A 55,687-nucleotide genomic window follows, 5' to 3' on the forward strand; every position below is an offset into this window, starting at 1 on the left:
GTGACGCCGTAATGGGCCTGGGCGCCACCGAGGGCCACGCGGAAACCGGTCATCACTTCGTCGAAAATCAACACCACGCCATGCTGGTCGCACAGGCTGCGCAGGCCTTCGAGGAAACCCGGTGCCGGCGGCACGCAGTTCATGTTGCCGGCCACCGGCTCGACGATGATGCACGCCACTTCCTGGCCGACTTCGCCGAGCATCTTCTCGACGGCTTCGAGGTTGTTGAACGGCAGGGTCAGGGTGTGTTTGGCGAACGCTGCCGGTACGCCGGCCGAGCTCGGCACGCCCTGGGTCAGTGCGCCGGAGCCGGCCTTGACCAGCAGGCTGTCGGAGTGGCCGTGGTAGCAGCCCTCGAACTTGATGATGCTGTCGCGACCGGTGAAACCCCGCGCCAAGCGGATCGCGCTCATGGTCGCTTCGGTGCCGGAGCTGACCATGCGCACCATTTCCATCGACGGCACGATCGAGCAGACCAGGTCGGCCATCTCGGTTTCCATCGCGGTCGGGGCGCCGTAGGAGAGGCCGTGTACCAGTTGCTTGCGCACCGCATCCAGCACGTCCGGATGGCTGTGGCCGAGGATCATCGGGCCCCAGGAACCGACGTAATCCACATAGCGTTTGTCGTCTTCGTCGGTGACGTACGCGCCTTCGGCGTGCTTGAAGAACAGCGGGGTGCCGCCGACGCTCTTGAACGCACGAACAGGCGAGTTCACGCCGCCGGGGATGTGTTTCTGGGCATTGGCAAACAGGGTTTCGGAACGGGACATGGTTGGGCTCTCGAAAACGGAAAATGGACTATTTGATCTGCAGCAGCTCGTTGAAGGCGCGGGCACGGCGCGTCACTTCAGTGGTGCTGTCGGCACCGAACAGACCGTGGACCACCGCCAGCAGGTTGACCCCATGGGCCACCAGCGGAGCGGCGTTGTCCAGGGTGATGCCGCCAATGGCGCACACCGGAATATGCAGTTTGATGTGCGCCTGTTCGAGCAGTTCAAGGTTTGCGCTGGGGGCGCCGGGCTTGGTGTTGGAATTGAAGAAACGCCCGAACGCGACATAACTGGCGCCTTCGCTGGCGGCTTGTTCGGCCAGTGCCAGGCTGGCGTGGCAGGTGGCGCCGACGATTGCCTTGTGCCCGAGCAATGCCCGCACGGGTGCCAACGGGCCATCAGTTTGTCCCAGGTGCACACCGACGCCCAGGCGTGCGGCCAGTTCGGCGTCATCGTTGATGATCAACTGAGTCTTGTAGCGCTCGCACAGGTTGCGCAGTGCTTCGGCTTCCCGCAGGCGGCGAGCCTCGTCGCTGGTTTTGTCGCGGTATTGCAGCAGGGTGACGCCACCTTCCAGCGCCGCTTCCACATAAGCGAGGAATTTGCCGGCCAGCAATTGGCTATCGGTGATGGCGTAAAGGCCACGTAATTTCATTTCACAGGCCTCCGGTACTACGAGCAGAAATCCAGCGGTAGGCGACGCGGGACGAACTGGCCTTTGCCCAGTTGTTCGGCATCGCGCAAGGTGCGCCAGGTGTAATCCAGTGCTGTCTTGACAGCGCTGGCGAGCTGTTCGCCCTGGGCCAGCCGACCGGCGAGGGCGCTGGCCAGGGTGCAGCCGGAGCCGTGGTAGCTGCCGGGCAAGCGCTGGCAGGTAAAGGTTTCGCGCGCGCCGTCGCGGCTGTACAGGCGATTATGGACTTCATGTTCGTCGCCGTGACCACCGGTGATCAACAGGTGTTTGACGAAGGGCAGCAGTTTGTCCGCGCACTCGTCGGCGCTGCCTTCGGGCAGTTCGGCGAGGATGCGTGCTTCAGGCAGGTTGGGGGTGGCGATGATTGCCAGGGGCAGCAGGCGTTCGCGCATGGCGTAGCCGACCTCATCCTTGCCCAGGCGCCCGCCACCGCCGGCGCGCAGCACCGGGTCGCAGACCATGGGCAGGTGCGGATGCGCCTGGAGCAGTTCGACCACCGTGTCGACCATTTCAAGTGAGCCAAGCATCCCCAGCTTGACCGCCGCCACCTGGGCATCGTTGAGCACGGCATTGGCTTGTGCCAGCACCCACTCTCGGTCGAGCACCCGGAAATCGCTGACGTTGACGGTGTCTTGCACGGTCAGTGCGGTAACGGCGGGGGCGGCATGACAACCCTGGGCAAGCAGGGCTTCGATATCTGCCTGCAAACCGGCGCCACCACTGGGGTCGTGGCCGGAGAGACAGAGGACAACGGGGCGTGAGCTGTAGATATTCATGGTGCGCGAGCTTACCACCAAACCTGTTTTATCGGTGGTCGGACGCTGAGGGTTTTGTAGTGAGTGGCTGGCCACATTGGCCCGCCAGTTGCCAACCTGACCAAGGCAACAGCTCTATCTCAAGGCTTTTCTCTGAGACGCCCGTCCTAGAGCCTTTGGTAGGAAAAATTTCAATGGTGCAAATTGGCCATCAGCGGCTATGCTAAAGGTGGATCCAACTCATAACAGGTCATGCCGGTTTTACGTCTACTCAGGGAATGGGGGGCTTCCTGACTCAACCGGACAGGCCGCGCTGGGGCTTAAATGCGCTATTTGCTGATGTTGTTGCTGTGCTTGTCCCCTCTGGCAAGTGCTCTCGAATTCGATGAATTCACCCACAACCTGCCCTTGGGCCATGCCCTGCAGGTGTTCGAAGATGCAGGCGGCACGGCCACCATCGATGAGGTCCAGGCCCAGGCTGGCGCCGGTGCTTTCAAACCCCACGATCAAACCACCCTGAACGCCGGTTACTCGCGATCAGCTTTCTGGTTGAAAATCGACCTGCAGTACCGCCCCGAAAATCCGGACGCCCAGCGTACCTGGTTGCTGGAGCTGGCGTACCCGCCGCTGGACCACCTCGACTTGTACCTGCCCGATGCGGCGGGGGCCTATCGCCTGGTTCGCCAGACCGGTGATGCGTTGCCGTTCAGCAGCCGCGAGATCCGCCAGAACAACTACCTGTTCAGCCTGGCTTTCAAACCCGAACAACAGCAGACCCTCTACCTGCGCCTGCAAAGCCAGGGTTCGATCCAGGCGCCGCTGACGCTGTGGTCGAGCACCGCTTATCTCGAACAACAGCCAGAGCGTTTGTATGTACTGGGGATCATCTATGGCGTGCTGCTGGGGATGCTGGTCTACAACCTGTTCATCTACCTGAGCGTGCGTGATACCAGCTACCTCTATTACATCTTCTATATTGCCGCGTTCGGCCTGTACCAGTTGTCGGTCAACGGTGCCGCCGTGGAGTACTTCTGGCCGGATAACCCCTGGTGGGCCAACGCCGCGACGCCGTTCTTCATCGGCTGCGCGGGCCTGTTTGGCAGCCAGTTCGCCCGCAGTTTCCTGCAAACCGCCCAGCATAGTCGTTGGCTGGACCGCCTGCTGCTGGCGCTGATCGCCTACAGCGCGATGGTGGTCGGCCTGTCGCTGATGACCAGTTATGCCCTGGCGCTGCGCCTGGCGACGGTGTTGGCACTGCTGTTCACGGTGGCGATCTTTGCCGCCGGGTTGTTTGCCTGGTGGCGTGGCCTGCGAGTGGCGCGTTACTTCATCATTGCCTGGTCGGCGTTCCTGCTGGGGGGCATCGTCAATACGTTGATGGTGCTCGGCTACCTGCCGAACGTCTTCCTGACCATGTACGCCAGCCAGATCGGCTCGGCCATCGAAGTGGCGCTGCTGTCCCTGGCCTTGGCCGACCGCATCAATGCCATGCGCGAACAGCAGGCCCAGACCCTGTTGGATGCTGGGCAGAAACTCGAAGTGCTCAACCAGCAACTGGCCCACGGCAACAAGCTCAAGGATGAATTCCTCGCCACCCTGACGCATGAACTGCGCACGCCGATGAATGGTGTGATCGGTTCCCTTGAGCTGATGGAAACCGTCGAGATGGACGAGGAACTGACCCAGTATCAACAGACCGCCGCCGGTTCGGCGCGGGACATGATGCGCATGGTCAACGGCATCCTCACCCTGACGGAGTTGCAGGCCGGCAAACTCAAGGTCTATCCGGCACCGTTCAGCCTGCGTGGGATGGTCGATGCGCTGCAGGTGCAGTTCGGCGCCAATGCGGCGGCCAAGGGCCTGGACTTCAAGGTCGACGTGTCCCCAGGCCTGGCGGACCGGTTGCACGGCGACAGCGGCAAACTGGCCCAGAGCCTGGAGTGCCTGCTGGACAACGCCATCAAGTTCACCCGGGTTGGCGGTCTGGCCCTGCGAGTCAGCGGCAGGCCGACGGCGCTTGATCGACTGGTGCTGTCCTTTGCTGTCATCGACACCGGAATCGGTTTTACCGATCTGGGGGAAGCGACCTTGTACCAGCGCTTCTTCCAACTCGACGGTTCGATGACCCGCGAATACGGCGGCCTTGGCGTGGGTCTGGCCATTTGTCGGCAACTGGTGGAGCTGCTGGGCGGACGCCTGATCCACACCTCCGAGCCCGGTCGTGGCAGCCGTTTTCAGTTGGACGTGGCGTTTGACGTGGCGTTGCCAGCGGCCGTCCCGACGCCGTTTTCCTTCGGTAGCCGCCAAGGCTCGCGCCTGCCGCAGGAATGCACGGTGCTACTGGCCGATGACAACAGCATCGATCAGTTGGTCATGCGCGGCATGTTGCTCAAGCTTGGTTATCGGGTACGCACGGCCGACAGTGGTGCCGCTGCGCTGGATCTGCTGCACGGCGAGCGCTTTGATGCGGTGCTGCTTGATTGCCAGTTGCCGCCGCTGGACGGTGTGTCGCTCTGCTGCCAGATCCACACCTTGTCAGGCTGCGAGGAACTGCCGGTGCTGGTGGTCAGCCCGAACGTGGGGCGCGAGTGCTGTCCCTCGGGCGCGCCGATCGATTACTTGAGCAAACCGGTGAAATTCGAGGCGCTGCAGGCGATGCTCCAGCGTCGCGTGCTTTGCCCGAGGCAGGGTGAAAGTGCCGACATTTAGGCGTATATGACACTTTGTTCGGCCTGGAGGCGGTGCTTAACTGAATCCCTGGCCGATCGAGGAGCCCTGTCATGAACCTGCACCAGTTCGCTGAAACCCACGACGTCACCAATCAGCCACCGTCCCTGGATGGCGCCAACCTGTACCGCATCGACTTACCGCTACAGCAGTGGTCGCAGCGCTTTGGGGCGGGCTGGGCACAGGCGCGGATCGATGCGTATGGGGCGCTGGCCGGCGGGCCGTTGATGGAGGCGGGCTTCCTGGCCAACCAGAACAAACCGGTGTTCTCCAGCCATGACCGTTACGGCCATCGCATCGACCTGGTGGAATTCCATCCCGCTTATCACCAGTTGATGCGCACCGCCGTCGAGCACGGCCTGCCCAGTTTGCCTTGGACGCATCCGCAGCCTGGCGCGCATGTCGCCCGTGCCTCGATGACCTATCTGCACAGCCAGGCCGAAGCCGGCACCGGCTGCCCCCTGACCATGACCTTCGCCAGCGTGCCGGCGCTGCGCTTGCAGCCGGACCTGGCCGAGCGCTGGGTGCCAAAGGTGCTGGCCACCGAGTACGACCCGCGTAACGTCGGCATGGCCCACAAGGCCGGGGTGACCCTGGGCATGGCGATGACCGAAAAACAGGGCGGCACCGATGTGCGGGCCAACACCACCAAGGCCTATCCAGTGGGCACCAGCGGCCCCGGCCAGGCCTATGAACTGGTCGGGCACAAATGGTTCTGTTCGGCGCCGATGTGCGATGCCTTCCTCACTTTGGCCCAGACCGACAAAGGCCTGACCTGTTTCCTGTTGCCGCGCCATCGCCCCGACGACACCCGCAATCAGTTCTACATCCAACGGCTGAAGAACAAACTGGGCAACTGTTCCAACGCGTCCAGCGAAGTCGAGTTCCGTGGCGCGCTGGCCTGGATGGTGGGTGAGGAGGGCCGAGGTGTGCCGACGATCATCGAGATGGTCGCCATGACCCGTTTCGATTGCATGGTCGGCTCCAGCGCCCTGATGCGCCAGGCGCTGACCCAGGCCAGCCATCACTGCGCGCGCCGCAAGGTCGGTGGCAAGTTGTTGAGTGAACAGCCGCTGATGCAAAACGTCCTGGCTGACCTGGCGCTGGAAAGCGAGTCCGCGCTGGCCTTGAGCCTGCGCATGGGCCAGGCACTGGATCACTTGAATGACGAACATGAGGCCAAGTTCGCCCGGCTGGTGACGGCGGTGGGCAAGTACTGGATCTGCAAGCGCGCCCCCGCGATGATCAACGAAGCCGCCGAATGCATGGGCGGTGCCGGCTACGTCGAAGACAGCATCCTGCCGCGCCTGTACCGCGAAGCGCCGGTCAACTCGACGTGGGAGGGCTCCGGCAACGTGCAATGCCTCGATGTGCTGCGCGCCTTGTCCAAGGAGCCGGGTGTGCTGGAGGTATTGTTCAGCGAGTTGGGCGACGGCCACGGCGACAAGCGCCTGGCTGCCCACATCCATCAACTGCACGCTGCGTTCAAGGACACCGGCGACATCCAGTACCGCGCCCGGCAATTGACCGAAGACATCGCCGTTGGCTTGCAAGCCAAGCTGTTGCTCGAGGCGGGGAACAGCGATATCAGCGATGCCTTCATCGCCAGTCGCCTGGGTTCGGTCGGCCGGGTGTACGGAGCCTTGCCTCGAGGCTTGAATGTCGAGACGATCGTGACGCGCTCCACTGCGCACGGCTTCTAAGAAGCCCGGGGTCGACACATGACCCTGTGGGAGCAGCCTGCTCGCGAAGGGATCGGCACATTCAATAGTGTGCTGACTGATACACCGCTTTCGCGAGCAGGCTCGCTCCCACAGGGGATGTGCGTTGAATGAAGATTCTGCGACCCGCGGCGATCAGGGTGGGAGCGGTGATGGCAGTTTAGGGGCTGCTGAGATCAAGGGCGCAAGCGAGTCCACTACGCCACTGTTCCCGTCGGGCGGCGATGCAGGCAAGATGAAGGCCTGCAAGTCAGAACACAGGAAGCTGATCGTGACCGAAGCGTTTATTGTCGTTCAAACCGCCGAGCAAGCCGTGGATCGTCTGGCGGCCCTGCACGCGCGTGCGACCACCGCGTTGAACCAGGCGCTGATGCGTTATCTCAAGGACCGCGTCGAGCCGGATGCCGAGCAGCGTGCGTTGTTTCGCTATCCCGCCTTGCGCCTGACCTATCACTGCCACGGCGAAGTCCCGCAAACCACGCGTGCCTATGCCAAGGTTCAATTGCCCGGCACCTACAGCGTCACCGTCACCCATCCCACGGCCTTCCGTAAATACCTGTTGGAACAGTTGGTCCCGCTGATGCACGACTTTACCGTCACCGTGGAAGTGGGCGTCAGCGAGCAGAACATTCCGTACCCGTACGTGGTGGAGCAGGGCGACGAACTGGCCGGCTCCGGCGTGACCGCCGCCGTGCTGGCGCGGGTATTCCCCAGCACTGATCTGTCGGCCGCCACCGATGGCATTGCCGACGGCCTCTATGACTGGGAAAACACCGACCCGTTGCCCCTGGCGCTGTTCGACGCCGCGCGGGTGGACTTTTCCCTGCGCCGGCTGGTGCATTACACCGGCAGCGACTGGCGCCATGTGCAGCCGTGGATCCTGCTGACCAACTACCACCGCTATGTCGACCAGTTCATCGTCCATGGCCTGGAGCAACTGCGCAGCGACCCGCGCTTTGTGCGCATGGTCCTGCCGGGCAACGTGATCATCGACAAGAACATGGAGCACGGCGAAGCGTCGGCCATCGCCGCCGGTGTGGTCTGGCACCGCTACCAGATGCCGGCCTATCACCTGCAGACCAATGATGGTCATGGCGTGACCCTGGTGAACATCGGTGTCGGTCCTTCCAACGCCAAGAACATCACCGACCACCTGGCCGTGTTGCGCCCACATTGCTGGCTGATGATCGGCCACTGCGGCGGGCTGCGGCAGTCCCAGACGATCGGTGACTACGTGCTGGCCCACGCCTACATGCGCCGCGATGGCATTCTTGACCGGGTGGTGCCGCCGAACATTCCGATTCCGGCCCTGGCCGAAGTGCAGATGGCGCTTCAACAGGCCGCGGCGAACATCACCGGCGAAAAGGGCGACGAGCTGAAAAAACGCCTGCGCACCGGCACCGTGCTCACCTACGACGACCGCAACTGGGAGCTGCGCTGGGCCCAGGAGCGTCCGCTGATCAACCTGTCCCGCGCGGTAGCGGTGGACATGGAAAGCGGCACCATCGCCGCCCAGGGCTATCGCCTGCGGGTGCCTTACGGCACCTTGCTTTGCGTTTCAGACAAACCGCTGCACAGCGAAATCAAGCTGCCGGGCTCGGCCAACGCGTTCTATGAACGAGCGGTCAACCAGCACCTGAAGATCGGCATCGAGGCGTTGGACCTGTTGCGTACCGAACTCAACTCGTTGCATTCGCGCAAGCTGCGCAGCTTCGACGAGCCGCCGTTCCGCTGATGCCCCGTTGAAGGGGATGGTGGATATTTAACGGTCGGGCCACTAGCATGGTCGGCCCAGACCGTTAGATGTTGTATTCGCCATGCCCCGTCCTCCACGCCCTGCTTCCCGTCGTCCTGGCGCGAAGCTTCCAGCCTCCACCCCGCGCCGTGTGGCCAAGGCCCCGCCGGCCGAGCCGAAGCTGATCCTGTTCAACAAACCCTTCGATGTACTGACGCAATTCAGTGACGGCGAAGGGCGGGCGACGCTCAAGGATTTTATCGACGTACCGGGCATCTACCCGGCCGGACGGCTGGATCGCGACAGCGAAGGCTTGCTGTTGCTGACCAACGATGGGCAGTTGCAGGCGCGCATCGCCGACCCCAAGCACAAGCTGGCCAAGACCTATTGGGTGCAGGTGGAGGGCGAGCCGAGTGCCGAACAGTTGCAGCGATTGCGCGATGGCGTGGAGTTGAACGATGGCATGACCCTGCCGGCCGAGGCTCGCTCATTGGATGAACCGCAACTGTGGCCGCGCAACCCGCCGGTACGTTTTCGTAAAAGCGTGCCCACGAGCTGGCTGGAGCTGGTGATACGCGAAGGGCGCAACCGTCAGGTACGACGCATGACCGCCGCGGTAGGCTTGCCGACGCTACGCCTGGTGCGGGTCAGGATCGGTGACTGGACGATCGAAGGGCTCGACCAGGGGCAGTGGAAGGCGGTGCCGGCGCGCTTATAACGTCCCGGATTCGATCAGGCCGATCACCACGCTCTTGATGACGAATGCCGCCACGCCGAGTCCCAGCACGAAAAACAGAATGAACGAGCCGAAACGCCCGGCCTTGGACTTCTTCGCCAGGTCCCAGACGATGAAACCCATGAAAATGATCAGGATGCTGACCAGACCGGTCATCATCCACTCTTCGAAAACAGCAGGATCCATCAGGACACTCCGGCGTGGACGGCATTGAAAAGGCGCGGCGAGTATAAGGCATGGGGCACGGGCGCGGGATCGGCCTGCGGCGGTGTGTCGCAGCCCGACCGTCGTGATATAGAGATTTTATGGCCAGGGACTTTCCTCCCGCTCGACGCTGGAGCGTAGGAGCTGTCGAGTGCAACGAGGCTGCGATCTTTCCCCAGGCACTTGAGTCTCAAGCGAAAGATCAAAAGATCAAAAGATCGCAGCCTTCGGCAGCTCCTACACGCAACCCAGCGGGAGTAAGCGCCCTCGCCACAAAAACGGTCAGTTGCGCAGGTGAGTCAACGGCATTTCGGTGCTGTTGAGTACCTGGTTCAGCACAAAGCTCGAACGCACGCTGGTGACGCCATCGATCCGGGTCAGGTGCCCCAACAGCAGTTTCTGGTAATGGTCCATGTCGGGCACCACGACCTTGAGCTGGTAGTCCGCGTCCATGCCGGTGACCAGGCTGCACTCCAGCACTTGTGGCAGGTTACGGACGGCGGCTTCGAAGTTCTCGAAACGCTCGGGGGTGTGGCGGTCCATGCCGATCAGCACATAAGCCGTCAGGCTCAGGCCCAGCAGCTTGCGGTCGAGCAGGGCGACCTGGCGGGTGATGTAGCCGTCATCCTCCAACTGCTTGACCCGTCGCGAGCAGGGGGAGGGCGACAGGCCGATGCGTTCGGCCAGTTCCTGGTTGGAGATGCGCGCATCGCGTTGCAATTCCGCCAGAATACTCAGGTCGTAACGGTCGAGTTTGCTCATCGGTCTGGCCTTTATCTTGATAATTGCGGCAGATTATCTATCTAGGGTTAAAAATTGCGCAAGTGATGTTTATTTCCGCAATATCCGCAATCATCTGTCGGCGCCCCAGGCTTATGCTTACCACCAAGATCACTGCTCGGACAAACAGTCCAGTGCAGCCCGCCTAATCAGGCCGGCTGCGGTCGCAGTACCCACCGGTACTGGCAGACCCCCGAGCTGCACACTGTCCAGAAGACGGCGTGAGGTGAGCCGACGTCATAAGCGTCGAGCACGGACGAAATTCTCAAGGGGAGGCCGACGGGTCTCCCTTTTTTAATGCCTGCGAAATAAACCCGGCGACTGATAACCTGTTGCAGAACCGGCCTGGGCTTTTCCAGTCTTACCATCAGGCCTTGAACCGTTGTGAGGAATTTCATGAAGTCGCGCATCTGGCGTTTGGCAGGTGTTGGTCTGTTGTGGGCAAGTGTCAGCGCGCAGGGAATGGCCGATGATCAGCAAAACCGAGGCGGCCCGGACGACGGTCGCGGACAGGACGGGCGCGGCGGCAACGGCCAGGGTTATTCGGGCCAGCCGCGGCCGCAGAGCAACGAAATCATTCGCGGCGACAACAGCCGTCAGTTCGAGGTCAAGCCGCAGAACCCAGGCGGACAACACTACGATCGTCCACCGCAGGACCCTAACGCCCACGGTCGCCCGCCGCAGCCGCAACCCGGCAACAACCTGCCCATCCAGGGCCGGCCCGACAGCGTGACCCAGACCCGCGAACCGCAACCGGGTTACTACCGCGACATTCCTCGTCGCAGCGATGGTTATCCGAGCGGCGGGCCACGCCCAAGTCATGACAACCGTCCCGAACAGCATTGGCCCGGTCGGCCGGCCGGCCATGGCAACGGCTGGGGCCCGGGGCCGCAATACCGCCCGGGTTATGTGATCGACCGTTTCCCGGATCGCAATGACCGCGTGCCCTATCGCGGCCAGGATTATTTCTATTCAGGTGGCTACTGGTATCGCCCCCAGGGGCCGCGCTACGTGGTGGTGCAGCCACCGCGGGGCATCCGCACCCGTTACTTGCCCGATTACGCTCGGGAAGTGTGGATCGGCAGTTCGTTGTTCTTTCTCGCCGCTGGCGCCTATTACATCTACGAAGCCAATACTCAGGATTACGTCGTGGTCGAGCCGCCCGTGGCCAACCCGCAGCCTCAACCGCAAGGCAACAGCTTCGACGTGGTGGCCTATCCGGCCAACGGTCAGTCGCCCGAGCAGGTCAATCAGGATGGCTACGACTGCTATCGCTGGGCGGTGCAGCAGAGCGGTTTCGATCCGCGTAACTACAGCTACCCACCGGCACCGGAAGTGGTGCAGACCTATCGTCAGGCCCAAGGCAGTTGCTTGAGCAGTCGTGGGTATCAGGTGACGTACTGAGGCTGGTAGCACACTGCTCTTGTGGCGAGGGGATTTATCCCCGTAAGTCTCTGTAGCTGGCGAAGCCTGCGATCTTTTGATCTTGATCTTTCGCTCTTGACTCAATGAGCAATGAGAAAATCGCAGCCTCGTTGCACTCGACAGCTCCTACAACGTCCAGCGGGGCGGTGCGACGTTTCGCTAAATCCCCTCGCCACAGGTTATGCGCTGACGCCTTTGACCACTTCCGACGGATCGGCATGCACCAGCACTTCGGCCTTCGGATAAGCATGATGGATCGCATCGGCGGCCTGGTCGCTGATGCCATGGGCCACTGACAGGGTCAATTCTCCCGGCAACTCCAGGTGCAGTTGCACGAACCAATGGTTACCGGAGACCCGCGTCCGCAGGTCGTGGGCGCCGAGCACGCCGGGCACGGCGCAGGCCAGTTCCAGCATGCGCTGGCTGACGTCGGGCGGCAGTTCCTGATCCATCAACACCGCGAAGCTTTCCCGGGCGATCTGGACGGCGCTCCACAGAATGTAAATGGCGATGCCCAGGCCGAACCAGGCGTCGAGCTGATACCAGCCAAACCCGGCCAATACCAGCGCCACCAGGATGCTGCCGTTGAGCAGCAGGTCGGAGCGATAGTGCAGCGAGTCGGCACGCACGGCGTTGGAGCCGGTGGCGCGGATAACCCGATACTGCAATGCCAACAAGGCCAGGGTCAGTGCGAGGGAAAACACGATCACGCCGACGCTCAGCCAGGGGGCATCCACCGGCACCGGGTTTTTCAGGCGCTCGAAAGCCTGCAAGGCGATCAATACTGCACTGCCGCCGATAAACAGCGCCTGGGCCATGCCGGCCAAGGATTCGGCCTTGCCATGACCGTAGCGATGATCATCGTCGGCGGGGCGCAGCGCGTAATGCACCGCCAGCAGATTGAGCAGCGAGGTGACGCCGTCCAGTGCCGAGTCGGTCAGGCCGGCAAGCATGCTCACCGAGCCGCTCAGCCACCAGGCCAGGGCCTTGGCGACGACCAGGATCAGCGCCACGGCCACCGACGCTCGGGTGGCCAGACGCAGCAGACGGGCGTGTTCGGTGCTAGTGGTCATGGCGCGGTCGTTCCTTCTGTAGCGCTTGTCATGCGGCGGGTTTGAGACCCAGGGCAGCCAGTTGTTGCGCGCTGCCCTTGTGCTGGATCAGCCGAGGATCGTCCAGCGGGACGCTGCGGCCCAGTTCGCGTTCCAGGATCGCCTGCAGCTTTTGGTTATTGACCGTGCCGTCGGGGTTGATGGCCGGCTTGAGTTTCTCTGGCTCGATCTGGACGCTTCGGCCCGGTTCGAAATAGATGGCGCCGGTGGCAAAGTCCACGGCGAACGCGATCAGGCCGGGGATGATGTAGAACAACAGGCCGACGGCATCGAGCGCGGCAATTGCCGGGTCGATCTTGCCATCGATCTGGCCGCGACGGTCGGGGTAGAAGATCGAGCCGCAGGCGCTGATTTGAGTCAGCAGGGCGGCGACCAGGACGCCACCGATCACGCGAAAGGGAATACGCATAGCAATCTCCTGAACAGGTAAAGGCGTTGCTGGTTGGAGTCCAGACCACGCTAAACAGTTCGCCGTTATACTCGGCCCTCTGTTTTGGAGCCAGCATGATTTCTTTGCCGATTGATGAAGTTTTACCCGCCCTGCGTCAAGCCTTGGCGTCGCGCCACGAAGCCGTGCTCGAAGCGCCGCCCGGTGCCGGTAAAACCACCCGTGTGCCCCTGGCCTTGCTGAACGAGCCCTGGCTGGCCGGGCAGACCATCCTGATGCTCGAACCCCGGCGCCTGGCGGCACGGGCGGCGGCCGAGCGGCTGGCCAGCGAGCTGGGGGAAAAGGTCGGTGAAACCGTCGGCTACCGGATTCGCCTCGACAGCAAGGTCGGGCCCAAGACCCGTATTGAAGTGGTCACCGAAGGCATCCTCACGCGCCGCTTGCAGGACGATCCGGCGCTGGAAGGCGTGGGGCTGCTGATTTTCGATGAATTCCATGAACGCAGTCTCGACGCCGACCTGGCCTTGGCCTTGAGCCTCAACGGTCGGGAGCTGTTTCGCGACGACCTGCCGCTGAAGATCCTGCTGATGTCCGCCACCCTGGAAGGTGAGCGCCTGGCCGGGTTGTTGGACAACGCGCCGATCCTGCGCAGCGAAGGCCGGATGTTCCCGGTGACGGTGCGCTGGGGCCGGCCGTTCCAGCCCGGCGAGTTCGTCGAGCCGCGGCTGGTGCAGACCGTGCTGGAAGCTCTGGACGATGAAACCGGCAGCGTGCTGGTGTTCTTGCCCGGACAGGCCGAGATCCGCCGGGTTCATCAGCAACTCGCCGAGGCGTTGGGCGAGGGCGGCAATGTGTTGCTCTGTCCGCTGCACGGAGAACTGGACCTCGCCGCCCAGCGCGCCGCCATCGATCCCGCGCCGCCCGGCCAGCGCAAAGTGGTGCTGGCCACCAACATCGCCGAAACCAGCCTGACCATCAATGGCGTGCGGGTGGTGATCGACGCCGGACTGGCGCGGGTGCCGCGTTTTGACCCGGGCAGCGGCATGACCCGTCTCGACACCCAGCGCATTTCCCGAGCCAGCGCCACCCAACGGGCCGGTCGGGCCGGGCGTCTGGAGCCTGGTGTCTGCTATCGGTTGTGGTCCGAAGACCAGCATGAGCAATTGGCCGCCTACGGCAGCGCGGAGATTCTGTCGGCGGACCTGGCCGGGTTGGCCCTGCAATTGGGGCGCTGGGGCGTGACGCCGTCGCAACTGGTCTGGCTCGATGTTCCGCCCTCCGCTGCGTATGCCCAGGCCCAGGACCTGCTGCAACGCCTGGGCGCGCTGGAGGGCGAGCAACTGACCCGTCACGGCCAGGCCATGGCCGAGCTGCCGGCCCACCCGCGTATCGCTCATCTGCTGCTGCGCGGTCAGGCGCTGGGGCTGGCGGACATGGCGTGCAACGTCGCCGCACTGTTGGGCGAGCGCGACATTCTCCGTGGTGCCGGCGCGGATCTGCACAGTCGCCTGGCCTTGCTGTCCGGTGAACAACGCGCCGCGCGCGGCGCCCAGGGTGGGGTGCAGCGGGCGCGGCAACTGGCCCGGCAATATCGCGGCTACCTGCGGGGCAAGGCCGAAGAAGCCGTGGCCGACCCCGATCATCCGCGCTGGCTCGGCGCCTTGCTGGCCTTGGCTTACCCGGACCGCGTCGCCCAACAGCGCCGGCCCGGCGGCGCGGAATATCGTTTGGCCAACGGCCGTGCGGCGCTGTTTGCCGAGGCTGACAGCCTGATGAAACAAGTGTGGCTGGTGATCGCCGACCTGGGCAGCCGCCAGGGCCAGCGCGAAGAACGGATCTACCTGGCGACGGATTTCGACCCGACGTTGTTCGAGTCGGTGCTGGCCGAGCAAGTGCGCACCGTGGATCAACTGGATTGGGACGAGCGCGAAGGTGTGCTGCGGGCCGAGCGTCAGCGCAAGGTCGGCGAACTGGTGCTCAGCCGCGAACCCCTGACCGGCCTGGATGAATCGGCCCGTAGCCAGGCTCTGGTGAACCTGGTGCGGCGCAAGGGCTTGGAATTATTGCCCTGGACCCCGGAACTGCGGCAATGGCAGGCGCGGGTGGCGCTGCTGCGGCGCCTGGACCTGGACGCCAAGGGCGAGAGCGAATGGCCGGACGTCAGCGATGGCGCCTTGCTGGACAGTCTCGAGCATTGGTTGATGCCGTATCTGGGCCGCGTCTCACGCCTCAGCCATTTCACCAACCTGGACGTGTCGAGCATCGTTCACAACCTGTTGCCCTGGCCCCTGCCGCAACGCTTGGATGAGCTGGCACCGCACCATTTGAGCGTGCCGTCGGGGTCGTCGATCCGCCTGGACTACAGCGAGCATCCGCCGATCCTGGCGGTGCGCTTGCAGGAACTCTTCGGCCTGGCCGACACCCCGCGCATTGCCGGTGGGCGGCAGGTCGTCAAGTTGCACCTGCTGTCCCCGGCGCGGCGGCCGGTGCAGGTCACCCAGGACCTGGCGAACTTCTGGCGCAGCACCTATGCCGAGGTGAAGAAGGACCTCAAGGGGCGTTATCCCAAGCATTACTGGCCGGATGACCCGCTGGTGGCGGAGGCGACGGCGCGGGTCAAGCCGCGTAAATGAGCCAGCCCCAAATCCAACACAGCGCCACTGTGGGAGCTTGCTTCGGGCGGCGATCCGACGATAGCGGTGTGCCAGCCAACACTTCCCCGGGAAGCGTTCATCTACACACCGTCTCCCTCAAGAAACTTGCTGTAGCTTAAAAACATCTCGTCGCGTACCCAACCAGCAGATTCATAGAGTGCCTGGGCGGATTGATTGGTCTTGGCAGTGCGCAAATCCATACGGACGGCGCCCTGCTGCCTGGCGTATTCTTCAGCGGCCATAAGCAGCTTTTTGCCTATGCCTTGTTGGCGCAGGTTTGAGTCAACGAAAAGATCATACAAAGTGAAGATGCGTGCAGTGAACACCGAGCAAAAGGTTGGGTAGAGCTGGCAGAACCCGACAATCGCCTGGGTGGCGTTCTCTGCAACGAACACCAGGGACTCACTTTTTTCAATCCGTGCCCCGATATAGTCGGTCGCCCGCTGTAGGTCGGCATCCATCCTGTAGAACTGCCGATACGCATCAAACAGTACACCCACCGCTTCAACATCGTTCTGTTCAGCCAGGCGAATCTGGATGTCGCTCATGGATCACTCCTTGAAATGGGTGTTCAGTCTGAGGGGGCCTCAGAGCAATACCACCAAGACAGTCAGAGCGTACTTATCCTATTGACCGGGCGTTATCCCAAACCGGCACGTTCTAGATTGCGACACAGTTGTTCGGCGATGGGGCTCAAATCACGGTATTGCCGGCAACAGGAACCGCGCAATCACCGGCAAATGGTCCGAGATACGCAAGGTGTCGTCCTGCCGTACCTGGGCTTCGACCCGTTTGATCCGCGGGCTGTAGAACAGGTAGTCGACGGTGCGGTCGGGGCCGTTGAGGCCGGGGTCGTTCGGGTAGTGGGTCAGCCAGTGTGCGCGATCGATGCCGCTGGCCTCGTTGTTGGTGGGGATCATCGGGTATTTGTCCCACAACAGGTGCAAGGGGCTGTCGGCGGAGTAGGGCGTGCGTTGCTCGCCCGGCAGGCGCCGGTACTGGCCCAGGGGTAGCAGGTTGAAGTCGCCGCCGATCAGCCAGGGCTTGCCCGCGGATTCGAATTTATCCAAGGCCTTGGTCACGGCGGTGATTTGTTTGGGCAGGGCTTTGTTCGGCTCGGTGGCCCGTTCCAGGTGCGTGTTGAGCACCGCCAACTGGCTGCCGTCGCTCAGCGGCAGATAGCTCACCAACAAGGCATTTTTCGGCTGGAACTGACGGCTGATGACGTTGGCGTCGGCCACCGGCAGTTGCACCCGTTCGGCATGGTCGATGCGGTAGCGACTCAGGGTCGCCAGTTGCCGGCCGACGCTGCCGAAGATGTGTGGGTCGGGGATGAAGTCGGCCTTCCAGTCGAAGGCGCTGGTGCCGCACGGATAGAGGTCGGCCAGCCTTTCCTGCAACAGCTTGAACTGGTCCTGGTAATCGCTGGCCTTGGCGCCCTTGTCCAGTTCCTGGAGCAGCACGACGTCCGGTTGCTCGTCGCGGATGACCCGTGCCACTTCATCGAGGCTGAAGGCCATGTCTTCCAGGGTCGGGTTTTCATCGTTGCCCTGGGCCAGGTCGTTCCAGAACACGTAGCGTTTGCCCGCAAGGAACTGGACGTTCCAGGTCATCACCTTCAAGGCCTGGCCGGGCACCAGCGGTGCTGCGTTGGCGGTGCAACTGACCGGCAAGGTTTCCCGGGGCTGTGGCCGCCAGGTCAGGCCGTAGATCGACAGGACGGCCAGGCTGAGGAACAACAGCAGGCCCAGCAAGGTGTAGCGCAGTAGACGGGTCATGGCTCGGCTTATGGGTGAAACGCGAAAGTGACCCCGAGCATACCCGAGAGCGGTTCTCAAGCCCAAGCCCTGGGCCCTCGCAGTGAGCGATCAGCGGTCGTCAGGTTTTGCTTCGATCAACATGAACATGCGGAACAGCACCACGCTGGTGAACAGTTGCAGGAAACTGTGGATGCTGTCGATCAGCAGGCTGAGCGCAGGGTTCTGAGGCGACGGATACACCGAGACGCTGACGCCTCTGAGCAGCCACAACGGGCCCATCACACAGAGAATACACAGCAGGATCCGCCAGAAGTTGCCGCGGGACATGTTCAGGCTTTCCTTCATCGCCGCCAGGGGTGTCAGGCCCCTGAGGACCAACAGGTATTCTCCAAAGGCCAGGGTCACCATCAGCCACAGGCCCGGCAGGAAGTACAACGACAGCCCCACCAGGATCAACAGTGTGTTGAGGGCCGTCAGCAAGGCAAAGCGTGGCCACAGGGTGAGGGCCGTTGCGAGCAGGTCACGGGTGCGTGGTGCTTCACCGCGACTGCGAGCGTCGAGAAACAGGATCAACGCGGCGGTGTACAAGGGGTACACCAACAACCCGACGATCACGCTGTAGCCGGGGAAACCCTCGGGGCCGACAGCGTTGCCCACGCCTTGCTGCAGCAAAGCCTCGAGTATGACCAAAGGCAGGCACAGCTGGGCGATCTGGCCCAGATGGCGCTTGAAGAAATACAAAGAGTCGCGCAGCACGTCAAACGGATTCATGGGTCGGTATCGCAGTTCAAAAAAGCGGTCCGACACTTTAACCGATCAGGCGCCCGCACAAGCAAACGTAAACATCAGGTAAAGACCATTGAAATCTATGCGGCGAGTCCTATTACTGGTGGGCACCGGTCTTCAGGATCGGAATGGTTTCTGCCCGGCAATCTAATGAGGTCGCCATGAACAGCGAAGAACAAACCCTGATCGATGGACTGTTTTCACGGCTGCAACAGGCCGAAAAGGATTCAGCCCCGCGCGATGCCCAGGCCGAGGCGCGGATCAAGGAACACCTGGCCAGCCAGCCAGCGGCGGGCTATTTCATGGCCCAGGCGGTTCTGGTGCAGGAGGCCGCGATCAAGCGCCTCGATGAACAGAACAAGCAACTCACCCAGCAAATCGAGCAATTGCAGGCCGAGCTGCAACGGACCCGTACCCAGCCATCGGTACCCAGTGGTGGCGCAGGCTTTCTGTCGAGCATTTTTGGTGGCAGCGCCCGGGATTCACGCCCGGCAAGCGTGCCGGCTTCCAGCGACGGAGGCAGGCGCGAACCGGCACAGCCGTCCTTCAATGCCCAGCCCCAACAGGGCTTGGGCGCGCCGCTCGGCAATTATGGCGCACCGCAGCAGCAGGCCCCGGCGGCGGGAAGCTTCCTGGGCGGGGCCCTGAAAACCGCGGCGGGCGTGGCCGGCGGCGTGATGCTGGCCCAAGGCATCAGCAGCCTGTTCCACAGTCACCAGCAACCGCAGGAAATCGTCGAGGTCATCAAGCAAGAGCCGGCCCAACCGGCCAACGACACCGCCAACAGCGGCTGGGGCGATGACCAACGGGTGGCCGATAACGACAGCTACGGCAACGACCCGGGCGGTTTCAGCGACGCCGACTACAGCGACGATTCTTCTTTCTTCGGCGACGACGATTCCTTCGTCTGAGCTGCCATTCGTCCGGGCTCACCGACGCCTCGGGCCGATTATTCGCGGAACAATCCTTCGGGCTGGCATACTGGGCGACTTTTCGGCCCAGGTGGTCTGTGTGCGTGTGCATCCAAGAGGAAACGCGGTGAAAAAAATTGCAGTGTTCGCCGATGTCCAGAACCTCTACTACACCGTGCGCCAGGCTTATGGTTGCCATTTCAACTACGCCGCGCTGTGGGCTGATGTCAGCAAACAGGGGCAGATCGTCGAGGCCTATGCCTATGCGATCGATCGCGGTGACAGCAAACAGCAGCAGTTCCAGCAGATCCTGCGCAACCTGGGCTTTGTCGTGAAGCTCAAGCCCTACATCCAGCGCAGCGACGGCTCGGCCAAGGGCGACTGGGACGTGGGCATCACGCTGGACATCATGGACGCCGCCGACCACGTCGATGAAGTGGTGCTGGCCTCCGGCGATGGCGATTTCGACATGTTGCTCGAACGCATCATCCAGAAGCACGGTGTGCAAGCCGTGGCCTATGGCGTGCCGGGATTGACCGCCAACTCGCTGATCCGCGCCGCCAGCCGCTATGTGCCCATCGAAGGCGCGTTGTTGCTCAAGAATTGATTTTCACGGAGTTCAAAAGGTTTGGAACGTATCGCAGTCATCGACTTTGAAACCACCGGGATCACCCCGAGCAGCAGTTGCCGGGCCACTGAAATCGCGGTGGTGATGCTCGAGCAAGGCCGGATCGTCGACCGCTACCAGAGCCTGATGAACGCCGGTGTGCGCGTCCCTGCGTTTATCGAGCAACTGACTGGCATCAGCAACACCATGCTGCGCAGCGCCCCGTCGGCGGAAAAAGTGATGAACGAGGTCAACGAGTTTGTCGGCACCACGCCGCTGCTGGCCCACAACGCTGCGTTCGACCAGAAGTTCTGGGATTTCGAGTTGGGACGCATCAAGCGCACCCGCTTGCAGAATTTTGCCTGTTCACTGTTGCTGGCCCGGCGCCTGATGCCGGCGGCGCCGAACCACAAGCTCGGCACGCTCAACGCGTTCGCTGGCTTGCCCCACACCGGCCAGGCTCACCGGGCCATGGCCGACGCCGAAATGGCCGCCAACCTCACCGCGCACCTGGCTTCGGAGCTGCGGCAAAAGCACGGGCTGCGGGAGCTGTCCCATGATTTGCTGTGCAGTTTGCAGAAAGTGCCGGCGGCGAAGATCAACGAGCACCTCAAGCGGCATCGCGGGTTCTGAATACACCACAAAACAACTGTGGGAGCGAGCAAGCCCGCTCCCACAGGTTGATCAGTGTTTGACCGTTTATTTCCCGTTACCTTCCAACTGCCCCAACGGCACGCGCTTTTCAATGGCGCTGGACAGCACGATCGAGGTCTTGCTGAAGCCGAACTTGGCGATGCGGTTGATCAACTCTTCCAGTTCCGGCATCGAACCCACTGCCGCTTGCATGATCACGCACGGGTCCCCGGTGACCCGGTGGCACTCGGTCAGTTGTGGGATCTTGCACAGTTCGTCGTAGGTCTTCTGGTTGCCGTGCTGGTTCATCCGCAATTCGATGACGCACTGCACCGGCAGGCCGATCTTTGCCATGTCGACTTTGGCTTGATAACCGGTGATGACGCCGCTGGCTTCCAGTTTGCTGACCCGTTCGGCCACGGCGGGGGCTGACAGGTTCACTTTGCGGGCCAGTTCAGCGTAGGACGCACGACCGTTGTCCAACAAAGCGCTGAGCAGCATGCGGTCGTATTTATCCACGGTTTGGCTTCCTGTTGGCGTGACTTTCGAAAACGCGATTTATAGCGCTGATCTCCGTGTTTTGAAAAGTGTATGGCTTTGATAAACAGGTTTTGTAACTTATTTTCCGTCTATCGCCTTTCTAGAATAAAGCCTCTCATTGTCCTGACTTCGAGCTGAACATGCCTGGCCTACGCCGTTTCCCCCTGCCATTGATCGCTGCTTTTTTTGCCTTGTACGTCATCTGGGGTTCGACCTACCTGGTGATTCGCATCGGTGTGGAGCATTGGCCGCCGCTGTTGCTGGCCGGGATTCGTTTTGTGCTGGCCGGTTCGCTGATGTATGGCTTCCTGCGCTGGCGCGGGGCACCGGCGCCGACCTGGGCGCAATGGAAGGCCGGGGCCATCATCGGCGTGCTGTTGCTCAGTTTTGGTAACGGCGCGGTCACTGTGGCCGAGCACACGGGCGTGGCGTCCGGGGTGGCGGCGTTGGCCGTGGCGACGGTGCCTTTGTTTACTTTGCTCTGCGGATATTTCTGGGGCACGCGTAATACCCGTCTGGAATGGGCGGGGATTGTGCTGGGGTTGATTGGCATCGCGATGCTCAACCTGGGCTCCAACCTGCAGTCCAGCCCGTTGGGTGCGACCTTGCTGCTATTCGCGGCGGCCTCCTGGGCCTTCGGTTCGGTGCTGAGCAAACACGTGCCGTTGCCGGCAGGGGCGATGGCCAGTGCCGTGGAAATGCTGGTGGGCGGCGTGGTGCTGTTGATCGGTAGCGTGGCCAGCGGCGAGCATCTGGACAGCATGCCGCCGCTGGAAGGTTGGTTCGCCTTGGCTTATCTGACCTGCTTCGGCTCGATCGTCGCTTTCAACGCCTACATGTACCTGCTCAAGCATGTGCGCCCGGCGGCGGCCACCAGTTATGCCTACGTCAACCCGGCCGTGGCGGTGTTGCTGGGGATCGTGTTCGCGGGTGAAACCATTGGCGCTGAAGAAAGTGTGGCGATGCTGGTGATCATCAGTGCCGTGGTGTTGATCGGATTGCCGCAGTGGCGTAAACCCAAGCCTGCGCCGGCCGCCGCCTGATTTAGGGTAAACTGCCGCGCATTGCACACCTTGCGCTGATTTTTCCTACGGTACTTCCATGACTTTCGCCACCCTTGGCCTGATCGAACCCTTGCTGCGCGCCCTCGAGACGCTCGGCTACCAGACTCCGACGCCGGTTCAGGCCCAAGCCATGCCGGCCGTGCTGGCCGGTCGCGACCTGATGGCCGCGGCCCAGACCGGCACCGGTAAGACTGCTGGTTTCGCCGTGCCGCTGTTGCAGTTGCTGACCACCGAAGGGCCGAAGGTCGCGGCCAACTCGGTGCGAGCGCTGATCCTGGTGCCGACCCGTGAGCTGGCTGAGCAGGTCCATGAAAGCGTGCGTCAGTACGCGCAAAACCTGCCGCTGAGTACCTACGCCGTGTACGGCGGCGTCAGCATCAACCCGCAAATGATGAAGTTGCGCAAAGGCGTCGACTTGTTGGTCGCCACGCCGGGGCGTCTGCTCGACTTGTTCCGCCAGAACGCGCTGAAGTTCAACCAGTTGCAGACTCTGGTGCTGGACGAAGCCGACCGCATGCTCGACCTGGGCTTCTCCGAGGAGCTGGCGAATATCTACAAGGCATTGCCGAAGAAGCGCCAGACCCTGTTGTTCTCGGCGACTTTCTCCGACGCGATCCGCTTGCTGGCCGGACAGATGCTCAACGATCCGCTGAGCATTGAGGTGAGCCCGCGCAACGTGGCTGCCAACACCGTCAAGCAATGGGTGGTGACGGTGGACAAGAAACGCAAGCCGGAACTGTTCGTGCACTTGATGCGCAAGAACAAGTGGAAGCAGGTGCTGGTCTTTGCCAAGACCCGCAACGGCGTCGATGCGCTGGTGGAAAAACTCCAGGGCCTGGGCGTCAACGCCGACGGCATCCACGGTGACAAACCCCAGGCCACCCGCCAGCGCGCGCTGGACCGCTTCAAGGCCAGCGAAGTGCAGATCCTGGTAGCCACCGACGTTGCCGCCCGTGGCTTGGATATCGAGGATTTGCCGTTGGTGGTGAACTTCGACCTGCCGATCGTCGCCGAGGACTACATCCACCGCATCGGCCGTACCGGTCGGGCGGGCTCGACCGGGGAAGCGATTTCTCTGGTCTGCGCCGACGAAGTGAACCTGTTGTCGGCCATCGAGATGCTGACGCGCCAGACGCTGACGCGTCAGATGGAACAGGACTTCGAGCCTGAACATCGGGTACCGGACACCGATGCCAGCGGCCAGGTGATCAAGAAGCCGAAAAAGCCGAAGAAACCGAAAGCTTCGGGTGGTGGCGGCAAGCGCAACCTGGGCAAGTGGGTGGACAGCGGCGAAGCCTCGCCTGTGGAACCTTCGGTCAAGCCTGTGCGCAAAGTCCCGGTGTTCAATACTGGGCCGCGTAAGCGCAAGCCTTGATATCAAAACCTGGGAGCCGTAGGAGCCGTAGGAGCCGCTCGTCAGCTCCTACGGATTCAACCGTTCAGGAATTCCAGGATTCCTAAACCTGCTGCCCGGCCACTGGCAAAGCAGGCCGTGAGCAGGTAACCGCCGGTCGGCGCTTCCCAATCGAGCATTTCTCCGGCGCAGAAAACGCCAGGCAATTGCTTGAGCATCAGGCGTTCATCCAGGGCCTCGAAGGTCACGCCACCGGCGCTGCTGATGGCTTCGTCCAGAGGGCGGGTCTTCACCAGGGTCAGCGGCAAGGCCTTGATCGCCTGGGCCAGCCGCGCCGGGTCAGTGAAACACTCGGCCGGCGTGAGCTCGCGCAACAGCGCTGCCTTGACGCCGTCGATCCCCAGTTGGCCGTGTAAGTGCTTGGCCATCGAGCGAGAGCCGCGTGGCTTGCTCAGGGCTTGCTGGATCTTATCCACAGGCCGGCCCGGCAGCAGGTCCAGATGGATCGTCGCGCTGCCGTGTTGGTTGATGGCTTCGCGAACCGGCGCCGACAGGGCGTAGACCAGACTGCCTTCGAGGCCAGTGGCGGTGACCACGCATTCACCGAGGCGCGGTACATCGTCGTTCAGGCCGATGGCGATGTTCTTTAGTGGGGCGCCAGCGAATTTGCTGATCATCAGGTCGCTCCAGGCCTCTACCTCAAACCCACAGTTACTCGGTTGCAATGGCGCCAGGGCCACGCCGCGTTGTTCCAGCGCCAGCATCCAGGCGCCGTCAGAGCCCAGTCGTGACCAACTGCCACCACCCAGCGCCAGCAGTGTCGCGTCGGGGCGTAGGGTTTTCTCGCCTTCCGGACTCGTTATTCTCATGCTGCCATCGGGGTTCCAGCCGAGCCAGCGGTGGCGCGTGTGGATCGTCACGCCGGCATCGCGCAGGCGCTTGAGCCAGGCGCGCAGCAGCGGGGCGGCTTTCATGTCGGTAGGAAATACCCGCCCGGAGCTGCCGACAAAGGTGTCGATGCCCAATCCGTGAATCCATGTGCACAACTCATTCGCACCGAATGCCCGCAGCAGCGGGGCAATGTTCGGCGCACGTTCGCCATAGCGGGAGAGGAAGACCGGGAAGGCTTCGGAGTGGGTGATGTTCATGCCGCCCACGCCGGCCAGCAGGAATTTTCGGCCTACCGATGGCATGCCGTCGTACAGGTCGACCCGCAGGCCCGTCTGGCTCAACACCTCGGCCGCCATCAGGCCGGCGGGGCCGCCGCCGATGATGGCGATGTTTGGGGTGTGGGGTAGGGGCGCTTGGGTCATGGCGAGCGATGTCTGGAGGATCAAGGAGGGCATTCTATCAGCTTGGTCCACATGATCTGAGGCCGGAATCCGTGTAGGCGCTGTCGAGCGCAGCGAGGCTGCGATCTTGTCCCTGACAATTGAGTCGCGAGCGAAAGATCAAGATCAAAAGACCGCAGCCTTCGGCAGCTCCTACGGGGCATCCACAGGCATTGTGGGTAAAGCCCAGGGTTCAGTGACAACCTGATGACGTCCAGACCCTATGTGCGCTGTGGTGCAGGATCCCGTGGCGGCGGGCCAGGGCCTGGCGATCCTTGCTGTAGCCACCCCCGATCACGCCGACCACCGGGATGTCGCGTCCCAGGCAATGGCGCATGACGCTCTCGTCCCGGGCGGCGAGGCCTTCGTCGGTCAGCTTCAGGTAGCCGAGGGCGTCATCCTTGTGTACGTCGACGCCGGCGTCATACAGCACCAGGTCCGGCTGATAGAGCGGCAGCAAGTAGTTGAGCGCATCGTCCACCACCTTCAAATAAGCCGCGTCTTCCATGCCCATTGGCAGGGGGATGTCCCAGTCGCTTTGCGCCTTGCGTGCAGGAAAATTCTTTTCGCAGTGCAAGGAAACGGTCACGGCGTCCGGGGTGTCATGGAGTATTCGGGCGGTGCCGTCGCCCTGGTGCACATCGCAGTCGAAAATCAGCACCCGCGAGACCCGGCCGCTGGCCAGGAAATAGCGGCTGATCACCGCCAGGTCGTTGAAAATGCAGAACCCGGCCGGGTGGTCGTAGTGGGCGTGATGGGTGCCGCCGGCCAGGTGGCAGGCTAGCCCGTGCTCAAGGGCTTGTTCGGCGGCCAGGAGCGAGCCGCCCACGGCGCGCACCGTTCGGCGGGCCAGGGCTTCGCTCCAGGGCAGGCCAAGTCGCCGTTGGTCTTCGCGGGACAACTCGCCGCCCATGTAGCGTTCGATATAAGCACGGTCGTGGGCCAGGGCGAGAATGTCCGGCGGACACAGCGACGGGCGCAGCAGGTCGGCGTCGCGGGTCAGGCCGCTGTCCACCAGGTGATCGCGCAACAGGCGAAACTTGTCCATGGGGAAACGGTGTTCCGCCGGGAAGTCGGGGCTGTAGTCTTCGTGATAGATAAGCGGCAGCGACATGGTGTTTTCAGTAGTGAGTGAGTGACGGATCCTACCAGCGATGTAGGCTTTGCACGAAAAGTGCCTGCGCGACGATCATGCTGCGTTGAAAACAGGCTCGGAATGCTCATTTACAACCAGTAAAGTCGAGCGCGACTCCGGGCGTTCCTCACCTGTTTTCGCCTTGCCTGATCGCCGCTTGGCGACTTTTCGTACAAAACCTAGACTCATGGGGCATGGAAGGGGAGTGAAAATGGAGCCGATACTGGAACTGGAAAGCGCACGACTGCTGTTGCGGCAGTGGCGCGATGATGACTTGCCGGAATTTTCCACCATGTGTGCAGACCCGCACGTGATGCGTTATTTCCCGGTGCGCCTGAGCCGTCTGGAAAGCGCTGCCCTGATCGGTCGCGTGCGGGGGCATTTCGCCGAGCATGGTTTTGGTTTGTGGGCCCTGGAGCGCAAGGACACCGGCGCCTTCATTGGCTTCACTGGGCTGCTTGTGGTCGGGTTCGATGCGCCTTTCACACCGGCTATCGAGATCGGCTGGCGCCTGGCCCGAGAGCACTGGGGCCTGGGGTATGCCAGCGAAGCGGCGTGGACCGCCTTGCGTTGTGCTTTCGACCAGTTGACGCTGGACGAAGTGGTGGCGTTCACCGCTGTCGATAACCTGCCATCGCAAAAGGTCATGCAGGCCATTGGCATGCAGCACGAGCCGGCTGACGACTTCGAACACCCGACACTCGCCGTCGGTCATCCATTGCGTCACCATGTGCTCTATCGCATCAATCGTGAGCAGTGGCTACAGACCCTGCACGGTTAGCCGACACGGACGTTTACAATGCCCGCCAGAGTGGCCCGGGCCAACAATCGATCCACCGCGTAGATTGCGCGGTATTGCGCTGTGTGAGGAAAGTCTGAATGAGCCATGTGTTGGAAGATCTGGTCGACCTGCTGACCCTGGAACCGATCGAAGAAAACCTGTTTCGCGGGCGTAGCCAGGACCTGGGGTTTCGCCAGTTGTTCGGCGGCCAGGTGCTGGGCCAGTCGTTGTCGGCGGCCAGCCAGACCGTGGAAGAGGCGCGCCATGTGCATTCGATGCACGGATATTTCCTGCGTCCGGGCGACGCCGCGTTGCCGGTGGTCTACCAGGTGGACCGGGTGCGCGACGGTGGCAGCTTCAGCACTCGCCGGGTGACGGCGATCCAGAAGGGCAACCCGATTTTCACCTGCAGTGCGTCGTTCCAGTACGACGAAGAGGGTTTTGAGCACCAGAGCAGCATGCCGCAAGTCGTCGGGCCGGAGAACCTGCCGTCCGAGCTGGAACTGACCCAGCAGCGCGCGCACCTGCTGCCTGAGCACATGCGTGAAAAACTGCTGTGCGCCAAGCCGATCGAGGTGCGACCGGTCACCGAAAAAGACCCTTACAACCCGCAACCGGCCGACCCGGTCAAATACGTGTGGTTTCGTGCCGATGGCGCCCTGGCGGATTCACCGGCCTTGCACAAATACCTGCTGGCCTACGCGTCGGACTTCGGCCTGTTGACCACTTCGCTGCTGCCCCACGGCAAATCGGTGTGGCACAAAGACATGCAGGTCGCCAGCCTCGACCACGCCTTGTGGTTCCACGCCGACCTGCGCGCCGATGACTGGTTGCTCTACGCCATGGACAGCCCGTGGGCCGGCAATTCTCGCGGGTTCTCCCGTGGCAGCGTGTTCAACCGTGCCGGGCAACTGGTGGCCTCGGTGACCCAGGAAGGCCTGATTCGCCATCGCAAGGACTGGGCATGAGCCTGGCCGAGGTTCGTCACTGGGTGTTCGACATGGACGGCACGCTGACGATCGCCGTGCATGACTTCGCGGCGATCCGCGTGGCCCTGGCGATTCCGGCCGAAGATGACATCCTCACTCATCTGGCGGCGTTGCCGGCTGATGAAGCCGCGGCCAAGCATGCCTGGCTGCTGGAGCATGAACGGGACCTGGCGCTGGGCTCCAGGCCCGCGCCGGGGGCGGTTGAACTGGTGCGAGAGCTGGCCGGGCGCGGTTATCGCCTGGGCATCCTCACCCGCAACGCCCGCGAACTGGCCCACGTCACCCTCGAAGCCATCGGCCTGGCGGACTGTTTCGCCGTGGCGGATGTGCTGGGCCGCGACGAAGCACCGCCCAAGCCTCACCCCGGTGGCCTGTTGAAGTTGGCCGAGGCCTGGAACGTGGCGCCCGAGGCGATGGTGATGGTGGGCGATTACCGTTTCGACCTGGATTGTGGCCGTGCGGCGGGGGCGCGGACGGTGCTGGTGAACCTGCCGGACAATCCGTGGCCAGAACTGACAGATTGGCATGCGCGCGATTGTTCGGCGTTGCGGCGGATGTTGTCGGCTTGAGCGTTTGATTGACTGATCGATCGCTATCGCGAGCAGGCTCGCTCCCACAAGGAGATTTCTGTTGGTCGCGAAATTTGTGTCCACACCCGATCTACTGTGGGAGCGAGCCTGCTCGCGAAGAGGCCCTGTAAACCACCGCAAACCTTACTGACCAAACATAACCTTCAACCCCTCGGGCGAATTGAACATCCCACTCCCATCGTGCCCCACCCCAGGCACTTCGATCAGCCGCTGGTTCAACCCCTCGGGATGACGCCGGGTCAGGTAGTCGAAAAAGAAATGCCCGCGCAGTAACCGATACGGTCCCTGGGTTTGTGCTTCACAGCCTTTATCCAGCGCCGGATGTTCCGGGTCGGTGTCTTGTTGCCCGAGCAAATAGACGATGTCGCGCTTGGCGTAGTGATCTTCCAGTTGCGCAGGTGTTTGCCCCGCCGCGTAGGCTGGCAAGTTCTGCAGGCCGTATTTCCAGCGGTTGAAGCCAGGACAACTGGCAGGGTCGAAAGCCATGGGCCGTTGCGCATCGAAGTAGGCATAGGACGACGGGTTGGCGATGACAAAACGTGGGTTGATCCGGTATTGGCCGTGGGCAAGCAGGGCATAGCGCTGCACGATCTGGGCGCCGCCGGAATGGCCGGCGATGACGATCTCTTTCACTTCAGGAAGCTGTTGCCGGTCACTGACTCGGGCAATGATGTCGTCGAGGACCTGAAAGGAGCTGACGGGATTTGCCCCTGTGGACAGACCGCCCGCCATCCAGTCGTTGCCTTTCCAGCGCAGGAGGTCATTGGGCAATTGATGGCGCGCCACGTCCTGTTCGTTGAGAAACTGCGGGGCGATGATCAGGGTAGTGCCCAGTTGCTCGGCCTGTCCGACAGCCTTTTCGGCGCTGTTGAGGTAGGTGTCGGCATTGCGCAGCCGACCGTGGAGGATGATCAACACGCGCTGGATGGACGCCGGCGGTGGGCTTACGCCGACGGCCATGGCACCGCTCTTGAACTGCAGTCGCCCTTGGGCGACCACGTTGACGCCGCGTTGATCGGCCTGAGCAATGGCGCAGCACAGCATCAGCCCGATCAACGCCCCCCACTTCATCTACAGGGTTTTCGCCGCGAACGTGTCGCACTGGCTGACCTGGCCCTGGGCGAACCCGGTCTTGAACCAGCGCACCCGCTGCACCGAGGTGCCGTGGGTGAAGGAATCCGGCACCACGCGGCCCTGGCCTTGTTGCTGCAAGCGGTCATCGCCGATGGCATTGGCGGCGTTCAAGGCCTCCTCGATGTCTCCCGGCTCCAGCCAGTTCAGGCGTTTTTGCGCATGGTTGGCCCATACACCCGCCAGGCAATCGGCCTGCAACTCCTGGCGTACCAACAAGCCGCCATCGCCCTCCATCTGCCGGCCTTGCTGGCGTGCTTCTTGGACTTTCGCCGACACGCCGAGCAGCGTCTGCACATGGTGTCCGACTTCGTGGGCAATGACGTAGGCCTGGGCGAAGTCCCCGGAGGCAGCGAAGCGTTGGGACATTTCCTTGAAGAAGCTCATGTCCAGGTAGACCTGGCGGTCTGCCGGGCAATAGAACGGGCCGGTCGCCGACGAGGCGAGGCCACAGGCAGAGTTGACCCGACCGCTGAACAACACCAGTTTGGGTTGCTGGTATTGGCGTCCGGCCTGCTGGAAAACCTGGCCCCAGGTGTCTTCGGTATCGCCAAGGATCGAGCGCACGAACTCGGCCTGTTCGTCGTTGGCCGGCGGTGCCTGGCGGGTCTGTGAAGTGGTGGGCGCGGATTGATCCATCTGCCCGGCCAGTTGCCCGAGAATCTGCATCGGGTCCTGGCCGGTGATCCAGCCGATGCCAACGATGAGGAGGATGGCCGTCAGGCTCAGTCCCTTGCCGCCGCCGAAGCGCATCCCGCCACCGCCCCCACCGTCACCGCGAGCGTCCACCACGTTGTCACTGCGGCGACCTTTTTTCCATAACATGTGGGTGTTCCTCTGATTGACCGGGGTGTTACTGCACTGTCGTTGCGGTGAGTTTAGCTTTTGGGGCGTCAGGATGCGCGTGATGCTTGAGCTTTCAGGCAACAGGCGCGGGGTTTGGTTCATCAGGGCATGAATGAAGAGCGCGCCAGTTCCAGAATTTGAATTACACTTTGTGCATTCTGGAATCGACGAACTTACCTTTGGATCGCTCATGGCTGGCAGTCAAATCGAACGGGTTTTCAATGTGCTGGAAAGCCTCGCCAGCGACCCTCGCGGCTGGCCGCTGCTAGGCTTGGCCGAACACTTGCAGATTCCCAAGAGTGCCACCCACCGTTTGCTCGCCGAACTGATGCGCCTGGGCTATGTGCGCCAGAATCCCGAGAACCTGCGTTATCACTTGGCGACCCGCTTGGTCGCCATGGGCTTTCGTTATCTGTCGCGAAGCGGTGCCGACATCGTCCAGCCAGTGCTCGATCGCTTGGCACTGGGAACGGGTGAACTGGTGCGCCTGGGTGTCATCGAAGGGGAGTGCCAGACCTGGATCGCCAAGTCCCAGGGGGCCCGTTCCGGCTTGCGCTACGACCCGGACATGGGGCGTGAGACGCCGTTGTCCTATACCGCGTCGGGCCATGCCTGGCTGGCTTGCATGACTGACACCGAGGCGTTGGCGCTGGTGGCGCGCCAAGCCGTGCCAATACCGGCGGACGCAGGGCCAAACGCGCCACGCAGCGCGGCTGAACTGCTCGAGTACCTGCACCAGGCCCGCGAACAAGGCTATGCCTGTGTCGAGGAAAGTTCGGCGATCGGCACGTCGGCCATTGCCGCTGTGGTCCGTCATCCATCGGATGGCCGAGCCATCGGCGTGTTGAGTGTCGCCGGCCCCAGTGCACGAATGACGCGCACACGCTTGCATGAGCTGGCACCGACCTTGCTGGCGTTTGCCGAGGAGTTATCGCAAGCCAGTCAGGCCTCGGAGTTGTTCAGCTGAATACGGTCTCATCCGTCACAGGCAAGCCTTGCTCCCTACATCACGCAACGCAGGACTCCTACATGACTGTCAGCACTCCGCTTTCCGGCGTCAATCAGGCTTTCAAGGGCATCCTGCTTATTCTGGTGGCGACGTTTCTGTTCTCCAGTCATGACGCCTTGGCGAAATATCTCTCGGGTTTTTACCCGATCATCATGGTGGTCTGGGCACGTTACGTGGTGCACACGTTGTTGATGGCCGGTATTTTCCTGCCGCGCTCGGGGCTGCGGGTCCTGCGGACCAAGCGTCCTTTGTGGCAACTGGCCCGGGCGCTGTGCCTGCTGGGCACCAGCCTGTTCTTCACCACGGCGCTGTTGTATATCCCGCTGGCCGAGGCGACGGCGGTCAACTTTCTCGCGCCCGTGCTGGTCACCGCGTTGTCGGTGCCATTGCTGGGCGAACACGTAACACGCGGCCAATGGATCGCGGTGATCTTCGGCTTTATCGGGGTGTTGATCATCGTCCATCCGGGCGGGGATCTGTTCACCCCGGCGGTGATATTGCCATTCTGTTCGGCGCTGTTTTTCTGTTTCTACCAACTGCTCACGCGCAAGCTCAGCGAGATCGACAGCCCGACCACTAGCAACTTCTTCGCCGGCCTGTGCAACACCTTGGTGATGAGCGCGCTGGTGCCGTTCTTCTGGCAAGTGCCGAGCCTGTTGCACGGTGCGATGATGCTGGCGCTGGGAGCTTGCGGGATGACGGCGCACCTGATGCTGACCCAGGCCTTCCGCTTTGCCGCCCCGGCGCTGCTCGCGCCGTTCGGGTACTGCCAGATCGTGTTTGCCGGGCTGCTGGGCTGGGTGTTGTTCAACCATACGCCGACGCTGACCACCGTGGTGGGCATCACCTTGATCTGCTTGAGTGGGTTGGCGGCGGCGTGGCAACAGCGGCGGGTTTAGCACGAACTGTGGAGGGATTGATTGTGGGAGCAAGGCTTGCCCGCGATGAAGGCACCTCGGATCACTTAGGACCGCATCGTCTTAATCGCGGGCAAGCCTTGCTTCCACAGTGGGATAAATAATCCCGGGCTGACTCGAATCAGTTTTCCAGCGTAGGCACCTTGCGCGGTGCCATGAAGTACAACCAGGTCAGGGCAATGAAGTACATCGCCGGGATCAGGGTGAACAGCACGGTGTAGTTGTTGTTAGTGATCGTGAGGATGTGGCCCACCAGTTGGGTCATGAACATCCCGCCGATGGCCGCGCACATGCCGCCAAAACCAAACACCGTACTCATCATGTGCTTGGGCGTGTAGTCCATGACCAGGCTCCAGATGTTGGCGGTCCAGGCTTGATGCGCGCCGATGGCCAGGGAGATGGCAAACACTGCCACCCACAAGCTGCTGGAGCCGGCGGCCAGGATCACGCCGATGATGCAGCAGGCGAACAGCAGCATGGACACCAGTCGCGCCTTGATCGGATTGAGGCCGCGGCCGATCAGGAACGAAGACAGGATGCCGCCGCCGACGCTGCCGAAGTCGGCGGTGAGGTAGATGATGATCAGCGGGATGCCCATCTGGGTCACGTTGATGCCCAGGTTGTATTGCTGGTTCAGGAACGGCGGCAGCCAATAGAGGTAGAACCAGAACACCGGGGCGGTGATCGAATAGGCCAGGGCGAACGCCCAGGTGCCGCGCATGCGCAGGATGCGTGAGAACGGCACGCGGACCTGGTCCGGTTCGTCCTGGGCCTGGATGTAGTCCAGTTCCGACTGTTTGACGGAGGGGTGGTCCTCGGGGTTGAAGTATTTCAGGCCCCAGAACAGCAGCCAGATCCCGCCCAGCGCGGCCATGCACAGGAACGCCGCCTGCCAGCCCCACACGTGCAGGATCAGTGGCAGCAGCATCGGGGTGAACATCGCGCCGACGTTGGTCCCGGCGTTGAATATACCGGTGGCTACGGCTCGCTCGCCCGCCGGGAACCACAGCCGTGTGGTCTTCACGCAGGCCGGGTAGTTGGCGGCTTCGGTGAGGCCGAGGATGAAGCGGCAGACCATGAAGCCCACCGCCGAGGTGGCCAGGCCGTGGGCGCCGGTCGCCAGGCTCCAGAGCAGCACGGCGCAGAAGAACACGCGCTTGACGCCGATCCGGTCGATCAGCCGCCCTTGCAACACGAAGCCGACGGCATAACCGACCTGGAACCAGAAGTTGATGTTGGCGTAGTCCATCGCCGTCCAGCTCATTTCCTTGGCCAGGATAGGCTGCATGACGCCCAGGGCGGCGCGGTCGATGTAGTTCAGGGTGGTGGCAAAAAATACCAGGGCGAGCATCCCCCAACGGGTCTTGCCCACGGCCATGGCGCCGCGGATCTTGTCACCGATGCTGCCGGTGGAGACTTCCAGGCCGGGGGCCAGGCGGGAACTTTGGGAAGGGATCATAGCGTGTACCCGCTTTTGAAATTCTTATGGTTGGTCTGGGGCAGTCCATCGAGGTCGGCAGGGCCGGCGTCAATGTGGGAGCGATGGTGCGCAGTGAGCAAAAATTCGTCAATTCGGCGATTGGCATTTTGTTCGATAATCGCCCAAAAAACTAACTGGATGGTACATATTAAATTGCTGAAAGAAACCGGCAGCTCAATAATCGGCTCACTCTTTTAAAAGCATTTTCAAAAGCGGCGCACCTTTTGTAGCCGATGCCTGTCCCGGGAGCCGAAGTCATGCAGCGTTCCATTGCCACCGTTTCCTTGAGCGGTACCTTGCCGGAAAAACTCGAAGCCATTGCCGCCGCCGGTTTTGATGGGGTGGAAATCTTTGAGAACGACCTTCTCTACTACGATGGCAGTCCTCGGGAAATCAGGCAGATGTGCGCCGACCTGGGCATCGCCATCACGTTATTCCAACCGTTTCGCGACTTCGAAGGTTGCCGCCGCGATCGCCTGTCGCGCAACCTGGAACGGGCCGAGCGCAAGTTCGACCTGATGCAGGAACTGGGCACCGACCTGGTGCTGGTGTGCAGCAACGCCTCGGCCGACAGCGTCGGCGATGAACAGATGCTCATCGATGACCTGCGCCTGCTGGCCGAGCGGGCCGGGGCGCGCGGCTTGCGTATCGGTTATGAAGCGCTGGCCTGGGGTCGGCACGTGAATACTTATCAACAGGTCTGGAACATCGTGCGCCAGGCCGATCACCCCAGCCTCGGTGTGTTGCTCGACAGCTTTCATACCTTGTCCCTCAAGGGCGATCCGAGCGCGATCGCCGAGATTCCCGGCGACAAGATCTTCTTCGTGCAAATGGCCGACGCGCCGATCCTGGCCATGGATGTCCTGGAATGGAGCCGGCATTTCCGTTGTTTCCCTGGGCAGGGCGAGTTCGACTTGCCGGGGTTCCTGGCGCCGATCATCAAGAGTGGCTACACCGGGCCGCTGTCGCTGGAAATCTTCAACGACGGTTTCCGGGCCGCGCCGCCACGGGCCAATGCCGCCGACGGCCTGCGCTCGCTGCTGTACCTGGAAGAAAAAACCCGCCAGCGCCTGGCCGAAGAGGCGTGCGCCATAAGCAATGCCGACATTCTGTTCGCCACGCCGCCGGCCAGCGAATACGACGGCATCGAATTCCTCGAGTTCGCCGTGGACGATAACCTCGGCGCCAAGCTTTCCCATTGGCTGGAGCGGCTGGGGTTCGTCAAGGCTGGCCAGCATCGATCCAAGAATGTGAGCCTCCTGCGCCAGGGCGACATCAACCTGATCCTCAACAGCGAACCGTACTCGTTCGCCCACAGTTTTTTCGAAGCCCACGGACCTTCGTTGTGTGCCACCGCCGTGCGCGTGAAAAGCAGTGTCAGCGCCCTGGAGCGGGCCATTGCCTACAAAGGCCAGCCCTATCGTGGGTTGGTGGGCCCCAATGAACTGGAGTTGGCGGCGGTGCGTGCACCGGATGGCAGCCTGATTTACCTGGTGGATCAGCAGGCCGATGTCTATGGCACCGATTTCAACCTGCAGCCGGGTGCTGTCATTGGGGCCGGGCTCAAGCGCATCGACCACATGGCGATGGCGCTGCCGGCCGACAGCCTCGACAGTTGGGTGCTGTTCTACAAGAGCCTGCTGGATTTCGAGGCCGACGACGAAGTCGTCCTGCCCGACCCTTATGGCTTGGTAAAAAGCCGTGCGCTGCGCAGCCGCTGCAGTTCGATCCGCTTGCCGCTGAACATTTCCGAAAACCGCAACACCGCAATCTCACACGCGCTGTCGAGTTATCGCGGCTCCGGTGTGCATCACATAGCCTTCGACTGTGATGACATCTTTGCCCAGGTCAGTCGTGCCAAAGAGGCGGGCGTGCCGTTGCTGGACATCCCGCTCAATTACTACGACGACCTGGCGGCGCGTTTCGATTTCGACGACGAGTTCCTTAGCGAGCTGGCCTACTTCAACGTGTTGTACGATCGTGACACCCAGGGGGGCGAGCTGTTCCACGTCTACACCGAGCCGTTCGAAGGGCGGTTTTTCTTCGAGATCATCCAACGCAAGAACGGTTACGCCGGTTACGGTGCTGCCAATGTCGCGGTGCGCCTGGCGGCCATGGCCAAGTCCCGCAGCGGTGGTTTGCGGCACGCCAAGTTGTAGGCAAATCGTAAACGTGGCGGTAATGGGCGGTGTCCTGGCTTCCTTCAGTGCACGGTGCGGCCCATAATCGCCAGCCTGTGCAGTGATGGCCGTGAGCCCCGCAATGACTATGAATCCAGAGCTTTCCGCAGCGCCCGACGAACCCGTCGCCACGCCGCGCAAGAGTCGCAAGAACAACCCGGAGAAGACCCGGGAAAACATTCTTCAGGAAGCCATCGTCGAGTTCGTCCAGCAGGGCCTGTCCGGGGCCCGGGTCGACGCCATCGCCGAGCGCATCCACACGTCCAAGCGCATGATTTACTACTACTTCGGCAGCAAGGAGCAGTTGTACGTCGAGGTGTTGGAAAAACTCTACGGTGATATCCGCACCACCGAGAACCGCCTGCATCTGGCGGAACTGGCCCCGGTCGAGGCGATTCGGCGCCTGGTGGAGTTCACCTTCGACCACCACGATTGCAATGTGGATTTCGTGCGCATCGTCTGCATCGAGAACATCCACAACGCCGAGTACGTGAAGCAGTCAGGCGTGATCAAGGCGATGACCAATACCATCCTCGATTCCCTGGGCGTGATTCTGCGGCGCGGCGCTGAAGAGGGCGTGTTCCGTGCCGGCCTCGAGCCGCTGGATGTGCATCTGCTGATCAGTTCGTTCTGTTTTTACCGGGTGTCCAATCGCCAGACGTTCGGGGAGATCTTTCAGATCGACCTGTCGGATGAAGCGATCAAGCAGCGGCATCGGCAGATGGTCTGTGAATCGGTATTGAGATACTTGCAGGCCTGATTCTGGAACCCCTGTGGGAGTATCACTAGACATTAATGATTCATGCTTTGGAAATGCGCCAGCATCCGCTGCGCATCTGGCGCCACGCCGCTGAACAGTTCGAAGGCCTTCACCGCCTGGAACACGGCCATGTTGCCGCCATCCAGTGTGCGGCAGCCGACCGCGCGGGCGTTGCGCAGCAGTTCGGTTTCCAGCGGGAAGTAAACGATTTCCGCGACCCACAAAGCGCCGCGCAACAGCTCGATCGGCACTGGCATGCCCGGTAGTTTTGCCATGCCCATGGGCGTGCTGTTCACCAGGCCATCGGCCTCGGCCATGGCGGTGGGCAGGTCATGCCCGGCGCGGGCGCGGACAGCGCCGAAGTGTTGATTCAAGTTGTTGGCCAGTGCCTCGGCACGGCGGACCTCGACGTCAAAAATGCTCAGGGTTTCTACGCCCTCCATCAACAGCGCATGGGCCACCGCCGCGCCGGCGCCACCGGCGCCCATCTGGACCACGCGCTTGCGCGCCACATCCCCCAGGCCGCGACGAAAACCTTCGGCGAACCCCAGGCAGTCGGTGTTGTGGCCGATGCGCTTGCCGTCCTTGAGCACCACGGTATTGACCGCGCCGATACCGCGGGCCTCGGGTGACAACTCATCGAGCAGCGGGATGATCGCCTGCTTGCAGGGGAAGGTAATGTTCAGGCCGGTGAAGTCCATGCGCTCGGCGGCCACCAGTAGATCGGCCAGGGCGCCGCTGTCGAGTTTCAGCGCATCGAGGTCGATCAGCCGATAGAGGTAACGCATGCCTTGGGCATTGCCCTCATGCTCATGCAGCGCAGGTGTGCGAGAGGCCTGGATGCCCGCGCCGATCAGACCGGCCAGCACAGTGATATTCGACATGCTCATCAACCCTTCAACCGCTGACTGAAGTGTTCAAGGGCCAGGCGATAACCATGGCTGCCAAACCCGCACATCACGCCAATGGCGACGGATGAGACGAAGGAGTGATGACGGAAGGTTTCACGGGCGTGGACGTTGGACAGGTGGACTTCAATGACCGGTACTTCGCTGGCCACCAGGGCATCGCGGATCGCCACGGAGGTGTGGGTCCAGGCCGCCGGGTTGATGACGATACCGGCGCACCGGCCACGGGCGCCGTGAATCCAGTCCAGCAGCTCGCCTTCCTGGTTGGTCTGGCGAAATTCCACCGCCAGGCCGAATTCTTCGGCAGCGCGGCCGCACAGTGCCGAGATGCCAGCCAGGGTTTCATGGCCATAAGTCGCCGGCTCGCGGGTGCCGAGCAGGTTCAGGTTCGGGCCGTTGAGCACCAGAACGATCGGAGGCATCGCAATTTCTCCACATTTTTATTGTTGGTGTCGGCGGGGTTTCAGCCGTTGGAGATAAATTGTACTAGATGGTTAATTGGGTCAAATAAAGCAGCCGACATCGGCCAATAAGTGTTCGATGATCGAACATGACCGTTGTCGGGAGGTGAGGGAGGGCAATGGTGGCGAGGGGATTTATCCCCATGTAGGAGCTGCCGAAGGCTGCGATCTTTTGGACACTCAAGTGTCTGGGGAAAGATCGCAGCCTCGTTGCACTCGTCAGCTCCTACCGCCGAGTCAACAACACCCCGGATTCCATGTGGTGGGTCCAGGGAAATTGATCGAACAACGCGCAGCGCGTGATGCGGTGGGTGTCGTTCAGTTGCGCGATATTCGCGGCGAGGGTGTCAGGGTTGCAGGAGATGTACAGGATGTTGTCGAAACGTCGGGTCAGCTCGCAGGTGTCCGGGTCCATGCCGGCGCGAGGCGGGTCGACGAAGACGCTGCCGAATTCGTAGCTTTTCAGGTCGATGCCATGCAGGCGACGGAACGGCCGGACTTCGTTCAGGGCTTCGGTCAGCTCTTCGGCGGACAGGCGCACCAGCGTGACGTTATCCACAGCATTCTCGCTGAGGTTGCTCAGCGCGGCGTTCACCGAGGTCTTGCTGATTTCGGTGGCCAGCACTTTGCGCACGCGGGTGGCCAGGGGCAGAGTGAAGTTGCCGTTGCCGCAGTACAACTCCAGCAGATCGTCGTTGCGATCGCCCAGCGCTTCATAAGCCCAGTTGAGCATCTTCTGGTTCACCGTGCCGTTGGGCTGGGTGAAGGCGCCTTCGGGCTGGCGATAGCTGAAGGTGCGCGTGCCCACTTCGAGCTTCTCCACCACATAGTCATGGCCGATCACTTCGCGCTTGCCCTTGGAGCGGCCAATGATGCTCACGCCCAGGTCAGCCGCCAGTTTCGAGGCGGCAGCGTGCCAGTGCTCGTCCAGCGGGCGGTGATAACACAGGGTGATCATCGCATCGCCCGCCAGGGTGGTCAGGAACTCCACCTGGAACAGTTTGTGGCTCAGGGGCGCGCTGGCTTGCCAGGCGGCCTTGAGTTGCGGCATCAACTGGTTGATGCGCAGGCTGGCGATGGGAAACTCTTCAATGAGGATCGGTGTGCGCTTGTCGTCCTGGGAGAACATTGCGTAGTGCCGTTCGCCGGCCTCGCGCCAGAGACGGAACTCGGCGCGCAGGCGGAAGTTCTTCAGGGGCGAATCGAACACCGCAGGTTCTGGTGCATCGAACGGCGACAACAGGTCACGCAAGCGGGTGACCTTGTCCTGGAGCTGAGCGGTGTAGGCTTGGGAATCAAAAGTCATGCGTTGAACCAACCCAACTTGATCACGAACAGGATCGATAGAATGACCAGCGCCGGGTTCAGCTCACGGCCACGGCCAGACACCAGTTTGATGGCGGTCCAGGCGATGAAACCGAAAGCGATGCCGTTGGCGATGGAATAGGTGAACGGCATTGCCAGGGCGGTCACCACCACTGGCGCGGCGACGGTGATGTCGTCCCAGTCGATTTCCGCCAGGCCCGAGGTCATCAGTACGGCGACGAACAACAGGGCTGGGGCGGTGGCGAAGGGCGGGACGCTGGCGGCCAGTGGCGAGAAGAACAGCGCCAGCAGGAACAGGATCGCCACGACGACGGCGGTCAGGCCAGTGCGGCCGCCAGCACTGACGCCCGCCGCCGATTCGATGTAGCTGGTGGTGGTGGAGGTGCCCAGCAGCGAACCGGCCATGGCGGCTGTGCTGTCGGCGATCAGCGCACGGCCCATCTTCGGCATGTGGCCGTCCTTGCCCATCAGCCCGGCGCGCTTGGCGACGCCGATCAGGGTGCCGGAGTTGTCGAACAGGTCGACGAACAGGAAGGCGAAGATCACGCTCACCAGGCCGATGTCCAGGGCGCCCTTGATGTCCAGTTGCAGGAAGGTCGGGGCCAGGGACGGCGGCATCGACATCACGCCGCCGAACGCAGTGAAGCCCATCAGGATCGAAGCGATGGTGACCGCCAGGATGCCGATCAGCACTGCGCCGCGTACTTTCAAGGCTTCGAGGGCAACGATCAGGACAAAGCCGAGGGTCGCGAGGATCGGCGCCGGTTTTTTCAAGTCGCCGAGGCCGACCAAGGTCGCCGGGTTTTTCACCACGATGCCGGCGTTATTCAGGGCGATCAGCGCCAGGAACAGGCCGATACCGGCAGCAATGGCCGACCGCAGGGGCAGCGGGATGCTGTTGATGATCCATTCGCGGATGCGAAAGATCGATAGCATGAAGAACAGCACCGCGGAAATGAACACCGCACCCAGCGCCACTTGCCAGGTGTGGCCCATGTGCAGGACCACGGTGTAGGTGAAGAAGGCGTTCAGGCCCATGCCGGGTGCGAGGGCGATCGGGTAGTTGGCGATCAGGCCCATGACCGTGGAGCCGATGGCCGCCGCCAGGCAGGTGGCGACGAACACCGCGCCCTTGTCCATGCCGGTTTCGCCGAGGATGCTCGGGTTGACGAACAGGATGTAGGCCATGGCCAGGAACGTCGTGACACCCGCCAGGATCTCGGTCCGCACGTTGGTGTTATGTGCCTTGAGTTGAAACAGCCTTTCCAGCATGTCTGCTCCCCGTGGCGCGCCCGGCGCCGTAAATGTATCGACCTCAACAGCAAAGCACAGGTCGCCAGCGGCGCCCGGGAAATTTCTGCCGGTCGGAAAAAGCCGCGCATCATACCAGCAGCGTAGCGTTGTGGCTGCGATCGTCGTCGAAGTTTTGCCAACGCGCCAAGTGGGCCATACTGCGCTCGGTTCCGGGAGGTCTCTATGTATTGCATGAATAAAATGCGGCTGGCGGCGGTGGGCTGCATGCTGGGCTGGTGGTTGTTTGGCCAGACCGCCAATGCCGCGTCGGCGCCGCCCTTGAGCGAGGTCAAGGTGCTCAAGGTCGAGTCACCGGCCTGTGGTTTCGAAGATATTGTCCCGGGGCAGGCGCAGACGCGTTGCGATCACCGCGGCCCGAATATCAAGGTCTACGTGCTGGAGGTCGGTTATGGCCGCCAGCCCCATGTCACCCTGGACGGCTTTGAAGTCGACGGCACCCGCTCGCCCGTGTGTGCGTACAGTAATGGCAACCTTAACGACTGCTCCGTACGGACCAAAGTCGTCGGCTATTTGTATGTCTTCGACCTGAAGGGCAAGCAGGAAGGCACCTTCAGCTTCAGCAACATCTCGATCAACGCACCGGGCAACCGGATGTCGACCCAGCTGAACATCAAATAACCGCTGGCCCCCGTAGCAGCTGTCGAGCGAAGCGAGGCTGCGATCTTTTCCCAGACGCTTGAATCTCAAGCGCCTATCAAAAGATCGCAGGCTTCGGCAGCTCCTACACTACAGGCATCACCCAGCGGAGAGCGTCCATGATTCCAGGAACCAAGATCCCCCGAGCCTTGATAGCCGTCGCCGAGGGTGTCGACGACTTGCAGACGGTCACCTTGATCGACGTGTTGCGTCGAGCGCAGATCGAAACCGTGGTGGCGAGCATCGAAGGGCGGCGGATGCTCACCTGCGCCCGCGGCACGCGCCTGACGGCTGATGGCATGCTGGTGGACGTGCTTGTGCAGGACTTCGATCTGGTCGTCCTGCCGGGCGGCATCATCGGCGCCCAACACCTGGCCGCCCATCAGCCGCTGCAACAACTGATCAAGGACCAGGCCGCCGCCGGACGTTTCTTCGCCGCCATCGCCGAAACCCCGGCCCTGGCGCTACAGACGTTCGGCGTTTTGCGCCAGCGGCGCATGACCTGCCTGCCCGCCGTGAGCCAGCAGTTGTCCGGATGCAGCTTTGTCGATCAACCCGTGGTGGTGGATGGCAACTGCATCACGGCCCAGGGGTCGGCCGCCGCCCTGGCGTTTGCCTTGATGCTGGTGGAACAACTCAGCGGCAAGGGCGTGCGGAGTGTGGTGGCGGCGGAGTTGCTGGCCTGACATTCTTCAGCGGGCACGCGCCTGTGGCGAGGGAGCTGTTCCCGTCAACTTCAATGCAATCTGACCTACCGCTATCGCGAGCCGGCTCGTTCCCACCGGGATTTATGGTGGATGCAGGATCTATGGGCACTCGAGAACCAATGTGGGAGCGAGCCTGCTCGCGATGGCGTCAGCGCATTGAACTTCAGTGCGCGCGGACTCACTGAAGGCGCTGGCTTCCAACGTCAATCATTTGCCTTGAACGCTTCGCCTCACCCTGAAGTCGTACCCCTTATGACGGCGGTTTCCCAAAACGCCGCAAGTACGACCAACCGTGAGGTGTTCCATGAGTGCGACCCTGTCCGAAACGACGCCGGCGTCCTTCGTCCGTCATCCGATCCGCCTGACACTCAATGGCCAGGTGCGTGAGTTGCAAGTGCTGGCCTGGACCACGTTGCTGGACCTGCTGCGTGAACAACTGGACCTGGTGGGCAGCAAGAAAGGCTGCGACCACGGCCAGTGCGGCGCCTGTACGGTGCTGCGCGATGGCAAGCGGATCAATGCCTGCCTGACCCTGGCGGTGATGTGCGACGGCGCCGAATTGATCACCATCGAAGGCCTGGCCGGTGATGACGCATTGCATCCCATGCAGCAGGCCCAACTGTTCATGCAACAAGGCCCTCAAGCCCTGCCCACCTTCTCCCGCCCACCTCGCGACTGGAACAACGAAGACGTGTCCTTCAACCTCGCGCGCCGTTTGGCGCCCAAGGTGCGGTGGCCGACGGAAATAGACCTGGAGTCACGCACCGGGCCCTGAAGATGCGCCTTAACACGAAAAGAAATCACGTAGCGCCGCCCGGTTTTTCTAAGTCCGACAGGCTGCTAGGTCTTCGCTTCATCCACCGGTTCGTGCATCCGGTCACGGTTGGCCAGGGTTGGGAACAGTTTGATCCAGACCCCGGTCACCAGCAGCGTGCCGATGCCGCCCATGACCACCGCTGGCACCGTGCCGAACCAGTGGGCGGTGAGGCCGGATTCGAACTCGCCCAACTGGTTCGAGGCGCCGATGAACAACCCGTTCACCGCGCTGACCCGGCCGCGCATTTCATCCGGTGTTTGCAGTTGTACGAAGGAGGCGCGGATCACCATGCTGATCATGTCCGCCGCGCCCAGCACCACCAGCACCGCCAGGGAAAACCAGAACGAGGTGGAGAGGCCGAACGCAATGGTGGCGACGCCGAACACGCCCACCGCCGTGAACATCACCCGGCCGACCTTGCGCTCCACGGCAAACCGCGCCAGCCACAGCGACATCAGCAAGGCCCCGACCGCCGGCGCCGACCGCAACAGCCCCAGGCCCCAGGGGCCGGTGAGCAGGATGTCCTTGGCAAATACCGGTAGCAGCGCCGTCGCGCCGCCGAGCAGCACCGCGAACAGGTCCAGGGAGATCGCCCCGAGAATGTCCGGGCGACTGCGAATGAAGCGAATCCCGGCCAGCAACGAATCCAGCGTCGCCTTGCCTTTGTTCAGCGGCGTCTGCCGGGCGGGCAGGTTGAGCATCAGGCCGCAGGCGATGAGGTAAAGCAGCACCGTCGGCCCGTAGACCCAGACACTGCCAAAGGCGTAGAGCAAGCCGCCGAGCGCCGGAGCGACGATGGTGGCCGACTGCTGGGCCGATTGCGCGGCGGCCACGGCCCGGGGAAACAGCCCCGCCGGCACGATGCTCGGCAGCAGCGCCTGGGTGGTCGGCATCTCGAAGGAGCGGGCGGCCCCCAACAGGAACGCGAGGATGAAGATCATCTCCCGCGTGACATGGTCGGTAGCGCTGCCAATCACCAGCGCCAGGGCAATCATCGCCTGCAATGACTGACAGATGGCCGCCACCTTGCGGCGGTCATAGCGGTCGGCCACATGCCCAGTGTGGAGCATGAACAGCACACGCGGGGCAAACTCCACCAACCCCACCAGGCCGAGGTCCAGGACGTTGCCGGTCAGCTGATAGAGGTTCCAACCGATAGCCACGGTGAGCATCTGGAAGCCGCTGGCGGTGAATATCCGGGCCAGCCAGAAGGCGATGAAGGGACGATGGTGGCGGAGCAGCAGCGGCGCTTGGCTGGGCATCTATGATGGGTCCGGTGATGAAGGCATCGAGATTATCACCGAGCTGTAACTGGAAGTTGCGGTGGTGGAGAAATAGTTAGCCAAGCATCGATATTCCACGGCGCACCGTTTTTTTTGTGGCGGGGGGATTTATCGGTGGGAGCAAGGCTTGCTCCCGCACAGACTTGCTTCCACACATCCCCTCGCTGCAGCCAGCACTGAGACAACCTGTCACGCGACAAACGACCACGCCGTTCATCGACGAGAATGCGGCTACTCTTTGAGCATTGCTTGACCCAGATCAATACCTTTCGAGGCGTTGGACTGGCGGCCATCCGGCCATAGTCCTGCGTTGTGACGGTTATAAAAAGAACGATTTGAAAAGCATCGCGCTCCATATCCCTGGAGGCTGGTGCAAGCCCCGCCCGCAGCCGGTTTTACCTGACAGAGGAAGACTTATGTTCGGTTTGGAGGCGCTCGATCTCGCCCGAATCCAGTTCGCGTTCACCATCTCGTTCCACATCCTGTTCCCGGCCATCACCATTGGCCTGGCGAGTTACCTGGCGGTACTCGAAGGCTTGTGGCTCAAGACCCGCGATGACACCTACCGCGACCTGTACCACTTCTGGTCGAAGATATTTGCCGTCAACTTCGGCATGGGTGTGGTGTCCGGGTTGGTCATGGCCTATCAGTTCGGGACCAACTGGAGCCGTTTCTCGGACTTCGCCGGAGCGGTGACCGGGCCGTTGCTGACTTACGAGGTGCTCACGGCGTTTTTCCTCGAGGCGGGTTTCCTGGGCGTGATGCTGTTCGGCTGGAACCGCGTCGGCCGCGGCCTGCATTTCTTTTCCACGGTCATGGTGGCGATCGGCACCCTGATCTCGACCTTCTGGATCCTGTCCTCCAACAGCTGGATGCAGACCCCCCAGGGTTACGAAATCATCGACGGCCGGGTGATCCCGGTGGATTGGCTGGCGGTGGTGTTCAACCCCTCGTTCCCTTATCGATTGCTGCACATGTCCACCGCAGCGTTTGTTGCCACGGCGTTCTTCGTCGGCTCGTCGGCGGCTTGGCATTTGCTGCGCGGTCGCGATAACCCAGCCATCCGCCGGATGCTGTCGATGGCGATGTGGATGGCGTTGCTGGTGGCGCCGATACAGGCGGTCATCGGCGACTTCCATGGCCTGAACACCCTCAAGCATCAACCGGCGAAAATCGCCGCCATCGAGGGCCACTGGGAAAACGTCGGCAATGAACCGACCCCGCTGATTCTGTTCGGCTGGCCCGACATGCAGTCCGAGAAGACCCGGTTCGCCGTGGAAGTCCCGTATCTGGGCAGCCTGATCCTGACCCATAGCCTGGACAAGCAGGTGCCGGCCCTCAAGGAGTTCGCGCCTGAGGACCGACCGAATTCGACCATCGTGTTCTGGTCGTTCCGGGTCATGGTCGGCCTTGGGTTGCTGATGATTTTCACCGGCCTGTGCAGCCTGTGGCTGCGCCGCAACGATCGGATCTATCAGTCCCGGCCGTTCCTCTACATGGTGTTGTGGATGGGGCCGTCCGGCCTGGTCGCGATCCTGGCCGGCTGGTTTACCACGGAGATCGGCCGCCAGCCGTGGGTGGTCTATGGCTTGATGCGTACGGCCGATGCTTCGTCCGGCCACAGCTTTGTCCAGATGAGCATTACCCTGGTGTTGTTCGTCGTGGTGTATTTCGCGCTGTTTGGCGCCGGGCTGAGCTACATGATGCGTCTGGTGCGCAAAGGGCCGCAGGCCCACGAAGCCGAGCCGAGCGATGGTGGCCCGGGCCAGAAACGTACGCCGGCCCGGCCATTGTCGGCCGCCGATGGCGTCGACGACATGGACCATAACGAACGCTCGAACAAGGGGAATTGAATCATGGGTATTGATCTTCCGCTGATCTGGGCCGTGGTCATCATCTTCGGCATCATGATGTACGTGGTCATGGACGGCTTTGACTTGGGGATCGGCATTCTCTTCCCCTTCGTCAAGGGCGAACGCGACCGCGACGTGATGATGAACACCGTGGCACCGGTCTGGGACGGTAACGAAACCTGGCTGGTGCTGGGCGGTGCCGGGCTGTTCGGGGCGTTTCCACTGGCTTATTCGGTGGTGCTTTCGGCGCTGTACCTGCCGCTGATCCTGATGCTCATCGGCTTGATCTTCCGCGGCGTGGCTTTCGAATTCCGCTTCAAGGCCAAGGCTGAGAAGCGCCACCTCTGGGACAAGGCATTCATTGGCGGTTCGCTGACGGCCACCTTCTTCCAGGGGGTGGCGCTGGGGGCGTTCATCGACGGCTTCGAGGTGGTCAATCGCCAGTTCGCCGGCGGCTCCCTGGACTGGTTCACGCCATTCACGATGTTCTGTGGCCTGGCGTTGATCGCGGCCTACGCGTTGCTCGGCTGCACCTGGCTGATCATGAAGACCGAGGGCAAGTTGCAAGAGCAGATGCATGACCTGGCCCGGCCGCTGGCGTTCGTGGTGCTGGCGGTGATTGGTATCGTCAGTATCTGGACACCGCTGGCCCATGCGGACATCGCGGCACGCTGGTTCACCCTGCCGAACCTGTTCTGGTTCCTGCCGGTGCCGATCCTGGTGCTGGTGACCATGTACGGATTGTTCCGCGCAGTGGCGCGCAACGCCAACTACACGCCCTTCATCCTGACCTTGGTGCTGATCTTCCTCGGCTACAGTGGCTTGGGCATCAGCCTGTGGCCGAACATCGTGCCGCCGTCCATCTCGATCTGGGACGCCTCGTCACCGCCCCAGAGCCAGGGCTTCATGTTGGTCGGCACGCTGTTCATCATTCCGTTGATCCTGGTGTACACCTTCTGGAGCTACTACGTGTTCCGCGGCAAGGTGACCCATGACGACGGTTACCATTGAGGACGTTGAGCATGGCCAAACCTGATTTGAAAGACATCGAGGCCGCCGAACGCAAGCCACTCTGGCAGCGGCTCGGCTGGCTGGCGCTGATCTGGGCCAGCAGTGTGCTGGCGCTGTTCATCGTTGCCAGCTTGATGCGGATGTTCATGAATGCCGCGGGCTTGACCACTCACTGATTCCCCTGGGGGAGCCGAGGTGCTTGTCCCACAGACGATTTATTTGCGGGCTTTGAGGATCACGAATTTCGGCGTGGCGGCCACTTGCTCGACACCGCGGAACAACCGCGCCAGTTTGCTGTGGTAACCCAGGTGCCGGTTGCCGACGATGTACAGCGCGCCGCCGACCACCAGCGCTTCGCGAGCCTGCTGGAACATCCGCCAGGCGAGGAAATCGCCCACCACTTGCTGCTGGTGGAAGGGCGGATTGCACAGCACCACGTCCAGTGACTGCGCCTCTTGCCCGGCCAGGCCATCACCGGCCCGAAGGGTCACTTCGCGTTCGCCCAGGGCCGCACGCCAATTCTCGGCGGCCGATTGCACGGCCATATACGACTCGTCCACCAGGGTGTAATGGGCCTCGGGGTTTTGCAGGGCACTGGCGATGGCCAGCACGCCGTTGCCGCACCCCAGGTCCGCGACCCGGGCCGTCCCGAGGTTTTTCGGCAGATGTGGCAGGAACGCGCGGGTGCCAATGTCCAGGCCTTCGCGGCAGAATACATTGGCGTGGTTGAGCAGCTCGATCTTTGGCTCGTCCAGCCAGTAACGCGTGGGGTAGGGCGATACGATTGGCGCACTGCCTTGTGAAGAACCAGGTTGTGGCGTAGCAATCAACAGCCGCGCTTTTTTCACCGCCAGGGAGGCCTGCACCGGGCCGATATACCGCTCCAACAAATCGCCAGCGGCCCGGGGCAGGTGCTTGATCATGGCCCCGGCGATCACTTGGGCGCCTGGCGCGAGTTGGCCTTGCAGGCGAATCAGCTGTTCCTCCAGCAAGGCCAGGGTTTTCGGTACTTTGACCAACACGCGATCAAACGGGCCGGTCAGCGGCTCGCTGGCAGGTAGCGTCGGCACCGCATCGAAGGGGCGGCCGTTGCGCACCAGGTTTTTCTCCAGCGCCTGTAATGCCAGGAAGGAGTCACCGCTGCTGGTCACCAGGACGTTGCCCGCCAGGCTGGCCGCCAGGGCGCCGAAGCCGTCATTGAGCACCAGGACCCGAGTCTGTGCCCTCGGCTGTTGTTCGGCCAGGTACGCGAGCAGGTATTCATCGGCCGCATCGAAGGCTTGCAGCGGTTCGTTCTGCTGTTCGGGTTGGCGGATCAGGTCGAGTTGGGCGAAGGGGCTGTCGAGCAGGGGCATGGCTGGGGACTCTGGAGATCAACGAATGTCCCGCTGCCTGGAGATAGGTGTCTGGGCGGGACCGCCTGAATGAACTGCGTCGCGTGCAGGCAGCGACATCATTCAAGAGGCGCCGTAAATGGTACGTTCTTTTGTTGCACATTACTCGCGGGTTTTTCAGCCCGGGGTTGTCCCTCCATTGTTCAGATCACATGGATCTGGGCGGCTTTTGCCACCGCTGAAATTTTATTGCTGACGTTCAGCTTTCGCATGCAACTGCACACATGGAAATTCACGGTCCGTTCGGAAAGACAGAGAATTCTGCCCACTTCCGACGCCGTCTTGCCTTCGGCAGACCACCTCAATACCTCGATCTCTCTGGGTGACAGGTGGCATTTGGGTTTGTCTGCGAGGACGTCAGACAATTTTTTACTGGCGAGTACATGCAGCCTTTGACTGGCGAAGATGGCGTAGCCAAGATTTGCATAGTGCTCCTCGATATCAATGGGGCAATGAGTTCGTGCCAGGCTGAACAGGCTGGACTGTGCCCCTTGTTCATCATGTACGGCTTGGGTCCAACCATACTTGAGTCCTTGTCGATTAAGTTCTCTCCACAACTTCGGAGCCTGAGCGAAAACAGTCTCATTCCATAAGATGGGGAGCGGTGATTGATTGCAATGTGCTACTAGTGGGTCGTTCGACGCATAACCGTTTTGTTCATAAAGCCGGTCCCATCCATAAGGGTAGTTATTCAGGTTCACCTTACCGGTGTGCTTGTCGGGGCTTCCTAGATAGGCTGTAAATGCGCAATATTCAAACCCTTGATTGTTAAAGAAATTCAGGGCCAGACGATAGGCCGTTTGCAGGTCTTTTTCGCAGGATAGTTTCTTCAATAACAAGTCCTTCCACTTGTCCATCGTTCTCTCCTGGGGTGATTCGTCCATGCGGATCCAATCCATGATGCGAGATTTTAGTGTAGGACTATTCTTGATTTGTAGTGGCTTTTTTTAGTCTGTTTGTATCTTGAAATGTTTAAGAGATTAAACGTTTAAGCTGAATATGTTTACAGTTTCTTTTGTTTTGTATAAGTTGGGTGAAAGATTTTGTTGGTTGGACGCAGCTAGTTGCTACAGTGCCATTGCTCGTCATCGGTGGTGAAGACGCTCGCTTTGCGGGACACTGCAAGTCTTGTCCCATTGGAGTGACTCATGACCGATAGCGCAGAGAAGTTCACCCGCCAAACCCTGCTAGATGTCCAGCCGTTGACGGCTCATTTGTTTACTTTGCGTACGACCCGGGATCGCGGCTTTCGCTTTCGGGCCGGTCAGTTTGCCCGGCTGGGGGTCGTCAAGGCGGACGGGACCACTGTCTGGCGGGCGTATTCCATGGTGTCTTCGCCGTTCGACGAGTTCCTCGAGTTCTTTTCCATCGTTGTTCCCGATGGCGAGTTCACCAGTGAGCTCAGCCGCCTACAGCCGGGTGACGAACTGTTGGTGGATCGCCAGGCTTTCGGCTATCTGACGCTGGATCGCTTTGTCGACGGTCGGGATTTGTGGCTGTTGTCTACAGGGACGGGGGTGGCGCCGTTTCTTTCTATCCTCCAGGATTTTGAGGCCTGGGAAAAATTCGAGCGGATCATCCTGGTGTACAGCGTGCGTGAGGCGCGGGAGCTGGCGTATCAGGCGCTGATCAAGGAACTACCCCTGCGCGACTACCTGGCCGAGTACGCTCATAAGTTTCGTTTCATTGCGACCGTCACCCGTGAGCAGCATCCGGGGGCACTCAGTGGGCGGATCACCGCGCTGATCGAAAATGGCGAGCTGGAGCGGGCGGTCGGCGTAGCGCTGACGCCGGAGCATTCGCGAGTGATGCTGTGCGGCAATCCGCAAATGATCGATGACACGCGCAAGCTGCTCAAAGCCAGGGAGCTGCAACTGAGCCTGACCCGTCGGCCGGGCCAGGTGGCGGTGGAAAACTACTGGTAGGAAAGGAAGGGCTACCCCATGCATGTAGGCGCTGTGTAGGAACTGTGTAGGAGCTGTCGAGTGCAACGAGGCTGCGATCTTTCCCCTCGCGCTTGAATCTCAAGCGAAAGACCAAGCGAAAGATCAAGATCAAAAGATCGCAGCCTGCGGCAGCTCCTACCCCCCGGCAGGAGCAAGCTCCCTCGCCACAGGTTTCATCGATGGAGAGAGGTTCAGGGGCGCTCGTTCTGGGCCTTGAGCAGGTCGCGAATCTCACTCAGCAGCAACTCTTCCTTGGTCGGAACAGGAGGCGCGCTGGGGGCTACGGCTTCTTCGCGCTTGAGGCGGTTGATCGCCTTGACGCCCATGAAAATGGCGAACGCCACGATGATGAAGTCGATGCTGCTCTGGATGAACTTACCGTAGGCCAGTACCACGGCAGGCGCATCACCCTGGGCGGCCTTGAGGATGATGGCCAGGTCACTGAAGTCCACCCCACCAATCAGCAGGCCAATGGGAGGCATGACTACGTCGCCAACGAATGACGAAACGATTTTGCCGAAAGCGGCACCAATGATGATCCCGACGGCCATGTCGACGACATTGCCTTTGACCGCGAAGGCCTTGAATTCGCTTAGCACGCCCATGAGCTATTCCTTGTAACAAATGAAAGATGAGTGGCAGTGTAAATCAGCCCAACGAGTCCTGCTCGAAACGCCTGCTTACAAAGCTTCAGCTATCGACCTGGTCCCGGGTGAAAAGTTTTCAAAGTGCCATCAATCGCGCGTGATACGCGGTTTCAGCCTGGCACCCCACAACGTTTTTTCTATCGATGCGGTACGGCATTTCTATTTAGATTTTCCTTTTTCGAGCACTAGCCTCTGGATGGCGCACATGGATGCGCTCTATAACATCAGAGGAACACCCTATGAACACTTCCCTTGGCCACGGGGCTTATTCCCATCGCCGCGCTTTTTTTGTGCTGAGCGCGAGCCTTTTGTCCTTGTCTGTCAGCGCGGCCACCCTGACCCGGGACAACGGTGCGGCTGTCGGCGACAACCAGAACTCGCAAACGGCAGGCCCCAACGGCCCGACCTTATTGCAAGATGTGCAGTTGATCCAGAAGCTCCAGCGCTTTGACCGTGAACGCATCCCCGAGCGCGTGGTGCATGCCCGTGGGGCCGGCGCCCATGGCACCTTCACGGTTTCCGATGGTCTCAGCGACTTGACCAAGGCCAAGGTCTTTGCCGCAGGCCAGGTTACGCCGGTGTTCGTGCGTTTTTCCGCCGTGGTGCACGGTAATCATTCGCCGGAAACCCTGCGTGACCCCCGTGGTTTCGCCACGAAGTTCTACACCGCCGACGGTAATTGGGATTTGGTGGGTAACAACTTCCCGACCTTCTTTATCCGTGATGCCATCAAGTTTCCGGACATGGTCCACGCTTTCAAACCCGACCCGCGGACTAACCTGGACGATGATTCACGCCGTTTTGATTTTTTCTCCCATGTTCCAGAGTCGACCCGCACCCTGACCGAGTTGTATTCCAACTCCGGGACGCCGGCCAGTTACCGTGAAATGGACGGTAACGGTGTACATGCTTACAAACTGGTTAACACCAAGGGTGAAGTTCACTACGTCAAGTTTCATTGGAAAAGTTTACAGGGCTTGAAAAATCTCGATCCGAAAGAAGTTATGAAAGTTCAGGGTCGAGATTACAGCCATATGACCAATGATCTGGTAGCTCATATTAATAAGGGCGACTTCCCGAAGTGGGACTTGTACGTCCAGGTCCTCAATCCACAGGACCTTGCCAAGTTTGATTTCGACCCACTGGACGCGACTAAGATCTGGCCGGGTGTGCCTGAGCGAAAAGTCGGGCAAATGGTCTTGAACCGCAATCCGGCGAATGTCTTCCAGGAAACCGAGCAGGTGGCCATGGCGCCGGCCAATCTTGTACCGGGTATCGAACCTTCCGAGGATCGTTTGCTCCAGGGGCGAGTATTTTCCTACGCCGACACGCAGATGTACCGGCTAGGTGCCAATGCCCTGCAACTGCCGATCAATGCCCCCAAGGCGGCGGTGAACAACGGTAACCAGGACGGCGCGATGAACCCTGGCAGCACCAGCACCGGGGTGAATTATCAGCCGAGCCGCCTGATGCCACGCGAAGAACCGCAACAGGCACGCTACAGCCAGGCCGCGCTGACCGGCAGTACTCAGCAGGCGAAGATCCAGCGTGAGCAGAACTTCAAGCAGGCCGGTGATTTGTATCGTTCGTTCAGCAAGCAAGAGCGTGATGACCTGATAGACAGCTTCGGCGGCTCTTTGGCGACCACCGATGACGAGAGCAAGCACATCATCCTGTCGTTCCTCTACAAGGCTGACCCTGAGTACGGCACTGGCGTGGCCCGTGTCGCCAAAGGTGACCTGGCCCGGGTCAAGGCCCTGGCGGAAAAACTGACTGACTGATCCATAGCCAGGCAGGTACATGACCTGTGGGAGCAAAGCGTGCCCGCGAAGCTGGCGCTGGGGCCTGAAACCAGACCGAGTCGTCTGCATCGCGGGCAAGCCTTGCTCCCGCAACCATGCCTCCACAATCATCTGCCAGAAGAGACGTCATGATGGGTAGATTCATTTTATCGATGCTTGCGACCTGGTCACTGAGCGTAGTGGCCGATCAGCCAATACCCACCGAACCGGCGGCCGTACAAGAACAGTTGCAAAACTATTACTTCGATGCCGCTCGCCGCGGCGATGTACCGATGATCGAGACCTTTATCGAGGCCGGTTATTCGCTCGATACTCGGGATGAGAAAGGCTACACCGCGTTGATTCTGGCGGCCTATCACGGCCACAGCCCGGCGGTGGAGCGGCTGCTCGCTGCCGGTGCCGATGCCTGTGCCCAGGACAAACGTGGTAACACAGCGCTGATGGGCGCGATTTTCAAGGGCGAAGTGCAGATTGCGCGTCGTTTGTTGTCCACCGATTGCAGCCCGGACCAACGCAACGGTGCCGGGCAGACTGCGGCGATGTACGCCGGTCTGTTCAAGCGTGCCGAGTTGCTCGATGCCTTGGAGGCCAAGGGCGCCGATCTTCAGGCCCAGGACCCGTTGGGCAACACGGCAGTGGATCTGGCCAGGGGTGAAATTAGAATGCCGGTCCCTCGCTAGTGGCCTGTGTGGCCAGTTCTGTCAGCCCAACTTCGGCGCCACAAGCCCATACCCTGCGTTGCTGTTACTCGCCATAGCGAGCTATAAACTTCTGGCATCCGAATTTGAGCTAACGAACTGGCCGTACAGGCCACCGACTGGGCTATCATCGCGGTTTTTCTCCGGAGTTCAGATGGCCAAGGCAAAGCGCATGTACGGCTGCACCGAGTGCGGCTCGACCTTTCCCAAATGGGCCGGCCAGTGCGGCGAATGCGGGGCCTGGAACACCCTGACTGAAACCATGGTGGAAAGCGGCGGTGCGGCGGCACCCACCGGTCGCACGGGCTGGGCCGGTCAGCAGGCGCAGATCAAGACCCTGGCCGAAGTCAGCGTCGAAGAAATCCCGCGGTTCTCCACCGCATCCGGTGAACTGGACCGCGTGCTGGGCGGCGGTCTGGTGGACGGTTCGGTGGTGCTGATCGGCGGCGATCCGGGCATCGGCAAATCCACCATCTTGTTGCAAACCTTGTGTAACCTCGCCACCCGCATGCCGGCGCTGTACGTCACTGGCGAAGAATCCCAGCAGCAGGTCGCCATGCGCGCCCGGCGCCTGGGCTTGCCCCAGGACCAGTTGCGGGTCATGACCGAGACCTGCATCGAGACCATCATTGCCACGGCGCGCCTGGAAAAACCCAAGGTGATGGTGATCGACTCGATTCAGACCATCTTCACCGAACAGCTGCAATCGGCCCCGGGCGGCGTGTCCCAGGTGCGCGAAAGTGCGGCGTTGTTGGTGCGCTACGCCAAGCAGAGCGGCACGGCGATTTTCCTGGTGGGCCACGTGACCAAGGAGGGCGCACTGGCAGGGCCTCGGGTGCTGGAGCACATGGTCGATACCGTGTTGTATTTCGAAGGCGAATCCGACGGACGCCTGCGTTTGTTGCGGGCGGTGAAGAACCGCTTTGGCGCTGTCAACGAACTGGGTGTGTTCGGTATGACCGACAGAGGCCTGAAAGAAGTCTCAAACCCTTCGGCGATCTTTCTGACGCGTGCCCAGGAAGAAGTCCCTGGCAGTGTGGTCATGGCTACGTGGGAAGGCACCCGGCCGATGTTGGTCGAAGTGCAAGCGCTGGTGGACGACAGCCACCTGGCGAACCCGCGCCGGGTCACCCTGGGCCTGGATCAGAATCGGCTGGCCATGTTGCTGGCGGTGTTGCATCGACACGGCGGAATCCCGACTCACGACCAGGACGTTTTCCTCAACGTCGTGGGCGGGGTCAAGGTGCTGGAAACCGCCTCCGACCTGGCGTTGATGGCGGCGGTTATGTCCAGTCTGCGCAACCGGCCGCTGCCCCACGACCTGTTGGTGTTCGGCGAAGTAGGGTTGTCGGGCGAGGTGCGGCCGGTGCCCAGTGGCCAGGAGCGGCTCAAGGAAGCGGCCAAGCACGGCTTCAAACGCGCCATCGTGCCCAAGGGTAACGCGCCGAAGGAAGCTCCGGCGGGGTTGCAGATCATTGCCGTGACGCGTCTGGAACAGGCGTTGGATGCGTTGTTTGAATAGCACTGGCAATTGTGGAAGGAATGTACGTGGGGGCAAAGCTTGCTCGCGATGCAGGCGACGCGATTTTGAAGGACCGCATCGCAGCCATCGCCGGCAAGCCTTGCTCCCACATGGATCCCCGCGCCAAGGGAGCGGGGTCGCTCAAATCTGGATCAACGCCGCCAACTCCCGTTCCAGTTCATCATGGTCGGCCAGGTTCAGCTCCACCAGCCGGCGCAGATGTGCGATGGAATCCAGGTCGATATGCTCGCAGACGAAACCCAGGTGACCGTGATCGTCGTGGGTCAGGCGCACTTCCATCCTCACTTCCACCTCATTGCTCAGGTGAATGTCGGCGATGAAGGGCTTTTCGGGATTGCCCAGCCAAGGCTCGGGTTTTTTGATCAGCAGTCCCTTGAGGGACAGGTCCAGCAGTTCAACCGGCCATTTGAATGGAGCCTGGATCAGCTCGGTCCTGGCATGGAATTCGATTCGTACGAAGCGGCGGCGATCGCTCATTACGCATTCCCTCTGAAGATTCATTGACTATAGACCCAACTGACGGGGCATCGTCACCGTTCGGCCGCTGACAAACGACTGTCGAGTATGGCCTTTGCCCGGGTTGGCGCTAAACTCCAGCGGCTATCTTTCTTGTCACCCTGACTGGAATATGAAAGTGAAAAACAATAATAGCCTGCTGCGCCATCTGCCCTGGCTCCTGCTGGCCGTCCTAGGCGCGTGCGCCCTGGGCGTCGTGGCCTTGCGCCGCGGCGAACCCATCAACGCCCTCTGGATCGTCGTCGCGGCCGTGGCCATCTACCTGGTCGCCTACCGCTACTACAGCCTCTTCATCGCCAATAACGTGATGCAACTCGATG

General features: G+C 61.6%; 53 protein-coding genes and 1 pseudogene (1 of these 54 only partly in view). 29 read left to right on the plus strand and 25 right to left on the minus strand.

The features are described from left to right. The 3 genes in view from hemL to AACY42_RS20390 are tightly spaced (at most 28 nt apart) and all read right to left on the minus strand, a layout consistent with a single transcriptional unit that may run on beyond the window. Positions 1-770: the 5' portion of a glutamate-1-semialdehyde 2,1-aminomutase gene (gene hemL, locus AACY42_RS20380; protein WP_339481908.1), read on the minus strand. The gene continues 514 nt to the left of window position 1, outside the view; only the first 770 of its 1,284 coding nucleotides appear in the window; its start codon is at positions 768-770; its stop codon lies off the left edge, out of view. A 28-nt stretch (positions 771-798) separates the two neighbouring features. Beyond that, entirely contained in the window at positions 799-1,425 is a 627-nt protein-coding gene (gene thiE, locus AACY42_RS20385; RefSeq protein ID WP_339481910.1) for a thiamine phosphate synthase, read from the minus strand. Between the two features lie 17 nt (positions 1,426-1,442). After that, complete coding sequence (locus AACY42_RS20390; protein WP_339481912.1) at positions 1,443-2,240, minus strand: hydroxymethylpyrimidine/phosphomethylpyrimidine kinase; 798 nt, start codon at positions 2,238-2,240, stop codon at positions 1,443-1,445. A gap of 303 nt (positions 2,241-2,543) precedes the next feature. Here AACY42_RS20390 and AACY42_RS20395 point away from each other — a divergent pair, with 303 nt between their 5' ends. The 4 genes from AACY42_RS20395 (at position 2,544) to AACY42_RS20410 (ending at position 9,120) form a co-directional block, all read left to right on the plus strand. Next, positions 2,544-4,928, plus strand: coding sequence for a hybrid sensor histidine kinase/response regulator (locus tag AACY42_RS20395; protein WP_339481914.1), 2,385 nt, complete (start codon positions 2,544-2,546; stop codon positions 4,926-4,928). 71 nt (positions 4,929-4,999) lie between these two features. After that, positions 5,000-6,649: an acyl-CoA dehydrogenase family protein gene (locus tag AACY42_RS20400; protein ID WP_339481915.1), complete on the plus strand. Its 1,650-nt coding sequence runs from the start codon at positions 5,000-5,002 to the stop codon at positions 6,647-6,649. A gap of 253 nt (positions 6,650-6,902) precedes the next feature. Continuing rightward, positions 6,903-8,402, plus strand: coding sequence for an AMP nucleosidase (gene amn / locus AACY42_RS20405; RefSeq protein ID WP_339481969.1), 1,500 nt, complete (start codon positions 6,903-6,905; stop codon positions 8,400-8,402). A gap of 151 nt (positions 8,403-8,553) precedes the next feature. Beyond that, entirely contained in the window at positions 8,554-9,120 is a 567-nt protein-coding gene (locus AACY42_RS20410; protein ID WP_339481970.1) for a pseudouridine synthase, read from the plus strand. Here AACY42_RS20410 and AACY42_RS20415 read toward each other — a convergent pair. Further along, a complete protein-coding gene (locus AACY42_RS20415) occupies positions 9,115-9,324 on the minus strand; it encodes a DUF2788 domain-containing protein (RefSeq protein ID WP_007937369.1) in 210 nt (69 codons plus the stop codon). The genes AACY42_RS20410 and AACY42_RS20415 overlap by 6 nt on opposite strands. Before the next feature lie 300 nt (positions 9,325-9,624). Next, positions 9,625-10,104: an Lrp/AsnC family transcriptional regulator gene (locus AACY42_RS20420; RefSeq protein WP_339481916.1), complete on the minus strand. Its 480-nt coding sequence runs from the start codon at positions 10,102-10,104 to the stop codon at positions 9,625-9,627. A gap of 414 nt (positions 10,105-10,518) precedes the next feature. Here AACY42_RS20420 and AACY42_RS20425 point away from each other — a divergent pair, with 414 nt between their 5' ends. Beyond that, positions 10,519-11,526 carry a DUF6515 family protein gene (locus AACY42_RS20425; protein WP_339481918.1) on the plus strand — a complete coding sequence of 336 codons (1,008 nt, stop codon included), beginning with the start codon at positions 10,519-10,521 and terminating at the stop codon, positions 11,524-11,526. A gap of 200 nt (positions 11,527-11,726) precedes the next feature. On the opposite strand, the gene AACY42_RS20430 is transcribed toward AACY42_RS20425, so the two are convergent. Beyond that, a complete protein-coding gene (locus tag AACY42_RS20430) occupies positions 11,727-12,620 on the minus strand; it encodes a cation diffusion facilitator family transporter (protein WP_339481920.1) in 894 nt (297 codons plus the stop codon). Positions 12,621-12,648: 28 nt separating this feature from the next. Continuing rightward, positions 12,649-13,068, minus strand: coding sequence for a polyribonucleotide nucleotidyltransferase (locus AACY42_RS20435; protein WP_339481922.1), 420 nt, complete (start codon positions 13,066-13,068; stop codon positions 12,649-12,651). Positions 13,069-13,163: 95 nt separating this feature from the next. Between AACY42_RS20435 and hrpB the strand changes: the two genes are divergently transcribed. Beyond that, positions 13,164-15,680, plus strand: coding sequence for an ATP-dependent helicase HrpB (hrpB, locus tag AACY42_RS20440; protein WP_339481923.1), 2,517 nt, complete (start codon positions 13,164-13,166; stop codon positions 15,678-15,680). Between the two features lie 101 nt (positions 15,681-15,781). Here the strand turns inward: hrpB and AACY42_RS20445 are convergent, their stop codons facing one another. From AACY42_RS20445 to AACY42_RS20455, 3 genes are all read right to left on the minus strand, one after another. After that, positions 15,782-16,249, minus strand: coding sequence for a GNAT family N-acetyltransferase (locus AACY42_RS20445; RefSeq protein ID WP_339481925.1), 468 nt, complete (start codon positions 16,247-16,249; stop codon positions 15,782-15,784). 150 nt (positions 16,250-16,399) lie between these two features. Further along, positions 16,400-17,479, minus strand: a complete 1,080-nt coding sequence (locus AACY42_RS20450; RefSeq protein ID WP_339481926.1) for an endonuclease/exonuclease/phosphatase family protein — start codon at positions 17,477-17,479, stop codon at positions 16,400-16,402. Between the two features lie 90 nt (positions 17,480-17,569). After that, the gene (locus AACY42_RS20455) at positions 17,570-18,232 is read right to left on the minus strand and encodes a YciC family protein (protein ID WP_339481928.1); all 663 of its coding nucleotides are present in this window, start codon (positions 18,230-18,232) and stop codon (positions 17,570-17,572) included. A gap of 176 nt (positions 18,233-18,408) precedes the next feature. Between AACY42_RS20455 and AACY42_RS20460 the strand changes: the two genes are divergently transcribed. From AACY42_RS20460 to AACY42_RS20470, 3 genes are all read left to right on the plus strand, one after another. Then, positions 18,409-19,158, plus strand: a complete 750-nt coding sequence (locus AACY42_RS20460; protein WP_339481930.1) for a DUF2076 domain-containing protein — start codon at positions 18,409-18,411, stop codon at positions 19,156-19,158. Positions 19,159-19,285: 127 nt separating this feature from the next. Further along, positions 19,286-19,765, plus strand: coding sequence for a LabA-like NYN domain-containing protein (locus AACY42_RS20465; RefSeq protein WP_053182045.1), 480 nt, complete (start codon positions 19,286-19,288; stop codon positions 19,763-19,765). 21 nt (positions 19,766-19,786) lie between these two features. After that, entirely contained in the window at positions 19,787-20,398 is a 612-nt protein-coding gene (locus AACY42_RS20470) for a 3'-5' exonuclease (protein ID WP_339481933.1), read from the plus strand. A gap of 66 nt (positions 20,399-20,464) precedes the next feature. Here AACY42_RS20470 and AACY42_RS20475 read toward each other — a convergent pair whose 3' ends face one another. After that, complete coding sequence (locus AACY42_RS20475) at positions 20,465-20,917, minus strand: Lrp/AsnC family transcriptional regulator (protein WP_014340343.1); 453 nt, start codon at positions 20,915-20,917, stop codon at positions 20,465-20,467. A 161-nt stretch (positions 20,918-21,078) separates the two neighbouring features. Here AACY42_RS20475 and yedA point away from each other — a divergent pair, with 161 nt between their 5' ends. Both yedA and AACY42_RS20485 read left to right on the plus strand, forming a co-directional pair. Next, a complete protein-coding gene (gene yedA, locus AACY42_RS20480; protein ID WP_339481934.1) occupies positions 21,079-21,981 on the plus strand; it encodes a drug/metabolite exporter YedA in 903 nt (300 codons plus the stop codon). Positions 21,982-22,039: 58 nt separating this feature from the next. Continuing rightward, positions 22,040-23,377 (plus strand): DEAD/DEAH box helicase, encoded by a 1,338-nt coding sequence (locus tag AACY42_RS20485; protein WP_339481935.1) that lies wholly within the window; start codon positions 22,040-22,042, stop codon positions 23,375-23,377. Positions 23,378-23,433: 56 nt separating this feature from the next. Here the strand turns inward: AACY42_RS20485 and AACY42_RS20490 are convergent, their stop codons facing one another. Continuing rightward, positions 23,434-24,669 (minus strand): TIGR03862 family flavoprotein, encoded by a 1,236-nt coding sequence (locus AACY42_RS20490; RefSeq protein ID WP_339481971.1) that lies wholly within the window; start codon positions 24,667-24,669, stop codon positions 23,434-23,436. Between the two features lie 211 nt (positions 24,670-24,880). After that, positions 24,881-25,801, minus strand: a complete 921-nt coding sequence (locus AACY42_RS20495) for a histone deacetylase family protein (RefSeq protein WP_339481936.1) — start codon at positions 25,799-25,801, stop codon at positions 24,881-24,883. 232 nt (positions 25,802-26,033) lie between these two features. Between AACY42_RS20495 and AACY42_RS20500 the strand changes: the two genes are divergently transcribed. From AACY42_RS20500 to AACY42_RS20510, 3 genes are all read left to right on the plus strand, one after another. After that, positions 26,034-26,603 (plus strand): GNAT family N-acetyltransferase, encoded by a 570-nt coding sequence (locus AACY42_RS20500; protein ID WP_339481937.1) that lies wholly within the window; start codon positions 26,034-26,036, stop codon positions 26,601-26,603. Between the two features lie 98 nt (positions 26,604-26,701). Further along, complete coding sequence (gene tesB / locus AACY42_RS20505; RefSeq protein ID WP_339481938.1) at positions 26,702-27,571, plus strand: acyl-CoA thioesterase II; 870 nt, start codon at positions 26,702-26,704, stop codon at positions 27,569-27,571. Further along, entirely contained in the window at positions 27,568-28,161 is a 594-nt protein-coding gene (locus tag AACY42_RS20510) for an HAD family hydrolase (RefSeq protein ID WP_339481939.1), read from the plus strand. The genes tesB and AACY42_RS20510 overlap by 4 nt, the downstream gene beginning before the upstream one ends. Positions 28,162-28,305: 144 nt before the next feature. On the opposite strand, the gene AACY42_RS20515 is transcribed toward AACY42_RS20510, so the two are convergent. After that, complete coding sequence (locus tag AACY42_RS20515; RefSeq protein ID WP_339481940.1) at positions 28,306-29,253, minus strand: alpha/beta hydrolase; 948 nt, start codon at positions 29,251-29,253, stop codon at positions 28,306-28,308. Next, positions 29,254-30,138 (minus strand): KPN_02809 family neutral zinc metallopeptidase, encoded by an 885-nt coding sequence (gene ypfJ, locus AACY42_RS20520; protein WP_339481941.1) that lies wholly within the window; start codon positions 30,136-30,138, stop codon positions 29,254-29,256. 211 nt (positions 30,139-30,349) lie between these two features. Between ypfJ and AACY42_RS20525 the strand changes: the two genes are divergently transcribed. Together AACY42_RS20525 and AACY42_RS20530 are read left to right on the plus strand one after the other, a co-directional pair. Further along, positions 30,350-31,126 (plus strand): IclR family transcriptional regulator, encoded by a 777-nt coding sequence (locus tag AACY42_RS20525; RefSeq protein ID WP_339481942.1) that lies wholly within the window; start codon positions 30,350-30,352, stop codon positions 31,124-31,126. Positions 31,127-31,188: 62 nt separating this feature from the next. After that, a complete protein-coding gene (locus AACY42_RS20530; protein ID WP_339481943.1) occupies positions 31,189-32,067 on the plus strand; it encodes a DMT family transporter in 879 nt (292 codons plus the stop codon). A gap of 139 nt (positions 32,068-32,206) precedes the next feature. Here AACY42_RS20530 and AACY42_RS20535 read toward each other — a convergent pair whose 3' ends face one another. Beyond that, on the minus strand, positions 32,207-33,544 hold the full coding sequence (locus AACY42_RS20535; protein ID WP_339481944.1) for an MFS transporter: 1,338 nt from the start codon (positions 33,542-33,544) through the stop codon (positions 32,207-32,209). A 278-nt stretch (positions 33,545-33,822) separates the two neighbouring features. Here AACY42_RS20535 and quiC point away from each other — a divergent pair, with 278 nt between their 5' ends. Beyond that, positions 33,823-35,724 carry a 3-dehydroshikimate dehydratase QuiC gene (quiC, locus tag AACY42_RS20540; protein WP_339481945.1) on the plus strand — a complete coding sequence of 634 codons (1,902 nt, stop codon included), beginning with the start codon at positions 33,823-33,825 and terminating at the stop codon, positions 35,722-35,724. A gap of 103 nt (positions 35,725-35,827) precedes the next feature. Then, the gene (locus AACY42_RS20545; protein ID WP_339481946.1) at positions 35,828-36,505 is read left to right on the plus strand and encodes a TetR/AcrR family transcriptional regulator; all 678 of its coding nucleotides are present in this window, start codon (positions 35,828-35,830) and stop codon (positions 36,503-36,505) included. A 32-nt stretch (positions 36,506-36,537) separates the two neighbouring features. Here the strand turns inward: AACY42_RS20545 and AACY42_RS20550 are convergent, their stop codons facing one another. The 4 genes from AACY42_RS20550 to AACY42_RS20565 all read right to left on the minus strand — a co-directional run bounded on the left by AACY42_RS20550 (position 36,538) and on the right by AACY42_RS20565 (position 40,472). Next, positions 36,538-37,389 (minus strand): shikimate dehydrogenase, encoded by an 852-nt coding sequence (locus tag AACY42_RS20550; protein WP_445261753.1) that lies wholly within the window; start codon positions 37,387-37,389, stop codon positions 36,538-36,540. 5 nt (positions 37,390-37,394) lie between these two features. After that, entirely contained in the window at positions 37,395-37,835 is a 441-nt protein-coding gene (aroQ, locus tag AACY42_RS20555) for a type II 3-dehydroquinate dehydratase (protein ID WP_339481948.1), read from the minus strand. 265 nt (positions 37,836-38,100) lie between these two features. Then, the gene (trmA, locus tag AACY42_RS20560) at positions 38,101-39,180 is read right to left on the minus strand and encodes a tRNA (uridine(54)-C5)-methyltransferase TrmA (protein WP_339481949.1); all 1,080 of its coding nucleotides are present in this window, start codon (positions 39,178-39,180) and stop codon (positions 38,101-38,103) included. After that, entirely contained in the window at positions 39,177-40,472 is a 1,296-nt protein-coding gene (locus AACY42_RS20565) for an NCS2 family permease (protein WP_339481950.1), read from the minus strand. Before AACY42_RS20565 ends, trmA begins: the two co-directional genes overlap by 4 nt. A 204-nt stretch (positions 40,473-40,676) precedes the next feature. On the opposite strand from AACY42_RS20565, the gene AACY42_RS20570 reads away from it, so the two are divergent. The 3 genes and pseudogenes from AACY42_RS20570 to AACY42_RS20580 all read left to right on the plus strand — a co-directional run. Then, positions 40,677-41,132, plus strand: coding sequence for a DUF4879 domain-containing protein (locus AACY42_RS20570; RefSeq protein WP_339481951.1), 456 nt, complete (start codon positions 40,677-40,679; stop codon positions 41,130-41,132). 137 nt (positions 41,133-41,269) lie between these two features. Then, complete coding sequence (locus AACY42_RS20575) at positions 41,270-41,836, plus strand: DJ-1 family glyoxalase III (RefSeq protein ID WP_339481952.1); 567 nt, start codon at positions 41,270-41,272, stop codon at positions 41,834-41,836. Between the two features lie 325 nt (positions 41,837-42,161). Next, a pseudogene (locus AACY42_RS20580) lies at positions 42,162-42,473 on the plus strand ((2Fe-2S)-binding protein); the annotation flags it as partial. A 224-nt stretch (positions 42,474-42,697) separates the two neighbouring features. Here AACY42_RS20580 and AACY42_RS20590 read toward each other — a convergent pair. Further along, on the minus strand, positions 42,698-43,936 hold the full coding sequence (locus tag AACY42_RS20590; protein WP_339481953.1) for an MFS transporter: 1,239 nt from the start codon (positions 43,934-43,936) through the stop codon (positions 42,698-42,700). Between the two features lie 437 nt (positions 43,937-44,373). Between AACY42_RS20590 and AACY42_RS20595 the strand changes: the two genes are divergently transcribed. From AACY42_RS20595 to AACY42_RS20605, 3 genes are read left to right on the plus strand one after another with little or no spacing between them, the layout of a single operon-like run. After that, complete coding sequence (locus AACY42_RS20595) at positions 44,374-45,810, plus strand: cytochrome ubiquinol oxidase subunit I (protein WP_339481954.1); 1,437 nt, start codon at positions 44,374-44,376, stop codon at positions 45,808-45,810. A 3-nt stretch (positions 45,811-45,813) separates the two neighbouring features. Next, positions 45,814-46,821, plus strand: coding sequence for a cytochrome d ubiquinol oxidase subunit II (gene cydB / locus AACY42_RS20600; RefSeq protein ID WP_003205787.1), 1,008 nt, complete (start codon positions 45,814-45,816; stop codon positions 46,819-46,821). Between the two features lie 11 nt (positions 46,822-46,832). Beyond that, positions 46,833-46,997, plus strand: a complete 165-nt coding sequence (locus tag AACY42_RS20605; protein WP_339481955.1) for a DUF2474 domain-containing protein — start codon at positions 46,833-46,835, stop codon at positions 46,995-46,997. 39 nt (positions 46,998-47,036) lie between these two features. Here the strand turns inward: AACY42_RS20605 and AACY42_RS20610 are convergent, their stop codons facing one another. Further along, the gene (locus tag AACY42_RS20610; RefSeq protein WP_339481956.1) at positions 47,037-48,176 is read right to left on the minus strand and encodes a methyltransferase; all 1,140 of its coding nucleotides are present in this window, start codon (positions 48,174-48,176) and stop codon (positions 47,037-47,039) included. A 182-nt stretch (positions 48,177-48,358) separates the two neighbouring features. Beyond that, on the minus strand, positions 48,359-49,072 hold the full coding sequence (locus AACY42_RS20615) for an autoinducer binding domain-containing protein (protein ID WP_339481958.1): 714 nt from the start codon (positions 49,070-49,072) through the stop codon (positions 48,359-48,361). Positions 49,073-49,363: 291 nt separating this feature from the next. On the opposite strand from AACY42_RS20615, the gene AACY42_RS20620 reads away from it, so the two are divergent. Further along, positions 49,364-50,140: a ferredoxin--NADP reductase gene (locus AACY42_RS20620; protein ID WP_339481960.1), complete on the plus strand. Its 777-nt coding sequence runs from the start codon at positions 49,364-49,366 to the stop codon at positions 50,138-50,140. Between the two features lie 212 nt (positions 50,141-50,352). Here the strand turns inward: AACY42_RS20620 and mscL are convergent, their stop codons facing one another. Further along, positions 50,353-50,766, minus strand: a complete 414-nt coding sequence (gene mscL / locus AACY42_RS20625; protein ID WP_339481961.1) for a large-conductance mechanosensitive channel protein MscL — start codon at positions 50,764-50,766, stop codon at positions 50,353-50,355. Positions 50,767-51,047: 281 nt separating this feature from the next. Here mscL and katB point away from each other — a divergent pair, with 281 nt between their 5' ends. The 3 genes from katB (at position 51,048) to radA (ending at position 54,830) form a co-directional block, all read left to right on the plus strand. Then, entirely contained in the window at positions 51,048-52,589 is a 1,542-nt protein-coding gene (katB, locus tag AACY42_RS20630; protein WP_339481962.1) for a catalase KatB, read from the plus strand. A gap of 152 nt (positions 52,590-52,741) precedes the next feature. After that, the gene (locus AACY42_RS20635) at positions 52,742-53,290 is read left to right on the plus strand and encodes an ankyrin repeat domain-containing protein (protein ID WP_339481963.1); all 549 of its coding nucleotides are present in this window, start codon (positions 52,742-52,744) and stop codon (positions 53,288-53,290) included. 172 nt (positions 53,291-53,462) lie between these two features. Continuing rightward, a complete protein-coding gene (gene radA / locus AACY42_RS20640; protein WP_339481964.1) occupies positions 53,463-54,830 on the plus strand; it encodes a DNA repair protein RadA in 1,368 nt (455 codons plus the stop codon). 141 nt (positions 54,831-54,971) lie between these two features. Here the strand turns inward: radA and AACY42_RS20645 are convergent, their stop codons facing one another. Next, positions 54,972-55,328 carry a PilZ domain-containing protein gene (locus AACY42_RS20645; RefSeq protein ID WP_339481965.1) on the minus strand — a complete coding sequence of 119 codons (357 nt, stop codon included), beginning with the start codon at positions 55,326-55,328 and terminating at the stop codon, positions 54,972-54,974. 157 nt (positions 55,329-55,485) lie between these two features. Between AACY42_RS20645 and AACY42_RS20650 the strand changes: the two genes are divergently transcribed. Continuing rightward, positions 55,486-55,687, plus strand: a 202-nt coding sequence (locus AACY42_RS20650) for a carbon starvation CstA family protein (protein WP_339481966.1), incomplete at its 3' end; no start/stop codon positions are given.

It is taken from the genome of Pseudomonas sp. RL_5y_Pfl2_73 (genome assembly GCF_963970515.1).
Taxonomy (GTDB): domain Bacteria; phylum Pseudomonadota; class Gammaproteobacteria; order Pseudomonadales; family Pseudomonadaceae; genus Aquipseudomonas.

Coding starts and splice junctions, on each gene's coding strand:
- thiE (WP_339481910.1), bottom strand. CDS start 1,425: ATGAAATTACGTGGCCTTTACGCCATCACCGATAGCCAATTGCTGGCC.
- AACY42_RS20390 (WP_339481912.1), bottom strand. CDS start 2,240: ATGAATATCTACAGCTCACGCCCCGTTGTCCTCTGTCTCTCCGGCCAC.
- AACY42_RS20395 (WP_339481914.1), top strand. CDS start 2,544: ATGCGCTATTTGCTGATGTTGTTGCTGTGCTTGTCCCCTCTGGCAAGT.
- AACY42_RS20400 (WP_339481915.1), top strand. CDS start 5,000: ATGAACCTGCACCAGTTCGCTGAAACCCACGACGTCACCAATCAGCCA.
- amn (WP_339481969.1), top strand. CDS start 6,903: ATGAAGGCCTGCAAGTCAGAACACAGGAAGCTGATCGTGACCGAAGCG.
- AACY42_RS20415 (WP_007937369.1), bottom strand. CDS start 9,324: ATGGATCCTGCTGTTTTCGAAGAGTGGATGATGACCGGTCTGGTCAGC.
- AACY42_RS20420 (WP_339481916.1), bottom strand. CDS start 10,104: ATGAGCAAACTCGACCGTTACGACCTGAGTATTCTGGCGGAATTGCAA.
- AACY42_RS20425 (WP_339481918.1), top strand. CDS start 10,519: ATGAAGTCGCGCATCTGGCGTTTGGCAGGTGTTGGTCTGTTGTGGGCA.
- AACY42_RS20430 (WP_339481920.1), bottom strand. CDS start 12,620: ATGACCACTAGCACCGAACACGCCCGTCTGCTGCGTCTGGCCACCCGA.
- AACY42_RS20435 (WP_339481922.1), bottom strand. CDS start 13,068: ATGCGTATTCCCTTTCGCGTGATCGGTGGCGTCCTGGTCGCCGCCCTG.
- hrpB (WP_339481923.1), top strand. CDS start 13,164: ATGATTTCTTTGCCGATTGATGAAGTTTTACCCGCCCTGCGTCAAGCC.
- AACY42_RS20445 (WP_339481925.1), bottom strand. CDS start 16,249: ATGAGCGACATCCAGATTCGCCTGGCTGAACAGAACGATGTTGAAGCG.
- AACY42_RS20450 (WP_339481926.1), bottom strand. CDS start 17,479: ATGACCCGTCTACTGCGCTACACCTTGCTGGGCCTGCTGTTGTTCCTC.
- AACY42_RS20455 (WP_339481928.1), bottom strand. CDS start 18,232: ATGAATCCGTTTGACGTGCTGCGCGACTCTTTGTATTTCTTCAAGCGC.
- AACY42_RS20460 (WP_339481930.1), top strand. CDS start 18,409: ATGAACAGCGAAGAACAAACCCTGATCGATGGACTGTTTTCACGGCTG.
- yedA (WP_339481934.1), top strand. CDS start 21,079: ATGCCTGGCCTACGCCGTTTCCCCCTGCCATTGATCGCTGCTTTTTTT.
- AACY42_RS20485 (WP_339481935.1), top strand. CDS start 22,040: ATGACTTTCGCCACCCTTGGCCTGATCGAACCCTTGCTGCGCGCCCTC.
- AACY42_RS20490 (WP_339481971.1), bottom strand. CDS start 24,669: ATGACCCAAGCGCCCCTACCCCACACCCCAAACATCGCCATCATCGGC.
- AACY42_RS20495 (WP_339481936.1), bottom strand. CDS start 25,801: ATGTCGCTGCCGCTTATCTATCACGAAGACTACAGCCCCGACTTCCCG.
- AACY42_RS20500 (WP_339481937.1), top strand. CDS start 26,034: ATGGAGCCGATACTGGAACTGGAAAGCGCACGACTGCTGTTGCGGCAG.
- tesB (WP_339481938.1), top strand. CDS start 26,702: ATGAGCCATGTGTTGGAAGATCTGGTCGACCTGCTGACCCTGGAACCG.
- AACY42_RS20510 (WP_339481939.1), top strand. CDS start 27,568: ATGAGCCTGGCCGAGGTTCGTCACTGGGTGTTCGACATGGACGGCACG.
- AACY42_RS20515 (WP_339481940.1), bottom strand. CDS start 29,253: ATGAAGTGGGGGGCGTTGATCGGGCTGATGCTGTGCTGCGCCATTGCT.
- ypfJ (WP_339481941.1), bottom strand. CDS start 30,138: ATGTTATGGAAAAAAGGTCGCCGCAGTGACAACGTGGTGGACGCTCGC.
- AACY42_RS20525 (WP_339481942.1), top strand. CDS start 30,350: ATGGCTGGCAGTCAAATCGAACGGGTTTTCAATGTGCTGGAAAGCCTC.
- AACY42_RS20530 (WP_339481943.1), top strand. CDS start 31,189: ATGACTGTCAGCACTCCGCTTTCCGGCGTCAATCAGGCTTTCAAGGGC.
- AACY42_RS20535 (WP_339481944.1), bottom strand. CDS start 33,544: ATGATCCCTTCCCAAAGTTCCCGCCTGGCCCCCGGCCTGGAAGTCTCC.
- quiC (WP_339481945.1), top strand. CDS start 33,823: ATGCAGCGTTCCATTGCCACCGTTTCCTTGAGCGGTACCTTGCCGGAA.
- AACY42_RS20545 (WP_339481946.1), top strand. CDS start 35,828: ATGACTATGAATCCAGAGCTTTCCGCAGCGCCCGACGAACCCGTCGCC.
- AACY42_RS20550 (WP_445261753.1), bottom strand. CDS start 37,389: ATGTCGAATATCACTGTGCTGGCCGGTCTGATCGGCGCGGGCATCCAG.
- aroQ (WP_339481948.1), bottom strand. CDS start 37,835: ATGCCTCCGATCGTTCTGGTGCTCAACGGCCCGAACCTGAACCTGCTC.
- trmA (WP_339481949.1), bottom strand. CDS start 39,180: ATGACTTTTGATTCCCAAGCCTACACCGCTCAGCTCCAGGACAAGGTC.
- AACY42_RS20565 (WP_339481950.1), bottom strand. CDS start 40,472: ATGCTGGAAAGGCTGTTTCAACTCAAGGCACATAACACCAACGTGCGG.
- AACY42_RS20570 (WP_339481951.1), top strand. CDS start 40,677: ATGTATTGCATGAATAAAATGCGGCTGGCGGCGGTGGGCTGCATGCTG.
- AACY42_RS20575 (WP_339481952.1), top strand. CDS start 41,270: ATGATTCCAGGAACCAAGATCCCCCGAGCCTTGATAGCCGTCGCCGAG.
- AACY42_RS20590 (WP_339481953.1), bottom strand. CDS start 43,936: ATGCCCAGCCAAGCGCCGCTGCTGCTCCGCCACCATCGTCCCTTCATC.
- AACY42_RS20595 (WP_339481954.1), top strand. CDS start 44,374: ATGTTCGGTTTGGAGGCGCTCGATCTCGCCCGAATCCAGTTCGCGTTC.
- cydB (WP_003205787.1), top strand. CDS start 45,814: ATGGGTATTGATCTTCCGCTGATCTGGGCCGTGGTCATCATCTTCGGC.
- AACY42_RS20605 (WP_339481955.1), top strand. CDS start 46,833: ATGGCCAAACCTGATTTGAAAGACATCGAGGCCGCCGAACGCAAGCCA.
- AACY42_RS20610 (WP_339481956.1), bottom strand. CDS start 48,176: ATGCCCCTGCTCGACAGCCCCTTCGCCCAACTCGACCTGATCCGCCAA.
- AACY42_RS20615 (WP_339481958.1), bottom strand. CDS start 49,072: ATGGACAAGTGGAAGGACTTGTTATTGAAGAAACTATCCTGCGAAAAA.
- AACY42_RS20620 (WP_339481960.1), top strand. CDS start 49,364: ATGACCGATAGCGCAGAGAAGTTCACCCGCCAAACCCTGCTAGATGTC.
- mscL (WP_339481961.1), bottom strand. CDS start 50,766: ATGGGCGTGCTAAGCGAATTCAAGGCCTTCGCGGTCAAAGGCAATGTC.
- katB (WP_339481962.1), top strand. CDS start 51,048: ATGAACACTTCCCTTGGCCACGGGGCTTATTCCCATCGCCGCGCTTTT.
- AACY42_RS20635 (WP_339481963.1), top strand. CDS start 52,742: ATGGGTAGATTCATTTTATCGATGCTTGCGACCTGGTCACTGAGCGTA.
- radA (WP_339481964.1), top strand. CDS start 53,463: ATGGCCAAGGCAAAGCGCATGTACGGCTGCACCGAGTGCGGCTCGACC.
- AACY42_RS20645 (WP_339481965.1), bottom strand. CDS start 55,328: ATGAGCGATCGCCGCCGCTTCGTACGAATCGAATTCCATGCCAGGACC.